This is a genomic window from Sphingobium sp. TomMM15, from assembly GCF_055397045.1.
Genome location: NZ_AP027316.1, coordinates 173015 through 230040 on the forward strand (window position 1 = coordinate 173015; position 57026 = coordinate 230040).

Sequence of the window (57026 nt, forward strand, 5' to 3'; positions counted from 1 at the left end):
CATGTTCCTGGGACAAAGCGCAGGCAATCCCGGCGAGGCGGTCTATGCGCAGAATTGTGCGTCCTGCCATGGCGAAAAGCGCGCTGGCCAACCGCCAGCCATTCCCGCGCTGACCGGCATTGCGTCGCGCCGGACGGCGGGCCAGGTGAACGAAATCGTGACGCGCGGCCGGGCGGTGATGCCCGCATTCAACCTGAAACCGCAGGAGATGAAGGAGCTGCTGCTGTTCCTGGGCTTTAGCCAGGAACAGGCGGGCAAGGTCAGCAGCCCTGCCGTTGCCGCCGGGCCGGACGGCCAGGGCGGGGAGGGAGCAGCCGCAAAGAGCGGGCCGATCAAGCTCAAGACTGGTTACAATTTCCTGTTCAGCAAGACGATGCTGCCGGCCAGCGCGACGCCATGGTCAACCATGACCGCCTATGACATGAACAGCGGCAAGAAGCTATGGCAGGTTCCCTTCGGCGAGCTTCCAGGCCTTAAGGATTCCGGCACGCTGTTCCCGCGCGGCACCATCGTCGCGACGGCGGGCGACCTGATCTTTGCCGGGACGCAGGACCGCAAGCTGCGGGCGTGGAGCATGGCCGATGGGAAACTAGTCTGGCAAGCGCCGCTGCCGTCCGTCCCCGGCGGCGTTCCAGCCGTTTACAAGTCGGGCGGCCGCCAGTTCATCGCCCTGATGGCGGGGTCCTACGATCCGGCGATCGCCAAGATGAGTTCCGTCATGTCCGAAGGCCGCAACAGCATCGTCGCCTTCGCCCTGCCCAAGAAATAACCGGAGAAAAAGAGATGAAGCCCAACACATTGTGGTTGATGCCCCTGCTTGCGGCAACGATGCTGGTTCAGCCGGGATGCGCCGTCTCTCCGCCCGGTCAGGTGAAGGCGCAGCCCGCCGCCGTGGCCGCTGTCACCTTCGAAGGGCCAATCACCGGGGGCACGCGCGGCTTTCCCTATTCCGCCTCCATCGTCGACCTGGCGCCCTACGGCTATACGGAAAGCGAATACTTCGTTTCCGGCAAGGCCCATGCCTATTATGTCGCGCCGGGTACCACGCTGGGCGCGGATGGCCGATGGCAGGTCGTAGCAGGGGAGGATGTGCCGTACAAAACCCGTATCCTCGTCCGCAAGCCGCCCGCGAACAAGTTCAACGGCACCATCGTCATCGAATATATGCAGGAATATTTCGGCACGGAGCGGGACACCAATTACCGGTGGAACGCCGAGACGCTGCTGCGCAACGGCTTCGGCTGGGTAGGGGTGTCGATGCATCATGAAGGCATTGACGATACAAAGCCCCCGCAGACGATCACCTATGCCGGAAAGCAGATCCCCATCGGCACCACGCTCGCCCGCTGGGACCCGCAGCGCTATGGCAGCCTGTCCGTGCCATCGAGCGATATGTCCTATGACATGCTGACCCAGATCGCCGCTGCCCTGAAAAGCAAGACGATGGCGGGCGGACCCGATCCTTTCGCTGGCCTGGAGCCCAAGGCCGTGATCGGCGTCGGCAACACGATCGCGGGAGAAAGGCTGGCGATCTACATCAACGCCGTACAGCCGCAGGCCAGGGTGTTCGACGGCTTTTTCCTGCAAGACCTGCATACCGGCGCGAAGCTGAAGCTGTCGGGCGCGGACACACCCTTGCCGACCGTGCGAACCGATGTCGGCGTGCCGGTGATCGTGCTCAACACCACCACCGCATCAGCCGAGCGCGGCCCGCGTGAGGAAGGCAGGATGCTGCGCTTCTGGACGCCTGCTGGCAGCTCGCACACGACCGGCCCCTATATGGTCCGCGTCGGCAAGGCGAACCAGCGCGACCTCGGCCTGGACGGCGGCAATTGCCCGGCCGATTATGCCAATACGTTCCCGGTGCAATATGTCTCCGGCGCGGCCATCGTCGCGGTCGACCAGTGGATCAAGAGCGGCAAGGCAGCACCCAGCTTCCCCCAGCTTGCCTCTTTCGAAGGGCCCGAGCAGCCGGTGCTTGAGCCTGCCAGCTATTTCGACGCGAACGGCAATGTGAAGGGCGGCCTGCGTACCCCATGGGTGGATGTTCCCGTCGCCCGCTATGACTGGCGCGGCGAATGCATTGGCGGGTCGGGGCGCACCTTTCCCTTCACAACGGAGCAGTTGAAGGCGCTTTACGGCACGCCGGACGTCTATCACAAGCGTTTTGCCGAGGCGGCCAAGGCGGCCGAGAAGCGCGGCGTGCTGTTGCCGCCGGACACGCAGGCGGCGATCGAAGCCGCGAACAAGGTGAGCTGGTGACAATGCCCGGATTTTAGGGAGGAACGAGATCGTGACCCAAGCAGAAAAAATCGCCGCCACATTGGAAATCCATGCGCTCAAGGCGCGCTATTTCCGCACCATGGACATGAAGGATTGGGCCGGATTGGAAGCGACCTTCGCGCCCGACTTGATCGCCGATTTCCGGGAATCGACTGGCGAGCCGGACGAAAGCCAGTTGACTCATGGGGCCGCTCCTTATGTGGCCAAGCTCGCGCCCATATTGGAGCATATCCAGACCGTCCATCACGGCCACATGCCGGAAATCACCATCGAAAGCCCGGATCGCGCGACCGGCATCTGGGCGATGGAGGACAAGCTGTGGGTCCAGGAAGGATCACCGCTGCCTTTCAAATGGATGCATGGTTACGGCCATTATCATGAACGCTATGTCCGCATCGGCGGCGAATGGCGCATCCAAGAAATTCGCCTGTCGCGCATCCGCGTGGACGTGGGCTGACTCAAACCGGCCTTAGCCGATTGCGGAACATGCGGAGCGCGGCCGGAAGGAACGGCCGCGCTCCGCAGCAGCAGAACAGAGAAGAGAGACAAGATGGCGGCCAGACTTTTGAAATTACTTGCTGGAACGGCCTGTTCCGCTCTCATCCTCTCGCCCGCCCTCGCGCAGGAAGCAGCGCCGCCGGTCAAGGCGCCCCAATATGTGCGGCAGGCTCCCGCTGGCGCGCCGAATATCGTGCTAGTGCTGCTGGACGATGTCGGTTTTGGCACCACCTCCACCTTTGGCGGGCCGGTCGACACGCCTGCTCTTAGCGCGCTTGCCCGGCAGGGCCTGACCTACAACCGCTTCCACACGACGGCGATGTGCTCGCCGACGCGCGCGTCGCTCCTCACCGGACGGAACGCGCATCGGACAGGGGTGGGCGCGGTGATCGCGGACAGCCGCCCCGGCTATAGCGGCTTCCATACTAAGGACAGCGCCATGATCGCCGAGGTCCTGCGGGAAAATGGATACAGCACTGCGGCCTTCGGCAAGTGGCACACCACCGCGGCGTGGGAAACGTCGCCAGCCGGACCGTTCGACCGCTGGCCCACCGGCGAGGGGTTCGAGAAATTCTACGGCTTCGAAGGGGGCGAGACCGACCAGTTCGAACCGTCGCTGTTCGACGGCACGACCCCGGTGCGGCGTCCGGCGGGCAAGGACTATCATCTGACCGATGACCTTGTGACGCAGAGCATCAACTGGTTCCGCGGCCAGCGCGCGATCAATCCGAAAAAGCCCTTCTTCCTCTACATGGCCCCCGGCGCGATCCACGCGCCCCTCCAGGTGCGGCAGCAGTGGATCGACCAATATCGTGGCAAGTTCGATCAGGGATGGGACAAGCTGCGGGAAGAAACCTTCGCCCGTCAGAAGCGGCTGGGGATCATACCGCCCAACACGCAATTGACCCCGCGCCCGGAAGGGATGCCTGCATGGGACAGCCTGTCCCCCGATGAAAAGCGGTTCGCATCACGCCTGATGGAAAGCTATGCGGGCTTCATGGCACATACCGACGCGGAAATGGGCAGGCTCGTCCAGTCGCTCAAGGATGCGGGCGAGTTCGACAATACGCTGTTCATCTATGTCGTGGGCGACAATGGCGCGAGCGCGGAAGGCGGGCTGGGCGGCAGCCTCAATTATCTCGGCGCGCTGCAAGGCATGCCTGAAACGCTGGAATCCAAGCTGGCTCATATCGACACCATCGGCGGGCCGAAAGCGAACGCGCACATTAACGCCGCCTGGGCCTGGGCGGCGGGCACGCCGTTTCAGTGGACCAAGGCGGTGGCGTCCCATCTGGGCGGCACCCGCAACGGGCTGGTGATCAGCTGGCCCAAGAAGATCAGCGAGCCGGGCGGAATGCGCAGCCAGTTTGGCCATGTGAACGATGTCGTGCCGACCATATTGGAGGCGACCGGCATCCCCGCGCCCGCGGAAGTCGATGGCGTGAAGCAGGTGCCGATGGATGGCACGAGCCTGGTCTATTCCTTCAACGACGCGATCGCGCCCGAACGCCACCGGACCCAATATTTCGAGATATTCGGCCATCGCGCCATTTATCACGACGGCTGGATGGCATCGGCCTTTCACACCCGCCTGCCATGGGGCGCGGCGCTGGGCGCTGGCGCGAAGCCGTTCGAACAGGACCGCTGGGAACTGTACGACCTCAACAGCGACTTTTCCCAAGCCCATGATCTGGCGGCCAGCCAACCGGCAAAGCTCAAGGAATTGCAGGCCCTGTTCACCCGCGAAGCCGCCGCCAACCAGGTGCTGCCGCTCAAGGGTCAGCAGTTCGGCGATGCCGGGCTGCCGAGCTTGCAGACGGGCGCGAGAAGCCGGACCTATTATGAAGGTGCGGTCGGCGTCCCGGAAGGGGCCTTGCCCCGCATCGTCGGCCGGTCATGGGGCGTGGAAGCGAAGCTTGGCGTCGGCAAACAGGCGCATGGCGTGGTTGCGACGTTGGGAAGCACGGATGCGGGCTGGGCGCTCTATCTGGACGCCGGGCGTTATCCGATCTTCACTTACCGCCTGTACAATATCGCTACCGTTACGTTGAAGGGCAGGAAGCCTCTGCCGGTCGGCCAGAATGCCGTCCGCATGAATTTCGACTATGACGGCAAGGGCATGGCGAAGGGCGCGCGACTGGGCCTGATCGTCAATGGCGCGGAAGTGGCGTCGGGCCGGGTTCCGGCGAGCCCGCCCATCTTCTATTCGATCACCGGCAGTTTTGACGTTGGCGTGGACACCGGATCGCCCGCAGGCGATTACCCGGAGAACGCTCCGCTCGGCAATCCCGCGAGCGGCATGAAGATCGATAGCGTCACCGTCGAGCAGCGATAGGCCAGACTATCTTCGTCCATCCGCTCGGGTTGTTGCGAAGTCATGTTGAGCGCCTGCCAAGCACTGGCAGGCGCTCAGAAGTCTATCATGGCTAAGCCCGATCAGGATGAACTCTTGCGTCGGAGAGCGTTGAAGGCAGTCAAAGAAAAGGGGCATGATCCAGGCCGGATCATGCCCCTTTTGCTGTGACCTCCTGCCGGGTGTAATAAACCACCCGGCCGAGCCTCTTTTCCCTTAGCCGCCGCCGAAGGAGAAGCGGGCGGTGACGCCGACTTCGCGGGGCGGGGTGAAGTTCACATTGTTGTAGCCCGAACGGTAGCCGCCAAGGACATATTCAGCATCGCGGAAGGTGACCTTCTGAACATTGAAGATGTTCTTGGCGAAGATGTTGACGTCCAGGCCCGGCACGATCTCGCGCGCGCCCAGGAACAGGTTCACGATGCCGTAGCTGCCATAATTGTTGCCGGTGGCGATATCGGTCGTCTTGCTTTGCCAGGTGAACAGGCCGCGCAGATAGGCCGTGGCCTGACCGAGAGGCGCGTTATATTCCGACAACAGGGTCGTATTCCACTTGGGCACGTCCGACAGCGCGCCGTTGGAGCGGCAGAAGGCCACCGGCGTACCGGCCGGAAAAGCGGACGGCAAGGTCGGCGTAGCGCCGCTGTCGGGAACGCCGTCGAAATTGGTGTCGCGGCAGGGGATCGACGCATTCTTGAACTTGCCGTTCGCATAGCCCACCGAACCCTGGACATAGAAGCGGTCGCTTGGCGAGAAGTACAGCTCGGCCTCCGCACCACGGACGCGCGCATCGCCGTTGAAGGTGATGTCGTTCGCCGAGACGGCCAGACCGCCTTCGTTCACGTTCGGAATGGACCGGGCGCGCGCGATATAGCCGTCGAAATTCTGCTGGAAGATGGCGGCGTTGAAACGCAGCCGCTTGTCCAGGAACTCGCCCTTGAAACCGATTTCGAAATTGTCGGATTCTTCGGCGTCGACCATGCGAACGCTGCTGGGAACCGGTGTCGCCTGGTTGGAGCCCGGACCGCGCCAGCCATGTCCATAGGAGGCATAGACCAGCAGATCTTCATTCAGATGCTGGACGATTTTCGCGTCATACACCCACGCCTTGAACTTGCGCCGCGGCTGCGGCTCGGTGATCACCGGGATGAATGGCGAATTGAAATCCAGGTTGAAGCCCTTGGTGACATCCGACCAGATGTGGCGGGCGCCCACGAATATTTCAGTGTTCGTCGGCAGGTGGAATGTGCCGCTGGCGAAAAGCGACTTGTTCACGTCCTTGATCGGCAGCGTGATGTCGCCGACGAGTACCCGCCCAGCCGCCGGAGCGCCCGGCGTAGGAACGGCGCCGCCGCCAAAGGCGCCCGGCAGATAGGTGAAGATGTTCAGCCGGGTAACGTCGGACGTGGCCTTGGAGTAGAAGCCGCCGACCGTATAATCGAGGAAACCGCTCTGCGTCTTACCGTCCAAACGCAGTTCGTGCGACCAGCTTTCGACCGGATTGTTGAAATTCTGCGGTTCCGAATAACCGGGAATGGCGTTGCCCGCATCATTGTCGCCGACGCCGGTCGGAGTGACGCTGCGGAACTTGCTGTAGCCGCCATTATAGTTAATCGAAGCGTCGCCCAGGTCATATTTTGCCGACAGCGATGCGTAGTGCGCGGTCAGGCGGCGGTAGAATAGATCCTCCTGAACCGCCACGCGCTGCTTGGGATCGCGGATGACCGGTCCATTATAGCCCAGGCCCGAACCTTCCACCGTCGGCAGCGACCTGCTGACGTTGCGGAGATATTGGTAGGTGCCCAGAATGGACAGTTCAGGAGTCGGCTCCCACAGCAGCGAGGCGCGGATGCTCTTGGTCTTCGCGCCGGATTCCACGCCGGTCGTCAGGCTGTGGACGTCGCCATTTTCATTACGGTCGTAAAGACCGGCGATGCGCAGAGCCAGCTTGTCCTGCACGATCGGGAAGTTGACGGCGAACTGGCCGTTGAGGCCAAGCTGGTCGGTAGCGATGCCCTGAACATATCCGCCCATCTCGTTAAGGTCAGGACGCTTGGTCGAAAGAGTGATCGAACCGGCAGGAGCGGGGGCGCCGCGCAATGTGCCCTGCGGGCCGCGCACGACTTCGATCTGGCCAATATCGTAGAGGCTCTGAAACGCGATGGCGTCGTTGATCGGCACTTCATTGAAGTAGATGACGACGGCCGGCGGCGCGCCGGTGGTGTTGCTGGTGCTGACGCCGCGCAGAGCCGTCACCGTGCCTGACGTGCCGCGGGGCGTGAAGGACAGGCCGGGCGACAGCGCCTGAATGTCAGTGAAGGTGGTGAAGTTCAGTTCCTTGATCTGCTCGCCGGAAACGGCGGTCACGACCACGGGAACATCCTGAAGGCTCTGGTTGCTGCGAGTCGCCGTGACGATGATGTCGCCCGACGTATCGGCTGCACCGGCGTCGTTCTGCGCCTCAACGGATTGCTGGGCGTGGGCGGCTGGCGCAAACCCCGCGAGGGCCGAACCGGCCATCAGCGCAGCGCGCGTAAATTGCCAAAATCGCATAAAATTCCTCCCCATATACATGGTCGATGCCGCTGCATCTGAAAGTGATTTGAAAATCGCGCGGACCGATATTACAGGCGGATTAAATTGACAACCCCTATTCTTTTTAAGCACTATCGCCTACAGCGCCGACGATTTCGAGGATCGCGGCGCGGTCCACATAATGCGAAGAGGATAATTCATGGATTTCGAGGACGCGCTCGACCGGCGATCGATCTTGATGGGCATGGCGGCCGGTTCCGCACTGCTTTCCAGCCCGGCCGTGGCCGCTGCGCCGGCGCGCAGGACGGCAAAGGGCAGCTTCCCCAAGGGCTTTTTGTGGGGCGCGTCGAGCGCGGGTCATCAGACCGAAGGCAATAATGTCAGTTCCGATCTGTGGGTCGTAGAAAATATGAAGCCTTCTCCCTTTAGGGAGCGGTCGGGCGATGCCTGCGACAGTTATCACCGCTGGGACGAAGACGTCGCCCTGGTGAAGGCGATGGGGCTCAACGCCTATCGTTTTTCTATCGAATGGTCTCGCGTGGAGCCGGAAGAAGGCCAGTTTTCGCTTGCCGAACTGGACCATTACCGCCGCTGCATCGCCGCTTGCCGCGAGGCGGGCATCTTCCCCAATGTGACGCTCAACCATTTCTCGTCACCGCGTTGGTTCGCTGCCCGGGGCGCGTGGAACAAGCCGGACGCGCCGGAACTGTTTGCGCGCTATGCCGAACGTGTGGCCAAGCATATGGGCGACCTCATCGGCATGGCGGTGCCCTTCAATGAGCCCAATGCGCCGCTGGTCGTCAAATGGTCGCCGGACATGCAGAGCGCGACCGGCCAGCCGATGGACATTGCATCCATGTCGGCGCCGCTGATGAAGCTGGCCGCCAAGAAGGTGGGAAGCGACGAATTCTCCTCCTTCCTGTTCAGCGATCCCAAGGTCGCGGTGCCCGCGATGATCCGCGCGCACGAACTCGCCATGGCCGCGCTGAAGGCCGGTCCGGGCAAGTTTCCGGTCGGTGCGATCGTTTCCATCGGCGATGATCAGGCGGTGGACGCCGGCGAAGCGAAGGTCGCCCAGAAGCGTCAGGAAGTCTATGCGCAGTGGCTGGAAGCTGCGGGCCGCAGCGACTTCCTGGGCGTCCAGGGCTATACCCGCTATCTGATCGGCCCCGAAGGGCCGCGCAAGGCGGGCAAGGATGCCCAGTTCACCAAGAGCAAGTGGGAATATTATCCCGCGGCCATCGGCAATATCGTGCGCTATGCCGCGTCGCAGGTGAAGGTGCCGATCTATATCACCGAAAACGGTATTTCGACCGACGATGACGCACAGCGTATCGCCTATATCGACGGCGCGCTGGCCGGTTTGAAGGCCGCCATCGATGCGGGCGCGGACGTGCGCGGCTATTTCCACTGGACGCTGCTCGACAATTGGGAGTGGAATGAAGGCTTCCACCAGCGCTTCGGCCTGGTCGATATCGATCGCACCACCTTCAAGCGCACGATCAAGCCCAGCGGCCGCTATCTCGGCGGGATCGCCAAGCGCAACGCGATATAGGCGCTAAAAGAAATAGCCCCCATCCCGAGGCGGGTTGGGGGCATCTTCTTTATGGTAACGACAGGCGAATCAACCGTTGTTATCGACCTTGATCCCCCATAGCTGCGCCGACATGGCGGAAGCGTTGGCGGTGACGGCGGGACGCGGCATTGACCGCAAGCCCTCCACCGCCGCATCGCCGACCGCATACCAGACCGGCGCACTTCCTAACGCGCCGATCGCGCCAGAGGCAAAGGTGCGGGCGTCCATCGGCACCAGTCCTTCGATTTCCACCATGCCCGATCGCTGCATGGCGGGCGTGTCGGTGAGCGAAGCGACCGCGCACAAAATATCGATGCCGTCGCGCTGCAATTCCCAATGCAGCCCTTCCGCCAGCACGATCTCGAAAGATTTGGACGCCGCATAGGTGACGACATAGCCGCTGCCGACCAGCCCTGACATGGATGACACCAGTATCAGCCCGCCACGACCCTTTTCCCGCATCTTCGCCAGCGCTGCATGCGCAAAGGCGACGGGCGACGCGCAGTTGAGCGCCACCAGGTTAAGGGCACGCTCGACCGGCTGATCCAGGAACAGATTGACCCCATGGGTCGCTCCCGCATTGTAAATGACGAGGCCATAGTCCCTTGCCGCGATGATTTCGTTCGCCTTCGACGGAATGTCCGGGGCGGTGAGGTCAAGTTCGATGATATCGACATCGACCCCGTGCGCCCGCCGGATTCTGTCTGCCGTCTCGTTCAACGCTCCGGCCGACCGCGCCACGAGTGTGAGGTCAAGGCCCGCGCCGGCGAGGAGATCGGCGAACTGCGCGCCGATCCCTTCCGAACCGCCCAAGATCAACGCGCGCGGGCCGTAGCGATCGGCGAGCGAAGCCGCGCCGCTCATCCCAGTTGTTCCTCGCCCGCAGCGAGAACAGCCGGATCGCCGCTATGCAGGAACCAGATTGCGTCCCGGCGAACGATGCGCCAGCCTTCCGCCCGCCTTTCCCAGCGATCACGATATTCGCCCGTCGAATCGAAAATCGCTCCTACCGGATCATCGCGGCGCTGGTGCCGTGCCTGCACATAGGCGCGGCTTTCGGCCCGATCGCCGTCCACATCCACCAGGATGCTGCCGATCAGATGCTGGGTGCCGCCGCACACATCCAGGAACTGGCGCATCTGCGCTTCCAGCTCTTCCATCCCTTCCTGCTCGCCGCCCGATCCATAGTTGAACGTCAGGTCATTGGCGAAGACGTCAGACAAATCCTGCCAGCGCTTCTGATCAAGAATGCGAGCGAATTGGCCGAGACCGCGGATGATTTCCCGCTCGTCCATCAAGCTTTGAAGCGTGGTCATGATCAGTTACCTGCCTTTGCGCGAAGTGCGTCGTCCAAAAATTTATTTGTGTCATGGGCGGCGGTGCGAACACCATAATCCGCATCTTCCGGCGCGCCGGAAAGCATCGCGTTGTAGATGCCCGCGGCCCAGCCGCCATCGACCGCCAGTTCGGCGCCTATGATATAGGACGCTTCATCGCTCGCCAGGAAAAGGGTGGCCGCAGCGATCTCGTCGGGCTCGCCACTGCGTTGCGCGGGCACCATGCCGAACCCCTTGTTGATATCCTCTACCGCTGCCCCGGTAGGATTGCCCATCACCGTATGCACGCCGCCGGGGTGCACGGAATTGACCCGCACGCCGCGCGGACCGAATTCCATCGCGGCAACCTTCGTCAGGCCGCGCACGGCCCATTTGCTGGAGGAATAGGCGGCATAGCCGTTGGCTCCGCGCATCCCATCCACGGACGAAATGTTGATGATGGAGCCGCGCCGCTGACGCACCATCGCGCCGCCGACGATCTTCAGCCCCAGGAACGTGCCGACCAGATTGACGTCCAGAACCTTGCGGAAGTCATCCGCCTCGCACTCCAGGATGGAACGGAAGCGCTGCATGGCGGCATTGTTGACGAGAATGTCGGGCGTGCCGAATGCCGCCTCCGTTGCGGCGAGTAGCGCTTGCCAATCAGCCTCGCTGGAAATGTCGGTATGGTGGAAAAGCACCGACGGGCCCAACTCCCGCGCCAGCTCTTCGCCTTCGGGCAGCAGGTCCGCGATCACGACCTTCGCACCCTCCCGCACGAATTGCCGCACCGTCGCGGCTCCCATGCCCCTCGAACCACCAGTAACTATTGCGATTTTACCAGACAGGCGCGCCAATATTCCTCTCCTTGCCTTGCGCATGTGCCCACAAAGTCAGGCCACAGCACATCATTATGCGTCGATAATGCGGTGCTATCTCTATTTTCCGCTTGCAGCAACCTTGTCGATGGATGGAATGGCAGTGCAAGGCTTTCTACATAATGTTAAACAGGCTCTACTTTAGGCTTGCGCGGTACACAGGATGGTATACACAGGCCCAGCCTTCTAGGCACCTCTCCTTCCTCATAAAGGCTGGTCTCCAGACCGGCCTTTTTTTTCGCCAATCTGGCTGCTTCAAAGTGATTACAGCTTGGCATTTTCTTCCTGACAAGACGCAGGCTTGCGGCTAACGAACCCTATAATATTTGCCTTGAACCATTAGGGGAACAGCATCATGACCGACAGCCGCAAAACGGTTTTCCTGACCGGCGCGACCGGCAATATGGGACGCGAGGTCGTGAAGCGTATCGCCGCCAGAAGCGACGCGCTGCGCCTGCGTGTTTTGATACGACCGGAGGAAAAGGCGCATCCGGTGGTGCGCGACATCATAGCTCGGAATGCGGCGGAGATCGTCTGGGGAGACCTGACGGACAGCGCTATTATCCGCGAAGGTGTGAAGGGCGCTGACGTCGTGCTGCATGTCGGAGCGCTAGTGTCTCCGCTGTGCGACCGGATGCCGCTCGATGTGGTGACCAACGTCAATGTCGGCGGGACGCGAAATATCGTCGATGCAATCCATGCGGTGGGAGACCCGAAGACCACCCGCCTCATCTATATTGGAACGGTCGCCCAAACGGGCAGCCGCAATGCGCCGGTGCAGTGGGGGCGTACGGGCGACCCGATCAAAATCAGCGTGTATGATCATTATGCTGTCACCAAGACACAGGCCGAAGCAATTGTCGCGCAGAGCGGGATCACCCATTGGGCCTCGGTGCGCCAGAGCGGCATGGCTCATTATGAGATGTGGAAGATCTTCGACCCCATTATGTTTCACAATCCGCTGAACGGTGTGTTTGAATGGTCTACTGCTCATGACAGCGGCCGGTTGATGACGGCGCTGTGCGGCGACCATGTTCCGACGGAATTCTGGGGTGGCTTCTATAATCTGGGCGGCGGCGCGTCGTCGCGTGTCGTGAACCATCAATTCATGGCGGCGCAGATGCCAAACTATCAAAAAGTCCTTCGTCCGCACTGGTTTGCCACGCGCAACTTCCACGGACAATGGTACTCCGACTCCGACCGGCTCGAAGCGTTGGTGCCCTTCCGCGAGCAGTCGTTATGGGATTATTTCGAGGAAGCGCCCAAGCACATGCCCTGGATTGCTCGAGCCCTTCCCAAGCTGATGCCGGGGGCGGTGTCGAAGCGGATCGAAAAGCTCGCCCAGGCGCCGGAGGGATCACTCTTTTGGTTCGCCCATAATGATGAAGCCAAGATCAAGGCGTATTTCGGATCTCGCGCAGCGTGGGAGGCAATTCCGCGTGACTGGGACAAGTTCAACTTCGCCCAGCCTCCGCGCGAGCCGATTCTGCTGAACCACGGTTATGACGAAAGCCGTGCGCCCCAAGATTGGCGGATCGACGACCTAAAGTGCGCGGCGGAATATCGCGGGGGCAAGTGTCTAGCGGGATCATTTGATGGACCGGATGTACCTGTGGAATGGCAATCGTCGGCGGGCCATCATTTCACCATGACACCACGGCTCTATTTGAAGGGGGGCCATTGGTGCCCCCAAACGATGCTGGAGACCTCCAGCTATGCCGCCGAAGCGGAACGCAATCACTTCTTTGCCCAAGTCTGGAGCGAAGCGGCGGGCTGAAACTCCGAGGAACAAGCCCGTCACGCTGAATCTGTGTCAGCGTGACGGGCTCAAATATCGATACTCTCGACAACGTCGGTTCGGCAGCCCAGGTCCGCTTTACAATGCGGATGCGAAGCTTTGACTGGCCATCGCTTTGAACATTTTTCACAGGCGTTTAGCCATCGCTCGGCGCGGCGTTTCCTCGACTGCCCGGCTGCTTGACGGGACGTCGATCGGATGTGTGCGGCGATCCGACAGTCCTCCAGCAGGCTCCCGACTCACATTCAGACACGATGGCCGCCTAGATTTGCGTACCCGCGCGCCTTTAAAAGTCGTGGGATTTGCGCAGACTCTGTTGCAGATTTCTTTTAGCACCGTTGCGGGGCTGCTGCGTCGAAACGACCCGGCAATCCTGATCTCTTTAGCAATGCCGACCATCTTACAGCCTGAAGGCGCGTGCGGGTGGACCGGTGCGTCACTAAAGTGCTGCTGAGGACCTTACTTCGATTTTTGTTCGACAATGTCGCCGAGAGGCCTATCGGGCCAAGATTAGGTGAACAATTACCTTCGTCCGTCCACATCCGCAAGGGCGAGAAGAAATTCCGCGTGCGCCTGGAGGATGGCAACTTCTTCTATCTCGCCGTCATCTGGGAACCGGCGATGGGCGATTGGCCGGTCAGCTACCGTATTATCACAGTCGACGCGAACCCGGATGTGATACCCTATCAGGAGCGGCATGGCGCGATCATCCAGCGGCGGCACGTCATGCAATGGATCGACTACAATGTGCCAGAGAGTGATTTGCTGGTTACGCCTACTGCGAACCTGTTTTCGGTCGAGGAGATCCCAAGGCTGCCGGCACAAGGAAGTTTGGCGCTTTAGTCCCAGTTGAGCGGGCCTCTTTCGTAGAAAATCCGTATCGCCGCGCTGAGCTTAGGATGGACGACAGCATGGACTGCACAGAGCGGCATGCGCAAGTGCGCATCAAATGCTCACAAAGCGCCGACGCGTTTAGATGATGGCCGATGACACTGTGAGACAATGGTCTGATAATTGCCGATCACATCGTAAGGAGAAGCGGTGAGCGAGGCTCTAGAGTCCGTCAACGCTTTAGCAGTTGGAGATACCGGCTGACCTTTAACTTGCGACGGCGATGATAGGCTCGCACAAGCGATGCCAGAGGCTTACTGTCGCTTAGGGCAAAAGCATCCTCCAGCATCGTGAGCTCATGGGGGACATCGCTGAAGATCCTGTCTTCAATCGCGCGGAGCGGGGCAAGGCGATCATTGTTTGAGCTAATGACGGCGATGAACTCCCGATTTTCCTCCTGCCCAGCTATCCGATAGAAAAGATCTGCTGTCCGCTCCGCTATATTCATCGGGTCGTTAAGACGGCTCGCTTCCTTCCTAGGTGGAAAATTCGACCGTAGCACTTGAAGAACGATATGGCCGTTCCATCCCAAGAGGTCCCGGATGGTTGCTTCATCAAGCGTCGGTACGGAGAAGCCGTCACCCGGGGAGACTTGGACAAGCCGTTCTCCGGCAAGACGGTTGAGGACGTCTCTCACAGGCGTGATGCTGGCATGTAGTTCATCGGCGATGCGTGAAGCCTCCAAGCGATATCCCATGGGATACTGCCCTTCGCGCAATTTTGCTTTCAACGCGCGATAGACTCGCTCAAGAACAGGCGCTGGGCTCATCGGGAACCGGGCTCAAGGGGTATGCAGCCATGGCCGAACCTCTCCACTGCGTTGTCTTGCGAGAATATCCTTAACCATCATCTCCTGGTCGGGCCGCAGGGCGTCAATGGCGCCAGGAAGAGGGGAGACGTCGTCGCTCAACAAGAGGGAAGGACAGCGCCCCTCATAATTCCCCAGGTTGGGTCGATGTTGAGCATAGCCCGCCAAACCCGCCAGCTCGATGCTGAAAGTCCGGGCGATTTCAGGCGGATAGGCAAGCCAGAGATTTTCATAGGGCTTGAGCCATCCGAGCGAATAACCGAATATGACTGCTCGTCGCGCAGCCGAGCTGACATTTGCGCCGGCACCGTGAAGGGTGGACCCCAGAAAACAGATTGCTGATCCGGGAAGGCATTCAGCTATGACCGGCGGGGCGGGGTGACTTTGCGTTATCCCGTGCGCGCCATGGCTGCGCGGGTAGAATTCCGTGCCGCCATTCTCCCTCGTGAAAGGCGAAAGCGGCCAGATCACATTGACCAGATATTCATGCTTCCCTTTTTCGCCTTGCCACATGTCGTGATCGCGGTGCGGAACCTGGGCCAAGGCGCCCGGATGAATTTCGATGGCTTGTGCAACGTTTATTTGTATGCGGTCGCATGCCTCGCCCAAGATGGCATTTGCCATGTTGAGAAGGACAGGGTGGGTGACGAGGTCGGCGGCATGGGGTGAGCGCCTCAGCAGCGAACCAAATCTCTTCGTCCGCTCTCCGTAGAACCCTCCTTTGCAGAAGGGCGCTGCTGAAAAGACTGGCGACAGATCCGCTTCGAGCGCTGCTATTTTATGGAGCGGCAGAAGGTCAGGGATGATGCAATAGCCCTGCTTCAGCAGTTTCTGTGTCCAAGCGCCGGCATCCACCGTCATAGAGGGTGATTGGGCCATCACGCGCGCTCCTGTGCAACAGCTGATGGTTGCTCCGGAAGGCGCGACGGTTCGTACACACCCGTACGCTTCAGTCCGGCGATGGTGTCGGCATCGATCTCGATATGGATCGCGACCAATGCCTGGCCCGCCACGGAGACCACTGGTCCCAGGGGCTTGCAGCGCCACCCGAAAGTCATGATCTGCTCGGACCAGGCTGGCGCAGCCACACCGGTAAAGCCAGTCAGGTCATGCGCGAGCCCATATTCCGCCAGTGCGGTCACGAGCTGATTGCGTGCAAGGCGCCGCGCTGCCCCTCGGTGGTGCCGGCTCAGGCAAAAGCGCGTGATCTCTCGGACCGCCGGCCCCGAGGGCGGCGGCGCCGCGCAAAGCATGGGGAAGCATGCGGAGAGAAGATGATCAGTGTCGGTTGGGAGTAGCCGCGCCGAGGCGCGGTGCGCACCGTCCCGGTCGGTGAGTATCACATATTCAGCGCCGGGCCCGTCAAACTGGTCAAGCTCATATTCCCCGGCCAGAACGGGCAGGTCCCAGCCCAGCAAATCGATGAACACTTCCTTGCGGGCCCTGAACATCGCGCGCATCGCCGCGCCTTCTGCGCCGTAACTCATGCTTTTGTTCGAAAGTTCGACCATGTCCACCTCCCATGTTGGAGAGCGAAGCGGACCAGATCAGCCGAAAGGCGGCCATACCTGGATATCGGTATAGCGCTCACTTCCAGATTCTCTGGCGCGGGTGCCTGCCGATTCGGCCTCGACCTTCAGAGGCTCGTCTGGCACCTCGGAGTTCCGCAATTTCCTGATGAAAGGGTAACAATGACCGGAACCGAATTGATCGAGGCTGTCGCGGCGGCGCAGGGCGCGACAAAGGCTGACGTCAAGAAGATCATCGAGGCCGCTTTGGCCGCCATTGCCGATGCGGCCGTCCGCGGCGATGAAGTCTCGCTGGCTGGCTTCGGCAAGTTCAAGATCAAGCAGAGTGCCGCACGCCAAGGCAAACATCCGCGTACAGGGGAAAGCATGACCATCGCAGCTTCCAAGAAGGTCAGTTTCCAGCCAGCCAAGGCCCTCAAGGACAAGGTCAACGGCTGAACGATCAATCCTCCGGGGCATCCTCCGCTTGCGGTACGATGTCCCGGGCAATTTCTTCGCTGAGACGTGAGCCCCGCTCGAGCCGACGCGTCAGCGCCTCAACAAAAGACTCCCAGCGCGCCTTGCCCATGGCGCGTGCCGACGCCGAGGCCTCGTCGTGCAGAGGAGCCGTGTGGATCAGCCAGGTCCGAATGAAGAGCGCGAGCGTCTCTGCCACGACATCGCTGCGCCAGGCCATGTCGAGGCTGAGCGCTCCGCCTTGAATCCCAGCGGGAGGAGTGAACCAGCGGGCGGGCGTCGTGGAAGCGGCCGGCAGCCTTGTTGTAGGCCCCGCGATGAAGTGGGTCGGCAGCCAGCCAGGCCTCGAATTCGCGTCTGAACCGATCGGCGTCCGGCCGCTGCATGCGCGCGACCCAGATCGCTGCCGCGTCGCGCACGACCTCATCTTCTGGCGATATAGGCTCAGCCATGTGCGTCGAAGTGCCGATTGATATGCGCAATCGCGCGCATCATGTGATATTCAACCGTCCCCATGCTGAGCCCTGTGGATGCCTGGATTTGCTTGTACGTGAGGCCATCCCGACGGCTCAACAGGAAGATCTCCCGGCTGCGCGGCGATAGCGATGACAGAGCCGCTTCGTAGAGCCCCAGCAATTGCCGGGCCTCCATTTCGGCTTCCTGCGATGGGGCGACGGCGAGGCTGCCGTTCTCGTGGAGCGGCTCGTGGCGCCAACCGCGTGATGCTTTCTCCTGATGACGATCGAGGAGGAGGTTCCGCGCCACTCGCTGGAGATAGGCTGCTGGACGACGGATCTGGGCAAGACTGGGGATGCGCGCAATGCGGGCGAAGCTTTCCTGCAGCAGGTCGGATGCAGCATCGGCATCACCGGTTGTCCGTCGAAAAAAGGAGAGCAGGCGCGGGGCTTCCTCGCGGAATAAGGCGTCCAGTTGGGACCGGACCGGCCGCTGCGGGGCAGGGGCGTTGTCGCGGCGGCTGCTCATGGCAGCCTCGAGGGATTAGCGGTGAAACAATTAGGCATGGGAGGCGTCCACGCGGCACACCGAATGCCCGGCGAAGCCGGACCCTCAGTTCAGCGATGGTCGCCGCCGTCCAGCGCGGTCTGCGCCTTATCCCGACACGGCCACCCGTCCGACCAGGACAGGTGCGAATGATGGCTGGCAGGGATGAACCCGCATTCGCTTGCCAGTAAATACGAATGCGCCGCCAAGGCTGCCAATTTGGGAGAAGGAAGGCAAGAGCAGAAATTCAGCCCGCAAGACGTACATCAGCCTCAAGCGCTTCCAAACGCTCGGCGCAGACGCTATGCACGACGCGTCCCAGCTCCTCGATCTGCGAAGCCAGCCATTCAAGCTGTTCCTCTGTGACACGATAATGCTTGGAATAGCGGGCCTTCACATAGGCTTCCTTTAGCTTCTCGAACATCGCGCGGTCACGCCGCGTGTCTGATGGCCACACATAAGCGAGGCGCCGATCGATACGCTCAGCCTGTGTGCGCAAGAAGCCAAGATTGTGCACATGTGGCGTGTAGAAAGTGCAGACTAGAAGAACGCAGTGATAAAGGCGCTCGGTAGCCTGATGAAGGTCAAAAGCAGCGTCCTTCGCATACCCTTCTCGGATATCGAACTTGGCGATATTGAACCGCTTCATCGCAGCGGGAAACCATTCGTCATAATATTCTTGCGCCATCGCTAGCGCCTGCTGCGGCGTCTTCGGCTGCGGCTTGTGGAGGTCGGTTCCGTCAGCGTCGTACAAAGCGATACCATCGCGCGCCACGTCCATGAAGAAATAGCGTCCGTGGGCGAGGCCGTCGTTCACTTCTTGGAGGGTATGAACTATGAAGTTGACGGGTGTCCTCAGCGCCTTTGTGACCATGATCTCCAGGTTGAGGCGCTGGTCGAGCTTGGACCAGAAAGTAACCCGGTCCGTGAGACGCTGATCGTTGACGATGACCAGCAGATCATAGTCGGACTGATAGCCTTTGGCGGTATGAGGTTCATCCACCCAGCCGCCGCGCGCGTAGCTCCCGTACAGTATCACCTTCAGGATGCGGCCCTTCTTCTTCCAATCATGCCGGGCGAGTGAAAGGGCATCTTCGAACTCCTCGAAGATGATTTGCCTTATCCTTTCGAGCTCCCGCTGCTTATGCGAGGGTAAATGGTCCAGATCGGTTCGCATCCAAGAATCGTAACATTGCAGGTGCTTGCTTGCACCCCAATTTTCGTGAGGGGCCCGACATCCTGAAGGTTGCTCATTTGATATGAGGGTGTTCTCGTTTCGCCTAACTGCTGGCGAAACGGCTAAAAATGGGACTTGTACGAACCCGCTGACGCGGGATGGGCACCCGGATTTGAAGTCCCGCTGATGATCTGAGAACAGCACTACAGTTGAGCACTGCTCGGGTTGGGCAGAGCATCGCGACTCCTTTCAACCAAGGAGCCGAACGATGAGCAGCTATCTTTCCCAAGTTCCCGCCAACTCGCTACGCCAGCGCATGATCGACGACATGAACATGCGTCGATATTCGCGGGAGACACAGCGCAACTATGTTCGCGATGTCGCGCGGTTCGCAACCTATCTGGGGCGGCCGCCAGACACCGCGACAGCCGAAGACCTGCGGCAGTTCCAGATCGATCAGCGGGCTTCGGGCATGGGCGTGCCGACCATGAACAGCATCGTCGCGGCGCTGCGCTTCTTTTTCACGCATACGCTCGATCGACCTGACCTTTCCCGCAAGCTCTTTACAGTCAAGCACCCACGCGCTTTGCCCGTCGTCCTCAGCCCCGATGAAGTTGCACGTCTGCTCGACGCAACCACCTGCCTCAAGCATCAGGCCGCGCTATCGGTGGCTTACGGCGCAGGCCTGCGCGTCGCCGAGGTGGCGATGCTCAAGGTTCGCGACATCGACAGCGAGCGGATGTTACTCCGGGTAGAACGCGGCAAAGGCGGGCAATATCGCAATGCGATCCTCCCGGCTGACCTGCTCATCCTGTTGCGCGAGTGGTGGAGGGTCGGACGGCAGCAGGGCGTGATGCATGCCGATGGCTGGCTGTTCCCCGGGCAGCATGAGATGAAGCCGATCAGTACGCGCCATCTCCATCGGATCGTCGCCGAAGCCGCGCGCTCGGCCGGCATCACGAAGAAGGTCGGCCCCCACACTTTGCGGCATAGCTTTGCCACGCATTTGCTGGAGGACGGTGTCAACATCCGCGTCATCCAGGCCTTGCTGGGACACGCGAAGCTGGAGACCACGGCATTTTATACCAAGGTCGCGACCCGGACTGCCCGCGCCGTCATCAGTCCGCTCGACAAGCTGGCTTTGCTCCCGGCGCCACAGCCACAGGTGTCGCCGGACGGCTGAGCCGTTGCCCGGTGACCATGAGGTCGCCGACATCTTCCGCGCTGCCGGGCCGGCCTATCGTGCCGCCCATGCCGGACATCTGAGTCTTACCCAGCTCAAGGTGATGACGGCGATCGAGAACTGCCGCACAGCTGCCCTAGGCGGTCATGTCGAAGCCTGCGAGGACTGCGGGCATTGGCGGATCGCCTATAATAGCTGTCGGAACCGGCACTGCCCCAAGTGCCAGGGTGCAGCCGCGCGTACTTGGCTGGCGGAGCGCGAGGCCGATCTGCTGCCCGTCGGCTACTTTCACGTCGTCTTCACGTTGCCAGCCGAGATCGCCGACATCGCCTTCCATAACAAGGCCCTGCTTTACGGCCTGCTGTTCCGTACGGCGTCTGAGACGATGCTGACGATCGCGGCCGATCGGAAGCATCTTGGCGCCCGCATCGGCATCACCGCCGTGCTCCACACATGGGGCTCAGCGATGACCCATCACCCGCATGTGCATATGATCGTGCCGGGTGGTGGCATCGCGCCAGACGGGACAGGGTGGATATCGTCGCGCCCCACGTTCCTGCTGCCCGTGCGAGTTCTGGGTGCGCTGTTCCGCCGGCTGTTCCTCGCTCGGCTGATCCAGTTGCACCAGGCTGGCAGGCTCGCCTTCTTCGGATCACTTGCCCCGCTCGCCGAACGGCGAGCCTTCCTGCGCCATATCGCCCCTATCCGTAAGAAGCGCTGGGTGGTCTATGCCAAGCCGCCCTTCGCCGGACCGGGGGCGGTGCTCGCCTATCTGTCGCGCTACACGCACCGGGTTGCCATATCGAACCGGCGTCTCCTGGCTTTTGACGGCAACAGCGTCACTCTGCGCTACAAGGATTATCGCAAGGATGGCGCCGATCGCCAGTGCGTCATGACGCTCCCAGCCGACGAGTTTATCCGCCGGTTCCTGCTCCACGTCCTGCCACGCGGCTTCCACCGCATTCGGCATTATGGCCTGCTCGCCAGTTCCGCCCGCAAGGCCAACCTCGCTCTCGCCCGCCAGCTGCTCGACGTCGCGGCCGTGCCCGAGGATCCCGGCACCGAAGATCCGGTCGATCCTCGTCCACCATGCCCATGCTGCGGCGGCCACATGGTCATCATCGAGACCTTCGAGCGGTGGCGACAGCCGCGCGCTCCTCCGATGGAGACTCTGCCTGCCCGGGAGCTTGTGTCATGACCCGGCATGACCCGTCCGTCATCTCTCCCGCGAGACCGCCTTCGCGGGACAGGATCGCCCCTGTGCCTATCGCCATCTCCGGCGGGCAAGGACGATTACGACCAGGCAGAAAGCGGCGTCTTGCCATCCCTGACGACCATCGGACTGACCTGACCATGGGCAGATCGCTATGCCCCGTCATCGCCTCAGAGGCATCCAGGCTGTACCGAAAACCGAAATCCCCATAACGTATCGCCTGCAGCACCGCGGGTCGTACATGTCAGGCTTTCGTACGCCTGACGGCGCCCGAAACTCTTCGACTTTCGCGACTGTCGGCTACGGAGCAGCGCTGAGTTCATTGCGGACATGGGGGGGTGAGTTTTCTCGTCCACTTGCGCCGACAGAGCTGCCGTTCCTAGCGATGCTTAGGTTTATCGGCATCTGTCGTTTGTTCACGATGCGGTAGACCGGCTTAGGAAATCGTCGCGGGCTGACAAAGCACGCGTGGCGCATGAGTGCCTGCCCTTGATGCGACCAAGTCTGCCACCAACGCCTCAATGACTGGAATATCGGCATGGTTTTGAACGAGCACGAGTTCAACGTCATCAAGTGGCAACGTGACGCGCGATCCTGTGCTCCGCGACCCTCCAAAGAAGCCTGTCGCACCAGGTAGTCGCCATTCAGCTTCTGTCAAATGCTCACGCTGCTCTATGAAGGCGCACATACCAAGCACCTCCTGAAAGACGGTGGTGTCGTGCACGAGCTGACCATCAGTGTTCTGAGTCAAGCTCGCAATGGCCAAGCGTGCGAAGAGGCGCCAAAGACGAAGGCTTACTGGGCTGTCTTCTCCTGCATACACGACACGATCGAACTTGTTTCGATGCACCCAGTCGTCTGACACTACGATGCCATACGCACCGAAGGTCACGATGTGATCTTGGATGTTTCGGCCTCGCGGTACCTCCGTTAAGCAGATCATAGGCCAGCGACCTTGCATTTGGCCGATGCCAGAAAATAGCACGGTAGTCTCGGTTTGGCTGAGGCCGGCAAGGCTTTTTCCTAAACGGGCTAAATGAAAATCAATTAATGGGTACAGGTCGCTGATGTGCGCGCGGACACTATCTTCATCCCGAAAAGGCCGGAAAATGACTGGATGATCTGTGAACATTACACCCTCCAAAAGGGTGCTCTCCAAGTACGCTTTATCTCTCATGGAATGAAGAAATTGCAATTGTACCTCCATCCGTCACGAAACCGTGTGAGCCTCTCAATCCCGGTCTCCAGCATTTGGCCCTGCAGTCCCAATTTATGGCATCTTTAGCGCTTTTGTTTTGTAAACCGTCTCAGTCATTCCGCCGACCGTGCGCTCAACCGCGACCCAAATATTCTTGCCCTCATGATTCAACTTTGCACCGTCTGAAAGCTTCTTGTAAGAGCGTGAGGACATATACACGCTCCACGGATAGTTTCGTATATCCGAAAGTTTTGCCGCAAAGGCGGGAGCTTTTCCTATCCATATGATGTCATTGTTGTTTCTGATACCTGCACGAACGGCGCGGGATATACCTACATCAATTCCCACGCAGTGCGTGATTTTGATGTCGTTATCCCTGATCGATTTGAATTTCTTGGTGGCCCTAGGCATGATGACCTCTTCGACCATATAGTCGATTTCCCGCGCGCAATTGGCTGCATTGCTGTTCGGTGTATCCCCGATGAATACGCCCATTACGCGGTCGCCATCAAAGCTCCTGATTTCACCGTTCCACGCTCTGATCAGCCGTGTCGCCACGTCGAGATAAGCGCGAATTATCTTCGCTGTAGTTTGCCACGGGCAAACGCTGGCAAGGCGGGATGATCCCGCCAGATCGGCGTAGAGGAAAACCGCGTCGAGCTTGACGGCACCGTTCCGAAGAGTGATATCGCCGGATTCTGGCACGGTTCTCCCGTCCCGCTCGTCCCAATCCACCGAGAAGATATCGTCGATGGCATCGCTCAGTGTTTCAACGTAAGTAGGCATGGGGCCTCATGTCTGCGCTATCGGGCACGGCGGTCGGTGAATACGCCCTCTTTACCGATATGCTCTTTGGCTTCGATACAGGCATTGCGAACAGTGCGCTTCATCTCGTCTTCGGTCCCGCCACGATAGCGTAGCGTCGTTAATCCTGCCGCATCACTGGGTAAGCGCACACCATCATCCGCACAAACCAGCAGCATAGACCGCCGCCTTCCGAGAACGCCCAGCGATATCCCGTATTCAAGATGGACATTGTCTCGTGCAACTTGGTGGACGTCACCTCTCATGGTGAGAACATCGTCAGCACCGACGACGGCAATCGTAAAATCAGACGCTTCGATAGCATCCATCAACGAGCTGATGGGGTAATCGGAAATACCGAATGTGCCCTTGTCCCATAACTGCACCGCGATTTCGTTAGAATCGAGATTTCTCACAATTTCATTCGCAACGGATTTTTTCTCCGAAGACGAAATGACAAAGACGACTGGAATTTCATTCGTTTGACCGATACCACGGTTTCTTTCATCAAGCCGCTCAGCCACGACATTCAGCATGCGTTTCAAGAAGGCAGGATCCTGCCCTGTAATTTCATCCAACGCGGCCCTCTTGATCCGAAGGACGAGAGCTTCCCCTTTGGCTGAGATGGTCGCCGTTCGCGCTCTCGCAGGCGATGTGCCAGTGAGTTCCCCGACGTGCGTGTTAGCTTCACGAACCGCCTGTGGCCGCCCGTTGATATTCACCTGCATCTGTCCGGCCAGGATGAGAAACAAATCATCATCCCAGTCTCCTTGCTTGATGATGACATCGCCGTCAGCCAGCTCCTGCAATTCTCCAGCGCGGATGATTTTCTCAGCCAGCGCCGGATCATTCGCCACCAAATCCTGATGCGAGACCGCTTCGAGCAACCTCCCTTTATTTTCATCACCGCTAAATCGATCAAGCAAAGCGCCCATTGAAGCCTCCCTAGTTTCACCGTAATCCGCATGTTTTCATCTTGCCACAGCAGGTCTCTCCGTTGCCGAGAGCTTGCCGCCAGTATTTTTCAAGGTCGATCCTACGTTTTTGCTCGCAAGAAATGAGCTCCAAGATCAAAGCCCTATTCTTACAGTCCTTGCGGACCACTGACCATTTGCGCCGGCTCGTATGTCTGCACCCCCTCGGGCATGGCGCTCGGCCATTGATCGGATTGCCCTTCCTATCGAAAAAACGGAGGTTAGGATCGGTAATCCACGATGGCTCATCCAGATAGGATGCCGCATATTCTTCCTCGATGCCGAGTTCGCGGGAGACGATGAGCGCCCTTTCATGCCACAGCCCCGCATCACCATGATCGAGCGCATGGGAAGGTGGCCAAACTCCTGTTTGATCGGCAACCGATTGGCACCGCAGATATTGTCGGAGCTGCTCCCACCACTGTGCGGCCGTCTCATTCGACGTGACCTCGAGGTTGTGCAAACCAAGGCAAAAAGTCTGATCGCGCTGAATGTGGCGCTCGGGGCAGCGCGCCGGAAAAACAGTTCCTGGCGTGGTTTCGCGGACCCTAAGCGTGGAAAATCCCTCTATGCAAAGCTCGACACCTGAAGCTTCCCACAGCGTTCCAGCCACGCGCGCCGTACCCGTCAAGATCAGGGCGGATGATGCCTCAATCGAAAACCAGGTCGGACAATTTTCTTCCAGATAACGCGATGCCATACCTGCTCACAGCTTTGAATGCGCCCTCATCGGCTCCGGCGCATGTGCCCGCATGGGTTCCGCCGCTAATGTGGCAACATACGGTGAGACCATCGTACCGAGCAGCATTTCCGACGCGTTATAATCCATGTTGGAGATGACGCGCTCAGTTCCGAAGATTTGCCGCACGGCAGCCGGAGCAGCGGCATATGCCTTTTCACCCAATGCGGTCTCAGCACCGTCGCAACGACGCTGTTCGTTTTCGGAGACGCAAGTCGCGCGGCTTGAGGCGCTTCTGACGCTGGCCGCGCCGCGCAGACCGATGCGGCAGATGGGCGTGGGACCAAAATCGATTCCGATAGCAAGGCCCAATTCGGCAATCCCGGGCAACGCCGCCTTACAAAGATCGAATGAGGAACGAATGCCGCCCGCCGCCTTTACAGACGCGCATATTGTGTCGGATGCATTTGTCTCTCGGGCATTCCCTTCAGCCAACAGGCCATGGACACAATCGCCAATGAAGCGCACTTTGCGACCGCCGAAATCCTCTCTCAGCACCGCCGCCATTTCCGCGCGAAGCACGTGCAGGTTTGCCACTGCTTGTGCGACATCGCCCGAGAGGATCGCATTATCCACATAGGCCGTGAAACCATCGATATCCGCGAAAATAGAAGCCAAGGGCATCCGAATGGCGTTGCTTGGAGGATGCTCGGCAAACACGATATCCTTGAGTGGCGGCTGCTTGTAATGGAAGTGAAAGGCCGCATCCGAAGCAAACGCTGTGCTCCCGCGCTGGCTCATCGCCGTTTGAAAGTCGCGATAGGCCTTAGCCAAGCGGGTATCGGCATCTAGAGTTTTTCCGCGCACATCGACCTGCTCATGCAAGAAGCGCGCTTCGACTGACTTCGCCAAGGCTGAGAACGTCAATGGTGCGCTTTGGTCGCGTACTCCCTGAACCCGAGGGCTAATGAAAATTCCTTCATCTTCTCCATCAGCGAGCTTGGCCGCATGATTGGCGGGACTGCCGATAAAGAGAGGATCAGGCTCATCGCGTTTTCCGCTGTCGATCGCCACCGCAGGCCCGCTGTCAATTCCGATGCGTACTCGCGCTTCAAACTCGGGGAAGTCGACGCCAAGGCGCGTAACCATTTCGCGGAATGCAGCTGCAAAGGATATGGCTTTGCGCACTCGCTCGGGCTCGTTGTGCTGGCCTTCGGGCGTGAGCACTACCGCATGAAGGCGCGAACCGTGAAAATCGACCCTTTGAATTTCGAATTCATCAATGAGGGCATCGCAGGCGCTGTAATGGGCATGCAGGAATTCCAACGCGCGCGCATGGCTGGCTTCGGTCTCACGGCCTGCATCTTCTAGAACGCTGTTGAAATCGATAAGGTTACCGTAGATGTGCGCGCCGTGCGTGGTGATGGCACGATTTCTCGGCACCCGCAGGATTGCCATCTTCTCGTCGGTGACAATACCGCTCGCTTTCATCACTCGCCGCTCATTTAGGTAACGAGAAAAGTCTTCGACGACGATATTCCCTTGGGGAACGCTTTCTTTGAACTTCTGAATGCGCGCTAGCGCTCGATCACGATCCCATGCCATTTTTGCCTCACGATCTATAGACTATGACCCGCTTTTTGCCGGTTGTTACTCACTCAGCCTTTCGGCGGGTTAGGATTGTTGCCGTGGCTATCGCTGCTAGCGATGCGACCATTACGGTTGTGGATGCGCAGCTCGGTACCTTGGTTACGGCTGATCTCGCGCGCCCGATCGACCGCCTGCACCTTAGTATCGAAGTGACCGCTCGAGCGCTCGCCTCCACCGCGTTTCACATCCCAGCCGCCAGCCGGGTTCGGCACCACATGGTGTGACTTCGGTCCCTCGGCCATTATGGCTCCTTCACAATGTCGATACGAAATGTATCGCTACTCCGAACAAGCTGAATGTTTGCCGTTCGCTTGTCAAGGTGCTAAGGTACGCCTAGTCCGAACTTTGCCCGAACCGGAGAAGAATGACATCTGCGAACCCTCTCGGCGACCGCATCCGCAATCTGCGTAAGGAAAAGGGTCTAACGCTCGACCAGCTTGCTGAGCAAAGCGGGTCAAGCAAGAGCTACATTTGGGAACTGGAGAACAAGAATCCCCCGCGGCCTTCCGCCGAAAAGCTGGCGAAGATTGCTGATAAACTCGGGACCACCATAGAATTCCTGCTTCAGGGAGAAGCCTCGCAGGAACAGGCCGCCGACGCCCACTTCTATCGCAATTATCAAAAGATGGATGAGCCGACCAAAGCCAAGATCCGGCGGATGGTCGAGTTGTGGGGCGATGACGAGTGAGTGCTACGCCGTCTGCTAATCGTTGGGCAGCGGACCTTACGCGGATGCTGGATCACGTTTATGCGGATGGTGTGGGACGGTTCCCGGTCGATGTGGCAGTAATCGCGCGCGACTTCAGTGCACAGCGGTTTGTCGGTGATGCGATTACCTTGGTAAAAGGCGCGAACCTTGGAAAATTTGACGGCGCTCTCTACCGGGCCCCTACCGGAAAATCAGGCTGGGGAATCATCTACAACGACGCGATCGCTTCCAAAGGCCGGATCAATTTCACGCTCGCCCACGAGTTCGGTCACTATCTGTTGCACCGGCTCGCACACCCTGAAGGCGTAGAGTGCGGCCAGCAGGATATGGTACGTTGGGATTCCGCGTATCGCGAGATCGAACAGCAGGCGAATTGCTTCGCAGCGGGGCTGCTGATGCCGCTGAATGACTTCCGAACTCAGGTTCCGGCCAAAGCGCGGCCGACACTCGACGATCTTTCTGCCTGTGGCGAGCGTTACGGGGTGTCGTTGATCGCGGCAGCATTGCGATGGATCGAATATGCTGAACGCCGGTCGGTGCTCGTCGTTTCGCGTGACGGGTTCATTCTCTGGGCACGCTCCAGCAAAAGCGCGCTCAAGACGGGAGCCTATTATCGAACGGCTAACCGTGCGCCGATCGAGGTTCCGACCGCCTCGCTCGCTGCAACTGCGGGCTTTCACGGAGGAAGGCTTGTCGCCGAACACGACGACACTTGGTTCGGCGAGCCTTCAACTGAGGTAGCGCTTTTTTCCGATCACTATGATTTCACTATCTCGCTCATCCATCTCGGCGACGCCGCCTGGCGTGCATGGGACGATGCAGAGGAGGAGCCCGATACATTGGATTTCATGCGCCGCGGCTAAGCGGCGGCAAATGGGTCGGTGGTAATGAGAGCCCAGTGGCTGGCTGAAAAAATGACCGACCGGGGGAAAGGCCCCAAGCGTCCTTGTCCGTCCATCCCGAGCCGGATCTGCTCATCGAAACCTTCGGGAAAGGTTGAAGAACGATGCGGCGCGATTTAGCGCCGATGACCATCGCCGGGTACTAATCGCCTGCGCGAATCAAACTTTTACAGGAACTGTGCCTTGAACTCGGAATGGACATCGGCTTTCTTTGCCTGCAGCAAGGTCCTCATGCGCTACGGCTGGTTCGTTGCTCCGTATATCACGGGCGGTGAATTCGAACGCTTGAAGGCGACGTGCGATCGGCTCGAGCGAATTGAACCCTCGGACGCCGCTGCGCTCGCGGATGCCGAACTGGCGATCTTTCGCGTATTATCAGACGCCGCCTACCATCCGAACAACCGCGCGAAATATGTACGCCACGCGCTACGGCTGGCTCATGTTCGGGAATATTCGCATCTCTATGAAGGGGCGATATTCGCGTACTACAAGCGAGACTACGCCGGATCGGTCCTGCTGCTTCTTGTGGCGCTGGAGGGCATTCTGCTGGCACTTTCCGGCTGGCAGCTGGGAGAGCCCAATCGACCGGGACACAACCGCCTTATCGCGATGGTGCGTGGACCGGTGGGCGATCCAGCCGTGCTGACTACAATGGGGCAGGCTCGCGCTATGTACGCCAATGTGTTCGCCGACTTCCTGGAGAAATGGCTGTACACCCATACAAATGACGCGGATTTCGGAATGTCGGTACTGAACCGGCACTATGTCATGCACGGGTTCGAACCCGGAAATTTTTACCGCCCGCAAGACGTGCATCGCATGATCCTAGCATTCGACGTGCTGATCGACTGGCAATCGCACGTCCAAGATAATCACGGAAGCATCTTCGTGGAAGATGACGATCCGATGGTTTCCAACCGGATGGACTACTACTATGCCCTTTCGCAGGGCGATCAGACATTGAAGCAGATGTGGCGGACAGAGCGGTCCTTTCTCCGGGATCACGTGCGCTATGTCGCGCCGATCGAGGAACACGATTACGAGAAATCGTTGATCCAGACCCTTCTTGAGAGCATCGCGCTGGCCCAACGGCTCGAGAAGCTGCGCACGCCACTCGGCTAGGCGCGGGCTGCGGATTCGGTGGTAGCCGATGAATTTATGGCCGCTTTCGACGGCGCCGACCAAGGGCTTCTATGGCCGCACTGTCGGCGACAGCCGTTGAAATAGCGGACCGGCTGTACCTGGGAATTCCAAATTGGCGGTTGAGCATCCATAAAGGGTCGAGAGGGTGGCAAAAAGCGCAGCATTTCGACGTGGATATTCCACTGGCCGGTAGGAGGGGCAATAGAGGCGATTTTCGCAACGATGTCATCGCTTGTCGTTTGTGTCGTCTGCCCTGCGAGACGGATCGCTCATGAGTTGGCCGATCGCAGCCGTGAGCGTCTCCAGCTTATAGGGCTTGCGAAGAATAGGGAACTCTCGCTCGTCGTGAGGGATGAACTGCTTACTGCTGTAGCCACTCGCGAGAAGTACCGGAATGTCCCGGTATGTCTCGCGGATCGTCTTTGCCAGATCCAGCCCGCTGATCCCGGGCATGACAATGTCGGAGAAGATCAAACCGACATCATGTTCCTTTAGCTGTTCTAGCGCTTCGTGCCCGTTCGACGCCTCGATGACATCACAGCCAAGATCGTCGAGCAGTTGCCGGGCAAAATAGCGGACGTGCTCGCTATCCTCGACGACAAGCACCTTCAATCCCGGGAAGCGCCTAGTCTGATCGGGCGCTGCCATGTCCAGTTGCCGCTTCTTCTGGGTGCGGGGAAGCCAAAGCTCAACGCGGGTACCTTTGCCGACCTCAGAGTGTATCCGGGCCGTACCGCCGGATTGAACCGCATAGCCATGGATCTGGGAGAGGCCGAGACCCGTGCCCTTGCCCGTCGGCTTGGTTGTGAAGAAGGGCTCAAAGACGCGCCTGAGCGTCTCCGGCGGGATTCCTTCTCCTGTGTCGCTGATCGCCAATATGACGCCGTCGCCTTCGTGCGTCGGGGCATTTGCCGTTGAGATGGTGATACGCCCGCCATCCGGCATCGCGTCGCGCGCATTTAGAACCGCATTGAGCAGGGCAGCTTCCAGGCCAGTCGGGTCTATCTCGACGCGCCACAGCGCCGGAGCAAGGTCGAGTTCCACCTCATAGAGGCTTCCAAGCGTGCGCTGCAGCATCTCCCCCATGGCGTCCAGACGGACACTAAGATCCATGACTTCCGGCTCCAGCGGCTGGCGGCGGGCGAAGGCCAATAATTGTGAGGTCAGGCTGGTTGCGCGCTCTGCGGTCTCCACCATGACGGACAAATATCGGCTACGTTTATCGAGCGGCATGTCGGGCAGCCTCAACATCAGGTCCGCCGCACCACGCATGACCGTCATCAGATTGTTGAAATCATGTGCAATGCCGCCGGCAAGCTCGCCCAAAGCCTGCAACTTCTGTGACTGGAGCAGCGCTTCTTGCGTTTGCCGCAGTTCAAGTTCTGCCTGCTTTTTCTCCGTTATGTCGCGGGTGATCTTCGCGAAGCCGACATGTTCGCCAGCTTCATTGTAGATCGGATCGATCAGGACGTGCGCCCAAAATAGCGACCCGTCCTTGCGAACCCGCTGCGCCTCGGCCTCGAACTTGCCGTCCCGCAGGGAAGCCGCCAATGCAATCTCGGGGGTCCCCCGGCCGCGGTCTTCCTCGGTGTAGAACAGCGAGAAGTGCTGACCGAGGACCTCCTGCTCCTCATAACCCTTGATGGCCGCCGCGCCGGAGTTCCAGCTTGTGATCCTGCCCTGCGGGTCGAGCATATAAATCGCATAATCGCGCACGCCTTGCACAAGCATCCGCAGCTGCAAGGCGCTTTCGTACGTCGCCTGTTCCAGCTGCCGCTTCTCGGTAATGTCGCGGGTAATCTTGGCAAAGCCGACGAGCGCTCCGTCTTCGTCCCGGATGGCATCCAGTATCGCGTGCGCCCAATAGCGCGTGCCATCCTTTCTGATCCGCCAACCCTCTGCTTCGAAGCGGCCTTCGCTGGCCGCCGTTTCCAAAGCGCGCTGGGGAAGGCGCAGATCGCGATCTTCCGGCGAGAAAAAGCGGGAGAAATGCTCCCCGATAATTTCTTCGGCGCTATAGCCCTTGAATCGCTCCGCTCCGCTGTTCCAGGTTACCACCCGCCCTTCAGGATCGAGCATATAGATGGCGTAATCAGTGACAGCATCGACGAGCTGTTGGAATATCTCTGCGGGGGGCTGTTTCTTGGCTTCGAATGGACGCAAAACCTTGATCCTATGCTAGCCCCCCGGCCTGATTTTATGGACTAAAGTCCATACTCGCCCAGGCGCTGGGCGCAACCGGAAATCGCTTTCTGCAGATCAGCAACGGTTTGCGCTTAGAAGCCGGCTTCAATGGCAAGCCGCATGGCCTCGCCTGCCGTAGCGACGCCGAGCCGTTTCATGAGGGCTCCGCGATGCATCTTGATCGTCTTCTCGGTAAGGCCTAGCTCCTCGCCGATCTGCCGATTACGCAGCCCCCGTGCCATCAGTTGCAGCACAACCTTCTGTTGCCGGGTGAGGGTACCGATCCGCTCCGCCGCCCAGGCCTGGGCTAACCCGGCATGCTGCCTCTCAACCTCCATCTGGCTCCCGACGAAGTAGGCGATTTCTCCTTCGTCATCGAATAGCGGCGCGATCATCACGGCGTTGGTGAACGTGCTACCATCCTTGCGATAGTTGACCAATTCCACCACTGCTGGTGTGCCCACGGCGATCGCCCGGCTCAGCGCCGCCGAGGCCAAGCGATCCGTCTCTGGCCCGGCTAGAATGCGACAGTTGCGGCCGAGGAGTTCCTCTTCGGCATATCCGGTCAGCTGCTCGAAACGCGCATTGGCAGCGATGATGGGGTTATCAACGCCCTTGGCATCGGTGATGATCGACGCGATGGGGGATAGCCGAATGGAGTGAATGAGCGCTGTTCTTTCGTTCAGGAGCCTTGTCAAACTCGTTCTCTTCGGTCGTGCGCGGGACTATCCCATATCAAGAAGAGCGTGAGACGTTCAATACCCCGAAACGGCCGGCTTCTTGAGCCGAAGTTGATTGCATCGTCATGATGTCGGCTGCCCGTTTCGCAGCCGACGTTCCGAATTGTGCTGCATATTGGAAGGGTTGATGAAAACAGGTGCCGTTGTTGCTCAGATCTCGCTGCGGCCGTCCAAAGCGATCGCCACGATTGAGATCGCATCAGCGAATTTCGTCACGCCGCATTTTCTCATGATGCGCAAGCGGTATGTCTCGATCGTTCTGACACTTAGGCGCAGTTCATTGGCTGCAGCTTCATTGCTCTTGTTGGATTGGATTAACCTTAATACATCTAGCTCTCGTCTCGTAAGTTTTTTCAGCAAGGAGTCCGCACGATCTCTCTGCCTCTGGAGATCTTCTCTCGACGCTAGAAGATCGGACGCTTGATCGATTACCTCCAGCAGCATTTTCTTTGAAAAAGGCTGCTCGAGAAAATCGTCAGCGCCTACCTTTATGACCTGAACTACTGTCTGGATATTGGCATTCTCCGCCGTAATCACCACCGGAATATCCTTCCGAGTCCATAGCAATTGCGTCAGCACATCCACCCAATTGTCCGGGAGATACAAATCCAAGATTGCTACACCTGAGGGAAGGTGATTGAGAGCTTCTAGAAAGTCGCTACCGGATGCAAAGGGCATCGGATGATATTGCTCTGCGCGAAGCGTCTCCACCAGATGTCGGCGGATGCGAGCGTCTTTGAGGACAATATACACAGGACATTTTGCGCCCATCGCGACCGACTTATGCTCCTCCCCTCGCGCGCGTAACGCGTCATTGTAGAAATGGTTGCCCCACCTAGGCTTTTTTAGATTCCACTCTCGAAAAATACACCCACCATCCCGCCGCTCGACCATTGCACGCGGCCCATTCGCACGCCTCGACCACGGCTTTTCACCAGGAGCCGGGTGCCTTCTCTCAGACCCGCGGTCTCGATCATCATGCCCTCGACGGACAGGTTGCGGATCGTGCCCACCATGACGGGCGCTGAAGTAACAATGGTAGCGGGCATGTCTACTGAAATGCGGGTTTCCCTGGGTTGCTCATCAGGAGCCAGTTGGTTCATGAAGGTCTCTTGCCCACCAAGCCAAAGCAGCGGCTCTTCCATCAGCAAGCCGCACTGGCTGCCGTTGGTCCAGCGGACTTCCGCGGTGAGAAAATCCGTCGCATTGAAGCTGATATGCACTTCATCGCGCAAGCCCAGTGACAGCGCGCTCCGGCCGCTGAGGCCTTGGCTGGAGACATTCGTGATCGACAAGCTCGCTTCTTTGATGACGGGGTAGAGCAACGCCGATTTGAACACCGTCCGCCGAGGGTGACGGCGCAGGTCTGCGCCACCCTCAGTTGTGCTGAAAGCCTCGATTTTCTGTTCGAACATTGCGGACCTCCGAATTTCGGGAGGGGCGCTAGCGCTGCGAGCCTAAGGAAGGGGAACATACCGTTGTCGTATTTTTACGACAGTCGTGCTGGGCGCCTGTTAACCAAGAATCCGTAACAGGGAGTTCTTCGATCGGTCATGTCCTCCCCCGAGGAATGGCCACCGGTAAAGACGAGGCGCACAGAACGGTCCCCACCGTGCGCCTCGTCTTTACTCCTTTTGTACGAATGTTCTATAGCGTTCGCATGTTTGAGCGATGGTTTTATATCAGCACGAGCCGCTTGGGGGGCGTGCAGGTTGATGAACAAGTACGAGATATCATCGACGTCTCAAGACCGCGCAACCGGTTGCTAGGGGTAACGGGCGCGCTTCTGTTCACTGGACGCCGCTTCGCGCAATATCTTGAAGGCTCGCCCACCGCCATAGCCGAGCTCAAGCAAAGCATTATTCGAGATCCTCGACATGAAGATGTTCGAACGATTGCATCGGGACCTTACGACGTCCGGCGATTTCTAACCTGGTCTCTCGCTTATGCGGGTCCTTCCCGTTTCATTGCTAAAAAGGTGGAAGATGCGCTGAACGATACACTTCAGGGTAATATCGACAGCGTTGAACCTTTGGCTGAACTGCTTGCTGGCTTCGCGGTCGAAGGACATGGCTGAACCAGCAATCTAATGGCGGACCAGACTAGGAAGCCCGACCTTACCAGGGGAGGGCGCTCGATCCCCGCATCCCAGGCTCTGGCTGTCAGTCTTAAACCCTCGCGTCGATTAACAGCTGACGGTCAGCAGTTGAATACGTGATTCTGGCTCTTGAGCGGCAAAGAAGGGTCGGCTTCGCAAGAACAGAGGTTGCAGATCCCCCACTGCTTCTAACAAACCAGAACCCATACCGCTTCACAGCGAAGCCTCCGTCAACCTGAGCACACGACAGATCCCGCCCCTTCACAGAGCAACTGGCGACGGCGCGGCCATAATGGTCGGTATCGACCTGCCGGCATTCCGCGATCGCGCGCCCCGGAAAAGCGACGTCAGAAGGCCATGTCCTCAAGGATCATACAAATTTGGGCCGCTCGTTAGGCGCCTGAAAGCGATCACCTCTTCATATAAAGTGAGCGTCGATCGGACCAGCCATCGCGCTCGACCCATGCCGTCCGATCGATTTGCGCAGGCGCCAGGACGCACCATTTATTTGATTGCGGGGCCTGTTCCGGCCCCCTGGCGCAAGGGCCAGACCGTCTACGCCGCTGCGCGGCTTCGCTTGGTGGTCGCGGCGGTCTCCCCATCCTTCCTGCGCTACCGCGCCGTGCAGGACGGGTGATCCCCCTCCGCCTCGACCAGCCCTCAAATGCGCCATTCCCCGACCCGCTTCGCCAGCAGGCAGAAGCCGATGGCGCGCCATCGCCTTCGGCTCCATTTTCAGAAAGGGAACAGACGATATGACCAACGAACGCACGAACCCGGCGGACAAGACATCGATCATCGCCGCGCTCAATGACGCTGTTCGCCACAACATTCATAAGGCGCAGGGCTACAACCAGATCGTCATCACTGCCGGGATTAGCGCCATGATTGGCGATGCCACCCAATGGACCGCCTATCGCCGCCAGCGCGCGCTGCTCCGTCTGGTCATGGAATATGATGATTTCTCGGAAGGCAACGATCCGCACGGCGAACGCGATTTCGGTTCCTTCGAATGGGAAGGAACCCGCTGCTATTGGAAAATTGATTATTACGATCCCAAGCTTGAATGGGGGTCCAACGATCCCGCCGATCCTGCGCAGACGGCCCGCGTCCTCACCATCCTGCGCGCCGACGAATATTGATACGACCGGGCAGCGAGGCGGCTCCGCCCGTCTCGCTGCACAGAAGCAGGGCAGGGGCGCTATGTCGCGCAAAATGGCGGCGCGCCCGCCGCAAGCGACGGGCGCGCCGGTGCCTTTGTCGAGTTCTCAGGAAGGGGAGGGGCCTGCGCCGACCAGTCCGAGCGAGACGGCGTTGGCCGCAGGTGCAGCGGAGGTCAGTGTGTCCCGGAGATCGTCGCGCGACAACATGGTCAGCCACTGGCGGCCATAGCTTCGCGCGACCGTGAAGAAGACCTGCCCATGGCATCCGACCATAGTGCAGCGATCGAGCTGGTCGACAGGGGAGGCGCTCGGACCGAACCTGAAGGCCTGGATCGAGGGATCGACCCGCAATTGGATGCCGCAGCTTGGGCATCGCGAGCGGACGAGCGCGTTTGACCGGGCTAGATTGTTCCAGGTGGCGGCCCAATGCGGGAAGATGAGGTCGATGCTGCTCGTCATGGCGCGATGATAAGGGCCTGATCGCGCATCCACAAGCGGAGGCGGCTGCGCCGCCGTGCACCTGTCCCTTGTTGGGGCCTGTTCCGGCCCCCTGGCGCAAGGGCCTGGCCGTCGGCGCCGCTATGCAGCGCCGCTTGGTGGTCGCGGCGGTTTCCCCGTCCTTCCTGCGCTTCGCTCCGTGCAGGCCGGGCGATCCCCCTCCGCCGCGACCAGCCCTCAAATGCGCCATTCCCCGACCCGCTTCGCCAGCAGGCAGAAGCCGATGGCGCGCCATCGCCTTCGGCTCCATTTTTGAAAAAGGGACAAGACGACATGACCCGCAAGACCGCCGCTCCCCGCTCCACCGCTGCGCGGATCGATATTTACGAGGAAGTCACCAACCAGATCATCGCGCTGTTGGAGGCTGGCACCCGGCCATGGTCCCCCTCTTGGGTATCGGGCGCGGCCTCGCTGCCCTTGCGCCACGAAGGAACGGCCTATCGTGGGATCAATGTGCTTCTGCTTTGGTCGGCTGCGATGACGTGCGGCTATTCCAATCCCTATTGGATGACCTATCGGCAGTGCCACGAACTGGGCGGGCAGGTCCGAAAGGGCGAAAGGGGCAATCTGGTCGTCCATGCCGGAACCTTCACCCCCAAGGATGGCGACACCGAGGCACCGGGTGACGATGGCGCCGAGGATCGGAACCGCCACTATCTGAAAAAATATCATGTCTTCAATGTCGAGCAGATCGACGGCCTCGACATGACCAAATATCCCGCCCCGATTCTCGCGGTGAAGAACCGGGACCAACGGGACGCCGATCTTGATGCCGCCTTTGCCCGCTATCCCGTTCCCTATGAGGAAGGCGGGCATCACGGCTATTACAATCCATCGAGTGACCGCATTCAAATGCCGAGCTTCAACGACTTTCTCAGCGGTAATGCATTTTATGCGACCCTTGCGCATGAGGCCATTCATAGCAGTGGTCATCAATCACGGCTCAATCGTGAGACACTCCGTGATTACGGAAAGTCGACGGCGATTAGGGCAGCAGAAGAGTTGATCGCGGAGCTGGGTGCCGCAATGCTTTGCGCTCAGCTTGGTATGGAACCGAGCGAACGCGAGGACCACGCCGCTTACCTCGCATCGTGGTTGACTTCACTTCGCGATGACAAACGCGCCATTTTCCGCGCCGCGACCGCTGCGCAGGCCGCCAGCGAATATATCCTTTCCCACATGGCCGCGCCCGCACTCGCCTGCGCAGCCTGACCTGACCGGGCGGCGCTACGCGCCGCCCGCCTCATCGATATTGAAGGATCAACCGATGGCCAGAAAATCCCCAGAAATCGAACTGCGCTGGCGCGATGAAAATTACGGCTCCGTCTGTGCGGTTGCGGCTTTCCGCAACTATGCCGGAACCGTGGATTGGAGCGAGCGGACTCACCAGCGCTTTCGTGGTTGCCTCAAACGCGCCGGCTTTGCATTTCATCAGCGGCGGTGCGCCTATATTGCCAGCACCGGCAATGGAGCAGAGCGTAAACGCGCCCTTTGCGACGAGCTGGGGCGCGCTGGCTTCGCCATTATCCATGGTGATGTGCGGTCCCGAGGAAGGCATGGCTCGCGGCACGCATTGCCGCTGCGAAACATGGTCAGAAATCAGTCCCGCTACGCCCCGAAAGTTTGCCATTGTGAAATAAAAACAGACACTTAACTATTTGAATCTGGCTGTATTTGGTGCAGTATCTTTCTTTCACACCTTCCCCCCCATACGGATTTCCCATGTTTCTTGCCTTCACTCTTCTCGGGGCCGCATCGGCTGGTATTTGTACCGTGACCGATGGCGATACGATGCGTTGCGGGCCCGAGCGCATCAGGCTGCTGGGCATCGACGCTCCTGACGATCCGGGCAACAGCCGCTGCCGTCCCTATCCGAAGCCTGGCGCGGTTTGCGATGCGCGCCGTGCGGCAGCCAGCAAGGCCGCATCGCGCAGGTCCATGGTGGGGCCGTTGACGATCGCACGGGTGAGCAGGGACGCTTATGGCCGCACGCTCGCCATGGTCTATGTTCAGGGGCGCAGCCTGTCCTGTCTCCAGATCGAGGCGGGGAGGGCGCTTTACAAGCCCCGATGGGATAAGGGCAGGCGCGTTGCGCGCGAATGTCCCCGTGCCCTGTTCCGCTGAATTGCCCCGCACGGCCCAGGCGAACCAAGAGAGACGATCATGAATGCATTGCGATCCCCCAGCGCGACGCTCGATGTGCAGCGCGCAAAGACCCGATTTGCGATCAGCGATATTATCGTGCGCTATGTGAAGCTCCGTAGAGCCGGTCGTGAGTTTGTCGGCCTATGCCCCTTCCATACCGAGAATACGCCCAGCTTCCGCGTGAACGACGCGAAAGGCGTCTTCCATTGCTTCGGCTGTGGGGCGGCGGGTGACGCCATCGATTTCATCATGCACATGGACGGCCGGGGTTTTGTCGACGCGGTGAAAATCCTCCTTAATGAGGACGGCTTACCCGAAGCCTCTCCACAGGATCGAGCGGCGGCGGCGCGCCAGGAGAAGGCGGACAGGGCCGCCTCCATATTGGCTGCCCAGGCCGAATGGCATGAGGCGCGCAGCATCAAGGGGACGCCCGCCGAACTCTACCTTGCTTCGCGGGGGATTTTCGGCGCAATGCCGCAAACCGTCAGGTTCGGTCGGGTCCCGCTTTGGCGGAACAAGAAGACCGGCGCCAGTGGGCGCCCGGCGCCCGCTCTTATGCTTGGAGCGCAGGACCGCTCGGGAAAGATCGTCGGGGTCCAGCATGTTTTTCTGACCGAAAACGGTAAGAAAGCCGATATGGCCAATCCGAAGCTTAGCCTGGGACAGGTGCGCGGCTGTGCCGTACGTCTCGCACCGCCTGCGCGCCGCATCATCCTGATCGAAGGCCCGGAGGATGGCCTGACCATGCGGATGCGCTTCCCGGAGATCCCAGTCTGGATCACCCTGGGCACCGGCTCGATGCCCCATGTCGGCCTGCCCGACGCGGTTGAACATGTGACGCTGGCGGGCGACAATAATGCAGCCGGCCGCGCGGCTGTCGAAAAATCGACGGTGGAATATATGGCTCAAGGCCGAACGGTCGATGCGATTTTCCCGGGCGAACAATTTGAAGACTGGAATGACGAGCATAGGGGGATCAGGATCAGCGCATGAACCTGAAGCGAACTGTGAGGATGGCGAGGGCGACGATGAGGGCGAAAATTCCGACGAGGAATTGGAGTTCCACGACGTTGCCATGAACGACAATCACGAGACTGCCGTCGCGGCCGGATGATGCAGCGAGGGAGCCGCTCCAACCGGGCGGCTCCTTGTTATACCGATAGGATCACCGCCCTGTGCAGGAATGGGAAACAGAGCGCAGCGCATCGCGATAATTGAGCCTTTATGAATACTGAGGGAGCGCGAACGCGAACCTGATCGGCTCGCTCGCGGCCCACGCGGACCTAAGCGGTCCGCTCGCCGCTACGCCTTTGCCGCTGGTCTACCGAGGAGAGGGGGTAATCTCACTGACTTCCCATGCTGTCATGCGGCCCATGGCTGCCTCAAGGATGAGCGGCCCCTCCAATTTTGCCGCCGCTTCCACAGCGCTGCGCTCCGCTGCCGCCGCGACAAAATCGGCACCTCCGCTCCCCGCTGCGCGGCGGCTTCGCTGTCCCTGACCCAGCCCTGGCCCGCACGACGCCCGCCTCCTGTCTTTCAAGAAACAGGAGGCCCTCATGCACATCGTCCAGAACAACACTTTCGCCGCGCAGCCGACCTTCATCGCCGTCTTCGCCAATGCGCAACTGCGCGCCCAGCGCAGCTACTTCCCGCAGCACATCATCAGGGGTGAGTAGCAGGGGTTTTTCGCCATCGACGAGGGGGACTATCCGGTGCTTTCGCCCGCTATGCTGAGCCGGATCGTACACTCCATTGCCGGGCAGCTTGACGACAGCTTCTGACAGCAAAAAAGGGGGAGGGCCGGTCAGGCTCTCCCCATTCAAATCTTTGTTTGTCATTGGCCATGCCGGGCATCGAGCCCAGCATGGCCATGATCGATCGGCTGTGAAGTTCCAGCTACGCTGCCAGGCGCCGCTGCACCTCCTCGATTCCGAGCTTGTGGATGCGCGAAAGAAGGGTCTCCAGATCGTCCGGCGAGAGCCTCATCAGCCCTGCCTTCTCGATCGCCTTGATCGACGCCTCACGTTCCTTGTCGGCAAGCTGTTTCTTGCGTTCCGCAAGCTTCGCTTCCTCAGCCGCAATGGCTGCGCGTTCTTTGTCCAAGCCTTTGACCATGGTGCATCTTTCATAGCTCGGATTGGATTGTGGACGGGGTTGTTATAGCTCTTCACCACGCCATCTCAATGCCTTTGATATCGCATCGGGAATTCACCTCTCTCGACCCTGTACGGGCATTGATTGACTGGAACGCAACGACGATCGCGGCGGGGTCAATCTGGCCCCCTCAGCGTCATCTTCGCGGCGCCGTTTCGCCGCGGCGTAGAGGGGGTGAACCCCTCATGCCACGGCGAGTATGGCGAGGCCATATCATTCCGCCCACAGGGCGGAGCCAATCCCTGCCGGATCGGCGAACCGGCCCCTTCGGGCCGGGGAAAGCGGAGCCGGTTCCGGGTAACCGGCGCGCCACTGTCTTAGTGCCTTCCCAAGTGGTCAGGCAGCACACCGTATGCACCTGCGGTTCAACCAAAATCAGTGGAACCGCGCGCAATCCTCGTTTCGGAAGGTCAGACATTGTATGACGTTAACTTCGACCTGTGCGCAGAGTACTTAAACCGGCCATTAGCCGCGCCTGCACTGTCTGACAACTTGCAATGGGCAGGAGCATGAGCTATCGATATTCTACTTTCGTAATCCCCACCAGCCTCTCTGCTAGGAGGTAGGGTGGATGACAATCAAGCAACGGCGTTACACGGTCCGTCTCGAACAGGATCAGTGGGAGCGCCTTGAGCAGCAATCCCGTAGCCGGGGGGTGCCTACCGCCGATCTCATTCGGACGGCGGTGGACCTACTTTTGTCCGGCGATTCCCTGAAGGACATGAGCCGCCTGCGCCTCGCGCGCATAGGCGAGTTTCAGCACCTCGCCCTCGATGTTCTGATCCGTGAACAATTTCCCCAATATCGCGACCGCATCGTCGCTGAAACCGACAAGCGCGTGGAGCTTTATCATGGCGCGTAAGGACATCCGCGACAACGGCCAGAACATACCGCTCAGTCACCATTCGGCGCGCGGGAACGTCCAGCGCAACTCGGGCAATTTCACCCGTGGAAGCCAGCTCCTGAGTCACGAAATGTTGATGTGGCTGTCAGGCGCGAAATTGCCCGTCATCTTCTGGTTCTTCGTGTTTCTTGGCTGCTGGTTCGGCATCATGTCAGTGAAGCTCGATGAGCATGGTTTTCAGCTCATCTGCATGAAGGTCTATTCCGCGCTTTGGAACTGGGTCGACCTCGATCCGATGAAGCGTGTCAACGTTACTCTGCCGAGCGGCGATATCATTCGCACCATCATGTCCGCCGTGCCCTATATTCCCGACGTGATCCGCGCCTGGGACGTCGCGATGCGAGGGCTGATCGGATCGTTCCTGCTGTCGATCTTCATCACCGTTCCTGCCGCCATCTGGTTCGTCGACATATCCAAGCGCAGGGGCAAGTCGATCCTTCAGGAGCGGCATGAGCGCGGGGCGATGCTGGTGGACGTCGAATTGCTGCGGTCCGAGATCATCGAGCATAACCGCATCAAGTTTGAGGAGGATGTCGCCCATCTATGTCCCGGCATGAAGCCAAGCGAGGTTTTGCGGCTCCCATTTGCCGAGCGGAAGGGGAGGGGCATCCACCATCCCTATAGCCTGGGCGGCATCCCTTTTCCGCATCGGCTCGAGCAATCCCACGCCATGCTGATCGGCACCACCGGCTCGGGGAAAACGACGGAGCTCCGAAGCCTCGTCGCGCAGATGCGCGAGCGTCAGGATAGCGCGGTCATCTTCGACCTGACCGGCGCCTATGTCGAGTCCTTCTACGCTCCTGCGCGCGACACGATCCTCAATCCCATGGACGAGCGTTGCCCAGCCTGGTCGATCTTCAATGATTGCTCCTCCCATAGCGAATTTACCTCAGCGGCAGCCGCCCTCATCCCGTCCGATGGCGGATCGTCCGAACCCTTCTGGGCGCTTGCGGCGCGCACCTTGTTCATCGAGATGTGCATGCGCCTCATCGAGCGCGGACAGGCCACCAATTTGGCCCTCTCTGAAAATCTGATGACGGCCGATCTCGCGCGTGTTCACCGCTATCTCTCCAACACCATTGCCGACCCGCTGACCGCGCCAGAAGCGGCGCGCATGGCGGAATCCATTCGCGCCGTTTTCAATACTAATGCGCAGGTGCTGCGCTTCCTTCCCGAAGAGGGCGAACACTTCTCGATCAGGCGCTGGATCACGGGGGAGAAAAAGCCCGGCGCGATCCTGTTCATCACCTCCCATTATCTCGACCTCCCGATGAACAAGGCGCTCCTGACCCTGTGGATGGATCTGGCCATCAACAATCTCATGTCGATGCCCCGAACGCGGTCGCTGCGGACCTGGTTCATGTTCGACGAGCTCGGCGCGCTTCACCGCATCCCGGCGATTGAAAATGGTCTTCAGACCGCCCGTGCCTTCGGCGGCGCCATGATCCTGGGGCTGCACAGTTTTGAGAAACTGGTGGAGGTTTATGGCGAGCATGGCGCGAAAAATCTCGCCTCGCTTGCACGATCGAAGCTGATCCTCGCTACCTCCGATCTCGACACCGCCGAACAGTGCGCGCGCTATATCGGTAATAGAGAGGTCCGCCAGATGGATGAGGCCTATAGTTATGGCTACAACAACACCCGCGATGCATCGACCCTGACGCCGCGCAAGCAGACCGAACCGCTCGTGATCGCCGACGACATCACGAACCTTCCCTCGCTCCATGGCTTCGTCAAATTTCCCGATGGATTTCCCGCTGCCCGCCTCGTTCTTCACTACAAAGATTACCCATCGGTCGCGCAGGGTTTTGTGCGCCGGAAGAACATCCAGCCGCTGCGGTCGAAACGAGGGGAGGGTGCCTTTCAGGAGGAGCCGCAGAGCGGAGAGGCGGGAGGCCGGGATGGAGCCGCGCAGGTTATCGAGAATGTGAGCGATCCGACCGTCGCGAGTGGCGCGATCGATCAGGATAGGCTGTCACCCGCTAACGACGATCCGCAGGCGCAGGACGGCAGCAGGACGGATCGCACCGGCGATCCCCTTGCCGGCAAGGCGGCGCCCTCGCGCAGCACCGATAGCGCCGGCACCGCATCGGAGAATGAGCAGCGCCAAGCGCCGCTGGAGCGGGGCCGGTCAGAGCGCGGCGATCATGAGACCGTGTCCAACCCCCCGATCGTTGAGGATCAGACCCTCATTGAACTGCGTCACGATCTCTCTGCCGGCCTAGACACCAACGGTTTCGGGATCTGATCCATGCTTTCCGTTGCACCCGTTCGCTCCGCCTCGGGCGCCGCCAACTATTTTGCGAAGGACAATTATTACACGGTTGAAGGGTCGTCGGAAGTGAGCATCTGGGCAGGGGAGGGGGCACAGGAGCTGGACCTTACCGGCCAGGTCACGAAAGCTGCGTTCGAACGCATCCTCAATGGCATTCTCCCTGACGGCACCGGTGTTGCCCAGGTGGAGAACCGGCAGTCGGGTACTGACCTCACCTTCTCCATGCCCAAATCGGCCTCGATCATGGCCTATGTAGCCGGAGACCGCCGTATCCTCGCTGCCAATATGAGCGCGGTGCAATCCACCATGAAATGGGTGGAACAGAACCTTGCCGAGGGGCGGCGGGACATTGACGGAAGGAAGGCCCCCATCAGGACCGGCAACCTCGTCTACGCCCTGTTCGAGCATGACACGAGCCGCGCCCTCGACCCCCAGGGGCATGTCCATGCGGTTATCGCCAATCTGACGCGGATGCCCGATGGGAAATGGCAGGCCCTCCACAATGGCGCGATCTGGAAGGCCAACAGCGTCATCGGCACGATCTACCATGCCGCCCTGCGCAATGAGCTGGAGAAGCTGGGCTATGTGATGGACATGAAGGGCAAGCATGGCACCTTTGAAATTGCCGGTGTTCCCAGGGACGTGATCGACGCTTTCAGTCAGCGTCGGCAGGACATTCTTGCCAAGGCTGCTGAGCTCGGCGTCACGTCACGCGAGGCACTATATTCGATCACCAAGCGGACCCGCGATCCCAAGCTCAATGTCCACGATCGTGATGCGCTGGGGAAGGCGTGGAAGGAAAATGCCGCCGAGCTCGGTTTTACCGGCAAGGACCTCCTCTCGATGTCCGAGGCGCGCAGCACGCAGGAACGGGCTCAGGGCACGCTGCATCGGGGCTATCATGCCATGAAGGAGGTCATTGCGACGGCCTTCGACAAGCTGTCCGGCATCCTCGCGCGGGACGACCCTTTGGTCGATCGTGGACTGGCCCGCATGATGGTAACTGCATCAGCCGCTCGCGCGCAGCTTGCCGTCGCATCGGCGGTAAGGATTCAGGCCGAGCGCGAGGCCGCCTTCAAGATCACGGACCTTGCCAAAACCGCGCTGGACCTGGGGTTGAAGGGAGTTACGATCGAACATGTCGATCAGCGCATAGCCACGCTGACCAAGCGGGGTACGCTTATACCCGGCGTCGGCCGCGATAGCGACGGGGCCATATCGATGGTGACGACCAGGCAAGCCCTCGCCACCGAAGAAAAGATCCTTGGGCTTGTCGAATCTGGCAAAGGGTCGGCCGCACCAATCGTCACGGACGCGGACGCTCCCGCTCGCCTTCAGGCCGTCAGCGTCCATGAGCTAAACGCTGGGCAACTAGGCGCCGCGAGCCTGATTGTGTCCTCGGCGGATCGAACCGTGACCATCCAGGGGATTGCGGGGGCCGGCAAATCCACCATGCTGTCTGCGGTGGCGCGCGTGGCCGAGGGGGAAGGCCGTCAGGTTCTGGGTCTCGCTTTCCAGAACAAGATGGTGGCCGATATGGCGGAAGGGGCCGGGATCAAGAGCCAGACCATTGCATCCTTTGTCCTTGCCCATCAGCGGTTCATCACCGAGCAGAGCGGCCTGCGCTATGAGGAGGTCCGCGCAGGCCTCGCAAACACGATGATCGTCGTCGACGAAACCTCCATGGTGTCGTCGCAGGATATGCTGAGGCTCCACCAGATCGCGGACGCGCTCAGGATCGACAAGCTGGTCCTGGTCGGTGACCGTCAACAGCTTTCCTCGATCGATGCCGGCAAAGCCTTTGCCATGATCCAGGCCGGCGGCGGAACGATGGCCCGGATCGACCAGAATATCCGTCAGCGCAACACGCTGCTCCGAACGGTCGCGTCATTGGCAAATGCGGGGAAGGCAGGCGTCGCCATGCGTATCCTGCGGGACAACGTCATTGAATCGAACAGGCCGGCCGAAGATGCAGCCGATCGTTGGCTCGGCCTCTCGGTCGAAGAACGGGAGCGCACGGCGGTCTTTGCATCGGGCCGCGAAGCGCGGGCGGCAATTAATGAGCGCATACAGGAAGGCCTGGCCGCTGAAGGCACACTGCGGGGCGAGCCGATCAACCTCACTGTCTACGAGCGCGTCAACCTCACCCGCGAGGAATTGCGCTACGCGAAGAACTACCAGGCGGGCCAGACCTTGGAGGTCGGGCGCGGCGGTGCGCAGGATGTCGGTCCGAAGCGCGGACGCTATGACGTGGTCAAGGTCCACGCCAACGGCAAAGTCGCCCTTAGTAATGGCCGCGAGCGCCTCCTCTTCGACCCCCAGAAGCTCTCCACGCAGGAAACCCGTGACCGGCTTCAGCTGTCGGAAATGAAGACCATCCAGGTCCGGGCGGGCGACCGCATCCGTTGGACCGCCAACGATAAACCGCGCGACCTGCACAATGCGGCCATTGCCAAGATCGTTGCAATCGATGGGAGCGGCGTCACGGTCGAGACGGCAGCACAGCAGCGGCTAACGCTGGGCCTGTCCGATCCGATGCTATCGCGGCTGGACCTGGCCTATAGCCTCAACATGCACATGGCGCAGGGTATTACGACCGACAAGGCCATCACGGTCATGGCCAGCTATGAAAAGCATCTCTCCAATCAGCGCTTGTTCAACGTCGGCGTCACCCGTGTTCGTGATCAGCTGACCATGATCGTCGACGACAAGGCTAAGCTCGAACGCCAGCTTGCCAGCAATCCCGGCAACAAGACATCGGCGCTGGAGACAATTGGGCGGCTCACTATCGATGGAATAGCGGGTAGCGCTCCGGTGCGGCCGTCGTCGGGTCAGGATCTTGGCCTTCCCGATGGGCCGAAGCCGCGTGATCCCGGAGATCGCCAAGATTTTGGCGCTGGCGGCGGCAACAACCCGGAACGCACCAAAGAGCCGGGCCGCACCCAAGGTGATCGCGCGGAGAACCTGCCGTCGCTCCCCGAGCGTAGCCTGGGGCTCGATCTTTAAAAGAGGGATCAGCCGTCGGTCTGAACACGAACCCTCAAGCCAGACGATGCTTTGCGTGGGTGGGTTGCCCGTCAGATGCTGCGCCTTTATAGCAGAAATATATAGTTCTAGTGAAATCGGTTAGAACCTATTAAAGAACGTAGAATGGATCCCCGTCGCAACCCCTTCGCCCCCGGCGCGGGCAGCCGCCCGCCCGAGCTGGCCGGTCGGGAAGATGTGCTCGAGACCGTGGCTATCGCGCTCGACCGCATCCGCAATGGACGGCACGCGCAAAGCATGATTCTGCTGGGTCTGCGCGGGGTGGGCAAGACGGTGCTCCTCAACGTGATGCGCCGGGCGGCCGAAGGGGAGGGCATCTTGAGCGTGCCGATCGAGGCGCCCGAGGGGCAGTCGCTGCCCGCCATGCTGGTTCCGGCACTGCGGACAGCCATGCTGAAACTCGATCGCGGGCAGGCCGCGATGACATTGGCGAAACGCGGGTTGGGCGCATTGGCCCGGTTTGTAAAGGCGTTCAAGCTCAGTTATGGCGAGCTCGAGGCCTCGCTGGACCTCGGGGAAATCGGGGTTGCCGATAACGGCGATCTCGACGCCGATCTCATCGATTTGATCGACCTGGCCGGTGCCGCAGCCGCTGAGCGAGGGACAGCGCTCGTGCTGTTCATCGACGAATTGCAATATGTACCGGAGCGCGAGTTGGCGGCGCTGATCACCGCGCTTCATCGCGCTCGCCAGAATGACCGACCGATAACGCTGGTGGCCGCAGGCTTACCGCAGCTGGCCGGACAAATGGGCAAAGCCAAATCCTATGCCGAACGGTTGTTCCTTTTCACCAGCATTGGTCCGCTTGGGACCGAAGCGGCCACCGCCGCCATCGTCCACCCGATCGAGGCCGAGGAATGCACCATCGAGCCCGAGGCGGTCGCACAGATCATCGCCGTGACCCAAGGCTATCCTTACTTCCTGCAGGAATGGGGCAAGCAATGCTGGGATGCGGCCGCCGCTTGCCCGATCACCGCTGCCGATGTCGATCTCGCCCACCCCACCGCGATTGCCGCGCTCGATGACAGCTTCTTTCGCGTTCGCTTTGACCGGCTAACCCCCTCGGAAAAGCGTTATCTGCGCGCTATGGCGGATCTGGGGGAGGGGCCGTTCGTCTCGACCGCCATCGCCGATCATATTGGGCGTAAGTCTTCCAGCTTCGGGCCAGTCCGCGCATCGTTGATCGCAAAGGGCATGATCTACACACCAGGCTATGGTGAAACGGCCTTTACCGTGCCGATGTTTGGCGCGTTCATGCGCCGAGCGATGCCGGTCAGCGAGGCCGTAACCGAGCAGGGAGAATGACGCGGCCAGTCGAAATCAGCGCATTGCTGTGTCACCTGTGGTTGCGGGTTCCTGACCGGCACACGAGCGTCAATTTCCCTCGTGCCAGTGCAACTTCTCCGCGTTTTAGCGCGGCAACGCTGGTAGCCGTGCCATTTATATCTGACCGGCCCTGGGACATTCGCGACTGTCGGGTCCGGAGCGCCACAGCGTCGAATCCGGCCGTAGGGCTGGTGCGGGCCGACGTCCGTTCACGCCAACATAGCTGTCGTTCAAGCCCAGAGATCGCTTCGCGAAAGCAGTCATTTACGTCAACCTACGCTTCGCTCAGCGTTAGGCGCCAACCATGACATTCAGTGCCGCTCTGATTTCATGCGCTGGTCCAGCGCTTTGCGCGAGCGTTCGGCATAAGCGCGGCAGGCTCCCGGGTGGTCGTTGTACCGGCCTTCGCCGGCATTGTCCGGGTGGCCCGAGATCAGGATATCGCACGGGGTCTTGTTCATCGCTTCATAGCTTTTGCTGAAACCGGTGGTGATCGGGCGCGCGGTCGGCGCTGTGTAACGGTAATCGTCGGTCGATACCGGGTTCAGGCTCGCGGCAAATATGATAGTCCGGCATATCCGCTGTTCGCACGACTTCCAGCGCCAGCTCATGCTGCCCATCGTATGACCCGGCGTTGCCAGCGCGGTGACCGTAATATTGCCCAGCCGCAGGGTTTGGTTGTCGCGGATGGTTTGCACCTTGGCCACCGCCGGCCAGGAGCCGCCATAACCATGCTGCGGATCGTCGGCGGCAAGGCGACCGGCCAGCAGCCCTTCCGCACCCCGTGGACTGGCGACGACGGTAGCGCCCGTGTCACGCGCCAGCGCCGCGATGCCCCCGGCATGGTCGAAATGGGGTTCGGTGCTGAGAATATATTTGATGTCGCGCGGATGAAAGCCCAGCCGCCTGACATTGTCGAGGATGGCGGGTGCAGCTTGCGGTAAGGCGCCATCAATCAGAATCAGCCCCGCACCAGTATCGATCAAGGCGACACTCAGACCGCCGAAGCCGACAAGATAGCTATTGCCGAAGATTTTCTGTGGCGGCAGGGGAGAAAGCCATTCTGCGGTGCGGGAGCCGATAATGGGCTTGATCAGGGCATCCTCCTGGGTTTGCGCCAATAGATTAATCGAGCTCGTCAGCGCTGCCAACGCGCCTGCCGTTAGAAGTCGCAATGTCGACATTCACAAATCTCCTTCGCGGCCGGGATTGCGGCATGGATGACGCAGAAACAAAGCATCATTTCTCGACAGAGCCATGAGTCGAATTCATAACTAGGCGATGGATCGAGCCCAGCTCCCTCTCAATGCCCTACGGGCTTTCGAGGCGGCCGCGCGCCATCTCAACTTCACGCGTGCCGCGATCGAACTGTGCGTCAGCCAAGGGGCCGTGAGCCATCAGGTTGCGCAGCTCGAACGGCGGCTCGGTACCCGCCTGTTCCATCGGCTCCCGCGGGGCTTGGCACTAACCGACGATGGGCAGGCTCTGGTGCCAGTGCTGGCCGACATGTTCGATCGGGTAGGCGCTTTGCTCGACCAATATATGGACGGTCGATTTCGCGAAGTGTTGCACATCGGCGTCGTCGGTACGTTCGCAACCGGCTGGCTGCTTCATCGGCTTGGCGGGTTCGAGCGCGCCTGTCCTCACATCGACCTGCGCGTTTCAACCAACAACAATCGCGTCGACATCGCGGGTGAAGCGCTCGACTTCGCGATCCGCTTCGGGGACGGCGCGTGGCATGGCACCATTGCAGAGCCGCTGCTTGAGGCTCGGTTGACCCCGCTCTGCACGCCGTCAATCGCCCACCGGCTGAGCAGCCCCCGCGACCTGACCCAGGAATTATTATTGCGTTCCTATCGGCCCGACGAATGGCGCCGCTGGTTTGAAGCGGCAGGTGCCTCCCAACCCGTGCTGCGCGGCCCGGTATTCGACAGCTCCGCACTGATGGTCGCGGCGGCTGCAAATGGCCTGGGAGTAGCGCTGGCACCCGCGGCGATGTTCACGCACGAACTGATCGCCGAGCGCCTAGTCCAGCCATTCGACATTTCGGTCGATGCTGGGCGCTACTGGCTGACCAGGCTTATATCGCGAAAGAACAGCGATGCTATGCGCTCGTTTCGGCACTGGCTGATGAATGAGGTTGTAGCGGAGGCGCGATCGTAACCCCAAAGGTTTGCCTACCATGGTGTTACCGCCAATACGCGGATCGATTATTATTCGCTTAGCTCGCCGAAAGGTCGGGGCGGTCAGGCAACAAACGCCAACTTAGCAGACATTCGACGGCTCGTTATCGTTCGCTAAAACCTGCCCTTCGTTTATCTATTTTGCGGCGGTATCCTGCCCATTTGAAGCAGGCGCATTGTACGGTGTGACCTTGCCATCTCGCATAGCTTCGACTTGGCTTAAAGGGTTCTGCCATGGAGATTATCACGTATTCGGAAGACTGAGCCTTTGAGCTGCGCTGACCAGGCCTCCGGAAAATCAGGCAATGCGTAGGACTTCGCTGTAACCATTCGAGGGGGGCAATATGCGACTGCCCCCCATGCTGGTCAGATCGTTGAACGAACCGGACGAACGATCAGCGTGTTCACGTCCACATCGGCCGGCTGCTCCACTGCATAAGCGATGGCCCGCGCGATCGCATCCGGAGTGAGCGCGATGGCCCGGAAATCGACCATCGCCTGCGCCGCAACCGGATCGGTGATAGTGTGGGCAAGTTCCGATTCCACCACGCCCGGAGCGATGATGGTGACGCGGATGTCGTCATGTTCCATACGCAGCGCCTCGGAGATCGCGCGCACCGCATATTTGGTCGCACTGTAGACGCCGCAGGTCGGCCAAACGGCATAGCCGCCGATCGAGGAAATGTTGACGAACTGGCCGCTGCCCTGGCTTTTGAAGCGAGGGAGCGCCGCGGCGATGCCGTGGAGAACGCCGCGGATGTTGACGTCGATCATCCGATCCCACTCGTCGACTTTGAGGCTATCGAAGCGCGACAGCGGCATCAGGCCCGCATTGTTGACCAGCACGTCGACCCGGCCATAGTCAGCTTCCGTTGCGGCGATGAACGCCTCGAAGTCGGCGCGGTCGGTGACGTCGAGCGACCGGAAGGCGACCGTGCCTCCCGCCGCGTTCAGTTCCTCGGCCAGCGCGGCGAGCCGGTCGGTGCGGCGTGCGCCCAGCATCAACTTCGCGCCGCGCGCCGCCAGCAGCCGCGCTGTTCCTTCGCCGATGCCGCTGCTGGCGCCAGTGATCGCGATGACCTTGTCCTCGATAGCCATGATAGTCACTCCTATTCACGCGGACCGACCGTCGATCCGATGCGATCTGAATGGCGCTGCTGCACCCCAGAGCGGTAGAATGGTCGTGCGGAATGATTGCACGATATTCCAGATTTGGAACGGGAGGGTGGAAGACAGCTCGTTAGCAAGCTACTAGCTAATCGCAGCAGAAATGAAGGGGACACGCCGGTGAGGCATGAAGGCCTGGCCCAGCAAATTGCCCGATATGCCGATCGGGACGGCATCATCGACACACCCATCGAGCGCCTCGCGCTGGTTCGTTCGGGCCAAACCGGCGAGCCGGTGCATATGGTGCAGCGCCCGGCGCTGTGCATCATCGCGCAGGGGGGCAAGCGTGTGCTGCTGGGCGAAGCGGTGATCGACTATGGCCCGGCCAGCTATCTGGTCGCCTCGCTCGACCTGCCGATTACCGGCGCCGTCACACAGGCGAGCGTAGACGCGCCCTATCTCTGCTTTTGCCTCTATCTCGATCCGACACTGTTATCGGAGATCGCGCTAACCCTGCCGCCCCAATCGCCGGGCGCGGAGGATGGCGGAGGCATGACGCTGCACCCGATGACGCCCGAACTGATCGACGCGGCGACGCGGCTGACGGCGCTGCTCGGCGATCCGGAGAGTGCGCCGCTGCTCGCGCCGCTGATTGAGCGGGAGCTGCTGGTACGGCTGATGACCGGGCCTGGCGGAGGCGTGCTGCGCGCTATCGCCAGCGGCGAAAGCCGCACTGGCCAGATCGCCCGCGCGATCGCTTGGCTGAAAGCCCATTTCCGCGAACCGTTCAGCGGGCCGCAGCTTGCCGCCCTTGCCGGCATGAGCCTGTCGAGCTTCCATGACCATTTCCGCCGCGTCACCGCCATGACCCCGCTGCAATACCAAAAGCAGCTGCGGCTGCAGGAAGCGCGGGCGCTGATGCTGGCCGATCGGCTCGATGCGGCAGAGGCGGGCTTCCGCGTCGGTTATGACAGCCCCTCCCAGTTCAGCCGCGAATATCGTCGTCTCTTCGGCGCCCCGCCCATCCGAGACATGGGACGGTTAAGGACAATACCGCATATGACGATGGCGATTTGAAGGGGGTAAGAGGCCTTCCAGAACGCCGTAGGTCCTAAAACGCCGACATAGGCGACGTTCACGGGTTCCAACCCGGCCGCCGAAACCGGACGTTGGTTCACACGGCGGATTATGACGCGTCCTGGCCGCATCCAGAATGACGGGTATTGGACACCAGACTTGGGAAAGCTGCCCTTCCGCGGACTCATTCGAACTGTATAGTTTGACCCGCTAATTTCTGATTATCTTCCTTTTTCCAGTTCTCAGGTGTAGGCTGGCACCTTCTTTGGGCGCTTCAGAAAGTACCTTGCTGCGATCAATCGGGTCCAGCTGTACGGTGGCGGTGGGGAAGAACGCGTGACCTACTCAATCCATCGCTTCGGCCTGGCGCTGTCGATACGTTCTCGGCCGCTCGCCACACTGTCGCAGAAAGGCATCGGAAAAGTTCGCCGGACTGGCAAAACCCATCCGGTACGAGATCTCCTTGATAGAAAGGCGCCGGTCAGAGAGCAGCTTACGTGCATGCTGCAATCGTACTTGCTCAACGAACCTGCTGACACTTTGGCCCGTCGTGGCGCGAAAGCGGCGAGCGAAATGTCGGGCGCTCAGATTGAAATGACCAGCGATGCTGCTGACGCTGATCCGCCTTTCGAGGTTCGCCTCGACAAAATCGGCAACTGATCGAATCTGCGCGACGGTGAAGCTGCTTCCCGCGGTATGGCCAAGGGTAGCGTAGGACACCTGCGCCGATTCATCCTCCATATAGCGCAGGAGATCGACCACAACTGTCGTGCCAAGGCCCTCCAGCAGCAGATCGGACGAAAGCCCCGGATTGATGACTTCGCTGGCCAGCCGACGCATAGCAGTTCGGATTGTCTCAGTTGGAATGTCGGTGCACCGCATCAGCTGATCGGCGATCCGCTCGCCGGACAAGCGCTCGAGCGCGGCAAACCGCCCCGGTAGGACCTCCAGTCGTGCCACGCGGGTGCGGAACGGCATGCCAATAGTGTGGATCGGAACATGCGCCGGAGTCATCAAGAGAGAGCCAAGCCGACGGAATTGAGAATACCTCTTGCCCAGGTCGTGGCGCACCAAGGCGTCGCAATCACCGGTGAGCATCAGGCTGACGACATGGGCGTCGTTCGTCGCCAACCTGTCCTCACCTTCGTCGCAGCTATAGTCCCAAAGGGTAAAACGTAAGCCAGGTGCAACCAGAGCCTCTCCGATCGGGTGCGCATGTTCGATGCTCCAGCTCATGTCCGCATCCTAGTAAAACTGGCCGGTCTGCGGAAGTCATTTCCATTGCTTTGTCTGCTTCTGCCGCGTGTTATGCCCCAGTCGTGCGAAAAGCTGCACCTCGAAATATGGGGGCACCGCGCTGAGAGAGGGGATTGCTATGAACGCACGTTTGAAATGGCTTGCAACGACATCGGTGGCTTGGGTCTCCTTTGGATCTTCTGCTCTTGCTCAGACGCGCTCTGATGCAGCTGTGGCAGCAGAGCCCGAGGCAGCGTTTGGCGACATTGTGGTGACCGCTCGCCGCCGCGAGGAAACTGCACAAAGCGTGCCCATCGCGTTGACAGCGATCGGCGGCGCACAGCTGGAAGCGCGTAACAGCTTTGGTTTACAGCAGATCCAGCAGCAGCTGCCGAGCGTGCTCATCTCCGTGGTGAATCCCAACAACACAAACGTCAACATCCGCGGCCTCGGCGCGAACGCGCTGTTCAGCAACGTCGGGCTAGAGAATGGCGTCGGTGTCCACGTCGATGGCGTGTACCTCGCTCGACCAGGGCAATCGACGTTCGAGCTGGTCGATGTCGACCGGATTGAGGTGCTGCGCGGCCCGCAGGGAACTCTGTTTGGTAAGAACACCACCGCTGGCGCGATCAATATCATCACGCGCGCTCCGAGCTTCGAGCCCGAGGCTATGGCGGAAGGGACGATCGGCAGCCGCGCCACCTATCGAGGCCGGATGAGCGCATCCGTGCCGCTCACCGATACTCTCGCGGCGCGGTTCACGCTATCACATGGCGAGCACGGCGCATTTATCCGCAACACCGTCAGCGGACGCGGAGTGAACGAGAGCGCAAATGATGCCGCGCGTGCGCAGCTGTTGTTTCGTCCAAGCGACCGGTTCAAGGTTCGGCTGATCGCCGACTATTCCAGGTTGGAAGACAGTTGCTGTTATGCGGTGGTCGCCGACCTTATAGACAAGCGAGTGGACGGGACTCCGTTGCCCCGCCCATTCCTGACACGAGCCGCGCAGCTTGGATACGCCCCCTTGGCCGTTGATCCATTTGCTCGGTTGAACGACGCCAACCGCATGCAACGCATCCACATGAAGCAATATGGCTTCACGGGTGAGGCAGTTTTCGATCTGGATGGCGCGTCGATCACCTCGCTCACCTCATGGCGGCGCTGGCAGTTCGATCCGCGCGTCGATGCTGACAATATTGCCCTAGATATCTTCTCCGGCGCTCAGCAGCTGATCGATGATCATCAAATCTCGCAGGAGTTGCGCATTGCTTCGACCGGTGAACGGATGATCGACTATGTCGCCGGGCTCTACTTCTATGATCATGACGTCGATGTCGACCAGCTGACCCGTTACGGGCCAGATGCACCCGCCTTCGCACTGGGAGCGTCGAACGCTGTGACAAACGCGGCCCTGAACGGCTTCACCGTACGCAGCATCTCCACTCTTCGCGGTCGCAGCTACGCCGCCTTCGGGCAGCTGACGTGGCACGTGACCTCGGCGTTCGCGATCACAGCCGGCCTGCGATACAACGACGAGAAGAAACGCGGCGTCTTCGACCAGAGCACTGGGCTGAGCCCAGATATCTCCGGGCTGTCCGACGCAATCCGTGTTCCGGCACAGGCAATCCGCGATAGCTTCGGTGCGCCAACAACTTACACGGCGCGGACGCATGAGAGAAACGTAACAGGCCAGATCAACTTGGCGTATAATTTCACGCCCGACATCTTGGCTTATGCTACCTATGCGCGCGGCAGCAAATCGGGCGGTATCAACCTGACGAACGTGCCTGCCGGCATCTCGCCCACCGTTGGACCCGAAACGGTGGATCATTTCGAAATCGGCCTGAAATCCAGCCTGATCAACAGGCGGCTGATCCTGAATGCTGCGGCCTTCCACACGACCATCAGGGACTATCAAACAACGATCCTCGAACCATCGAGATCAATCAGCTATCTCACCAATGGCGGCAAGGTTCGCTCGCGCGGCGCCGAATTGGAGCTCCGCTACACGCCTAGCCGCGCCTTCAGTCTCTACGCGGCAGGCACATATGTCGATGCCAAGTTCCTGTCTTTTCGGAACGCCCCATGCCCGCCGGAATATTTCGGCTTGCAGACGGTCTGCGATCTCAGCGGGCGGCAAATTCCGGGGGCACCCCGCTGGTCGTTTTCGGCGGGCGGTGATTTGACCGTGCCGTTCAGTGATGCCGTGGATGGCTATATCGGGGCAGATTACAGCTACAAATCCAGCTTCAACAGCAGCTCGAACTTGTCATCCTATACGGTGGTCGATGGCTATTCACTCGTAAACGCACGTGCGGGAATGCGCTTTCTGGACGGCAGGATCGACTTGTCGGTTTGGGGCCGCAACCTCTTCAACAAGAATTATTTTACCAGCCTGACGGTGGCGGGATTCAACGCTGGGCAGGTGAATGGTTTCCTTGGCGAACCGCGGATTATCGGCGTAACATTACGGGCGCGATACTAATCAATGGGCGAGGATACTGCGCAAAGCGCGCTACGCAGGGTGGAGGGTTGGCGAGCATGGCTGATGATCGCGGTCATGCTTTCCGGCCCGCCGCTGATGGCGCTCACCTTTAGCACCATTGCACCCGTGCTGCCCATGATCGCCGAGCATTTCAGCGGCAGGGCCGGTGGGACGATGCTGGCGCAATGGATCATGACCACGCCAGCAATCGGACTGATGCTGGGCGCACCCATCGGGGGCTGGCTGATCGACCGGGTAGGCCCGCGTGCCATGACGATCACCGCCTTCGCCGGCTTTGGGTTGGGCGGATCGGCGGGACTGTGGGTGGATGATCAGCTTGTGCTGCTCGCCTCCCGGTTTGTGATGGGCTTCTCAGGCGCGAGCATTGCTACGGCTGCAACATGGTTGATCGGGGCGCGGTTTGACGGCAGCGGGCGCCGTCGCCTGATCGCGGCGCAAGATGCTCTGGCTGGCATCGCGGCAATGAGCGCAGTGCTGATTTCGGGGCTGATCGCGCAAACGGGGGGATGGCGTGCCCCCTTCGCCATCTACCTTATCGCGGTGCCGCTCTTTGCGGCAGCCTTGCTTGCCGTCCCGCACATCCGGTCACCGGGACCCAGCAGTCCGGGTGAGACCGCACCGCCACTTTCCGCGCTTGCTTCGCTATGGCCCATCTATCTGACGATCGTAGCAATGGCCGGGCTGATGATGATGCCGGCAACCCAGGTTCCATTCCTGCTTCAAGCTGACGGGGTGACCGATCCGGTAATCCGGTCGCGTGTCATCGCATGCAGCGCGCTCGCCTCAATCCTGAGCGCCGCATCCTTTCCGCTGGTCCACCGCCGCCTCGG

Annotated in this window: 53 protein-coding genes and 1 pseudogene (2 of these 54 running past the window's edge); 28 read left to right on the forward strand and 26 right to left on the reverse strand. The window is 60.2% G+C overall.

Annotated elements, in window-relative coordinates; genetic code table 11:
• From ACZ51H_RS17760 to ACZ51H_RS17775, 4 genes are all read left to right on the forward strand, one after another.
• Positions 1-769: the end of an outer membrane protein assembly factor BamB family protein gene (locus tag ACZ51H_RS17760; protein ID WP_464803510.1), read on the forward strand. Its footprint begins 1406 nt before the window's first position; only the last 769 of its 2175 coding nucleotides appear in the window; the start codon falls outside the window, past its left edge; its stop codon occupies positions 767-769.
• Positions 770-783: 14 nt separating this feature from the next.
• The gene (locus tag ACZ51H_RS17765; protein ID WP_464803511.1) at positions 784-2262 is read left to right on the forward strand and encodes an alpha/beta hydrolase domain-containing protein; all 1479 of its coding nucleotides are present in this window, start codon (positions 784-786) and stop codon (positions 2260-2262) included.
• A gap of 31 nt (positions 2263-2293) precedes the next feature.
• A complete protein-coding gene (locus ACZ51H_RS17770; RefSeq protein ID WP_464803512.1) occupies positions 2294-2740 on the forward strand; it encodes a nuclear transport factor 2 family protein in 447 nt (148 codons plus the stop codon).
• A gap of 93 nt (positions 2741-2833) precedes the next feature.
• Positions 2834-5116, forward strand: coding sequence for an arylsulfatase (locus ACZ51H_RS17775; RefSeq protein ID WP_464803513.1), 2283 nt, complete (start codon positions 2834-2836; stop codon positions 5114-5116).
• 234 nt (positions 5117-5350) lie between these two features.
• On the opposite strand, the gene ACZ51H_RS17780 is transcribed toward ACZ51H_RS17775, so the two are convergent.
• Entirely contained in the window at positions 5351-7687 is a 2337-nt protein-coding gene (locus ACZ51H_RS17780) for a TonB-dependent receptor (RefSeq protein WP_464803514.1), read from the reverse strand.
• 181 nt (positions 7688-7868) lie between these two features.
• Here ACZ51H_RS17780 and ACZ51H_RS17785 point away from each other — a divergent pair, with 181 nt between their 5' ends.
• Positions 7869-9224, forward strand: a complete 1356-nt coding sequence (locus ACZ51H_RS17785; RefSeq protein WP_464803515.1) for a glycoside hydrolase family 1 protein — start codon at positions 7869-7871, stop codon at positions 9222-9224.
• A 69-nt stretch (positions 9225-9293) separates the two neighbouring features.
• On the opposite strand, the gene ACZ51H_RS17790 is transcribed toward ACZ51H_RS17785, so the two are convergent.
• Genes ACZ51H_RS17790 through ACZ51H_RS17800 form a run of 3 tightly spaced genes read right to left on the reverse strand, consistent with a single transcriptional unit; the run spans position 9294 to position 11418 of the window.
• Positions 9294-10109 (reverse strand): SDR family NAD(P)-dependent oxidoreductase, encoded by an 816-nt coding sequence (locus tag ACZ51H_RS17790; RefSeq protein ID WP_464803516.1) that lies wholly within the window; start codon positions 10107-10109, stop codon positions 9294-9296.
• Positions 10106-10561 (reverse strand): nuclear transport factor 2 family protein, encoded by a 456-nt coding sequence (locus ACZ51H_RS17795; protein ID WP_464803517.1) that lies wholly within the window; start codon positions 10559-10561, stop codon positions 10106-10108. Before ACZ51H_RS17795 ends, ACZ51H_RS17790 begins: the two co-directional genes overlap by 4 nt.
• Before the next feature lie 2 nt (positions 10562-10563).
• Positions 10564-11418, reverse strand: coding sequence for an SDR family NAD(P)-dependent oxidoreductase (locus ACZ51H_RS17800; protein ID WP_464803518.1), 855 nt, complete (start codon positions 11416-11418; stop codon positions 10564-10566).
• Positions 11419-11794: 376 nt separating this feature from the next.
• Here ACZ51H_RS17800 and ACZ51H_RS17805 point away from each other — a divergent pair, with 376 nt between their 5' ends.
• The gene (locus ACZ51H_RS17805) at positions 11795-13216 is read left to right on the forward strand and encodes an NAD-dependent epimerase/dehydratase family protein (RefSeq protein WP_464803519.1); all 1422 of its coding nucleotides are present in this window, start codon (positions 11795-11797) and stop codon (positions 13214-13216) included.
• Between the two features lie 492 nt (positions 13217-13708).
• Positions 13709-14080, forward strand: a complete 372-nt coding sequence (locus ACZ51H_RS17810) for an SOS response-associated peptidase family protein (RefSeq protein ID WP_464803520.1) — start codon at positions 13709-13711, stop codon at positions 14078-14080.
• A 220-nt stretch (positions 14081-14300) separates the two neighbouring features.
• On the opposite strand, the gene ACZ51H_RS17815 is transcribed toward ACZ51H_RS17810, so the two are convergent.
• Genes ACZ51H_RS17815 through ACZ51H_RS17825 form a run of 3 tightly spaced genes read right to left on the reverse strand, consistent with a single transcriptional unit; the run spans position 14301 to position 16447 of the window.
• Positions 14301-14897: a GntR family transcriptional regulator gene (locus ACZ51H_RS17815; protein WP_464803521.1), complete on the reverse strand. Its 597-nt coding sequence runs from the start codon at positions 14895-14897 to the stop codon at positions 14301-14303.
• 12 nt (positions 14898-14909) lie between these two features.
• On the reverse strand, positions 14910-15815 hold the full coding sequence (locus tag ACZ51H_RS17820; protein ID WP_464803522.1) for a phytanoyl-CoA dioxygenase family protein: 906 nt from the start codon (positions 15813-15815) through the stop codon (positions 14910-14912).
• Positions 15815-16447, reverse strand: coding sequence for an acyl-homoserine-lactone synthase (locus ACZ51H_RS17825; protein WP_464803523.1), 633 nt, complete (start codon positions 16445-16447; stop codon positions 15815-15817). The genes ACZ51H_RS17820 and ACZ51H_RS17825 overlap by 1 nt, the downstream gene beginning before the upstream one ends.
• 180 nt (positions 16448-16627) lie before the next feature.
• Between ACZ51H_RS17825 and ACZ51H_RS17830 the strand changes: the two genes are divergently transcribed.
• Positions 16628-16903 (forward strand): HU family DNA-binding protein, encoded by a 276-nt coding sequence (locus tag ACZ51H_RS17830; RefSeq protein WP_464803524.1) that lies wholly within the window; start codon positions 16628-16630, stop codon positions 16901-16903.
• A 4-nt stretch (positions 16904-16907) separates the two neighbouring features.
• Here ACZ51H_RS17830 and ACZ51H_RS17835 read toward each other — a convergent pair whose 3' ends face one another.
• The 4 genes and pseudogenes from ACZ51H_RS17835 to ACZ51H_RS17850 all read right to left on the reverse strand — a co-directional run bounded on the left by ACZ51H_RS17835 (position 16908) and on the right by ACZ51H_RS17850 (position 19100).
• Positions 16908-17141 (reverse strand): hypothetical protein, encoded by a 234-nt coding sequence (locus tag ACZ51H_RS17835; RefSeq protein WP_464803715.1) that lies wholly within the window; start codon positions 17139-17141, stop codon positions 16908-16910.
• Between the two features lie 88 nt (positions 17142-17229).
• Positions 17230-17373 (reverse strand): annotated as a pseudogene (locus tag ACZ51H_RS17840) (FecR/PupR family sigma factor regulator); the annotation flags it as partial.
• Positions 17366-17905, reverse strand: a complete 540-nt coding sequence (locus tag ACZ51H_RS17845; protein ID WP_464803525.1) for an RNA polymerase sigma factor — start codon at positions 17903-17905, stop codon at positions 17366-17368. The gene ACZ51H_RS17845 and the pseudogene ACZ51H_RS17840, both read right to left, overlap by 8 nt.
• A 265-nt stretch (positions 17906-18170) precedes the next feature.
• Entirely contained in the window at positions 18171-19100 is a 930-nt protein-coding gene (locus ACZ51H_RS17850) for a HEPN domain-containing protein (RefSeq protein ID WP_196225541.1), read from the reverse strand.
• Positions 19101-19368: 268 nt separating this feature from the next.
• On the opposite strand from ACZ51H_RS17850, the gene ACZ51H_RS17855 reads away from it, so the two are divergent.
• Both ACZ51H_RS17855 and ACZ51H_RS17860 read left to right on the forward strand, forming a co-directional pair.
• A complete protein-coding gene (locus tag ACZ51H_RS17855; RefSeq protein WP_464803526.1) occupies positions 19369-20283 on the forward strand; it encodes a tyrosine-type recombinase/integrase in 915 nt (304 codons plus the stop codon).
• 4 nt (positions 20284-20287) lie between these two features.
• Positions 20288-21481 carry an IS91 family transposase gene (locus tag ACZ51H_RS17860; RefSeq protein WP_464803527.1) on the forward strand — a complete coding sequence of 398 codons (1194 nt, stop codon included), beginning with the start codon at positions 20288-20290 and terminating at the stop codon, positions 21479-21481.
• A 451-nt stretch (positions 21482-21932) separates the two neighbouring features.
• Here ACZ51H_RS17860 and ACZ51H_RS17865 read toward each other — a convergent pair whose 3' ends face one another.
• From ACZ51H_RS17865 to ACZ51H_RS17890, 6 genes are all read right to left on the reverse strand, one after another.
• Entirely contained in the window at positions 21933-22628 is a 696-nt protein-coding gene (locus tag ACZ51H_RS17865) for an abortive infection system antitoxin AbiGi family protein (protein WP_464803528.1), read from the reverse strand.
• Positions 22629-22766: 138 nt separating this feature from the next.
• Positions 22767-23480, reverse strand: a complete 714-nt coding sequence (locus tag ACZ51H_RS17870; protein ID WP_464803529.1) for an adenylate/guanylate cyclase domain-containing protein — start codon at positions 23478-23480, stop codon at positions 22767-22769.
• A 17-nt stretch (positions 23481-23497) separates the two neighbouring features.
• Positions 23498-24433 carry a TIR domain-containing protein gene (locus ACZ51H_RS17875; RefSeq protein WP_464803530.1) on the reverse strand — a complete coding sequence of 312 codons (936 nt, stop codon included), beginning with the start codon at positions 24431-24433 and terminating at the stop codon, positions 23498-23500.
• A gap of 16 nt (positions 24434-24449) precedes the next feature.
• Positions 24450-25172, reverse strand: coding sequence for an E2 domain-containing protein (locus tag ACZ51H_RS17880; protein WP_464803531.1), 723 nt, complete (start codon positions 25170-25172; stop codon positions 24450-24452).
• A 6-nt stretch (positions 25173-25178) separates the two neighbouring features.
• Positions 25179-26756 (reverse strand): adenylate/guanylate cyclase domain-containing protein, encoded by a 1578-nt coding sequence (locus ACZ51H_RS17885; protein ID WP_464803532.1) that lies wholly within the window; start codon positions 26754-26756, stop codon positions 25179-25181.
• 53 nt (positions 26757-26809) lie between these two features.
• Positions 26810-27043 (reverse strand): DUF2188 domain-containing protein, encoded by a 234-nt coding sequence (locus ACZ51H_RS17890; RefSeq protein WP_464803533.1) that lies wholly within the window; start codon positions 27041-27043, stop codon positions 26810-26812.
• A gap of 122 nt (positions 27044-27165) precedes the next feature.
• On the opposite strand from ACZ51H_RS17890, the gene ACZ51H_RS17895 reads away from it, so the two are divergent.
• The 3 genes from ACZ51H_RS17895 to ACZ51H_RS17905 all read left to right on the forward strand — a co-directional run bounded on the left by ACZ51H_RS17895 (position 27166) and on the right by ACZ51H_RS17905 (position 29534).
• Entirely contained in the window at positions 27166-27489 is a 324-nt protein-coding gene (locus ACZ51H_RS17895; RefSeq protein WP_464803534.1) for a helix-turn-helix domain-containing protein, read from the forward strand.
• Between the two features lie 44 nt (positions 27490-27533).
• The gene (locus tag ACZ51H_RS17900; protein WP_464803535.1) at positions 27534-28373 is read left to right on the forward strand and encodes an ImmA/IrrE family metallo-endopeptidase; all 840 of its coding nucleotides are present in this window, start codon (positions 27534-27536) and stop codon (positions 28371-28373) included.
• Positions 28374-28595: 222 nt separating this feature from the next.
• Positions 28596-29534 carry a hypothetical protein gene (locus tag ACZ51H_RS17905; RefSeq protein WP_464803536.1) on the forward strand — a complete coding sequence of 313 codons (939 nt, stop codon included), beginning with the start codon at positions 28596-28598 and terminating at the stop codon, positions 29532-29534.
• A gap of 246 nt (positions 29535-29780) precedes the next feature.
• Here the strand turns inward: ACZ51H_RS17905 and ACZ51H_RS17910 are convergent, their stop codons facing one another.
• The 4 genes from ACZ51H_RS17910 to ACZ51H_RS17925 all read right to left on the reverse strand — a co-directional run bounded on the left by ACZ51H_RS17910 (position 29781) and on the right by ACZ51H_RS17925 (position 33894).
• Positions 29781-31718 carry a hybrid sensor histidine kinase/response regulator gene (locus ACZ51H_RS17910; RefSeq protein WP_464803537.1) on the reverse strand — a complete coding sequence of 646 codons (1938 nt, stop codon included), beginning with the start codon at positions 31716-31718 and terminating at the stop codon, positions 29781-29783.
• A 113-nt stretch (positions 31719-31831) separates the two neighbouring features.
• A complete protein-coding gene (locus ACZ51H_RS17915) occupies positions 31832-32437 on the reverse strand; it encodes a PAS domain-containing protein (protein ID WP_464803538.1) in 606 nt (201 codons plus the stop codon).
• 192 nt (positions 32438-32629) lie between these two features.
• On the reverse strand, positions 32630-33373 hold the full coding sequence (locus ACZ51H_RS17920; RefSeq protein WP_464803539.1) for a response regulator transcription factor: 744 nt from the start codon (positions 33371-33373) through the stop codon (positions 32630-32632).
• Complete coding sequence (locus tag ACZ51H_RS17925) at positions 33325-33894, reverse strand: PilZ domain-containing protein (RefSeq protein ID WP_464803540.1); 570 nt, start codon at positions 33892-33894, stop codon at positions 33325-33327. Before ACZ51H_RS17925 ends, ACZ51H_RS17920 begins: the two co-directional genes overlap by 49 nt.
• A gap of 245 nt (positions 33895-34139) precedes the next feature.
• On the opposite strand from ACZ51H_RS17925, the gene ACZ51H_RS17930 reads away from it, so the two are divergent.
• The 3 genes from ACZ51H_RS17930 (at position 34140) to ACZ51H_RS17940 (ending at position 35719) form a co-directional block, all read left to right on the forward strand.
• Positions 34140-34556: a BLUF domain-containing protein gene (locus ACZ51H_RS17930; protein WP_464803541.1), complete on the forward strand. Its 417-nt coding sequence runs from the start codon at positions 34140-34142 to the stop codon at positions 34554-34556.
• Positions 34557-35040: 484 nt separating this feature from the next.
• Positions 35041-35214 carry a hypothetical protein gene (locus ACZ51H_RS17935; protein WP_454888429.1) on the forward strand — a complete coding sequence of 58 codons (174 nt, stop codon included), beginning with the start codon at positions 35041-35043 and terminating at the stop codon, positions 35212-35214.
• Between the two features lie 118 nt (positions 35215-35332).
• On the forward strand, positions 35333-35719 hold the full coding sequence (locus ACZ51H_RS17940; RefSeq protein ID WP_464803542.1) for a DUF3768 domain-containing protein: 387 nt from the start codon (positions 35333-35335) through the stop codon (positions 35717-35719).
• 126 nt (positions 35720-35845) lie between these two features.
• Here the strand turns inward: ACZ51H_RS17940 and ACZ51H_RS17945 are convergent, their stop codons facing one another.
• Entirely contained in the window at positions 35846-36199 is a 354-nt protein-coding gene (locus ACZ51H_RS17945; RefSeq protein WP_062121796.1) for a hypothetical protein, read from the reverse strand.
• A 312-nt stretch (positions 36200-36511) separates the two neighbouring features.
• On the opposite strand from ACZ51H_RS17945, the gene ACZ51H_RS17950 reads away from it, so the two are divergent.
• From ACZ51H_RS17950 to ACZ51H_RS17965, 4 genes are all read left to right on the forward strand, one after another.
• Positions 36512-37450, forward strand: a complete 939-nt coding sequence (locus ACZ51H_RS17950) for an ArdC family protein (RefSeq protein ID WP_464803543.1) — start codon at positions 36512-36514, stop codon at positions 37448-37450.
• Between the two features lie 55 nt (positions 37451-37505).
• Positions 37506-37892 (forward strand): hypothetical protein, encoded by a 387-nt coding sequence (locus ACZ51H_RS17955; protein ID WP_464803544.1) that lies wholly within the window; start codon positions 37506-37508, stop codon positions 37890-37892.
• Positions 37893-38029: 137 nt separating this feature from the next.
• On the forward strand, positions 38030-38362 hold the full coding sequence (locus tag ACZ51H_RS17960; RefSeq protein ID WP_464803545.1) for a thermonuclease family protein: 333 nt from the start codon (positions 38030-38032) through the stop codon (positions 38360-38362).
• A 39-nt stretch (positions 38363-38401) separates the two neighbouring features.
• Complete coding sequence (locus ACZ51H_RS17965; protein WP_464803546.1) at positions 38402-39376, forward strand: CHC2 zinc finger domain-containing protein; 975 nt, start codon at positions 38402-38404, stop codon at positions 39374-39376.
• Positions 39377-40279: 903 nt separating this feature from the next.
• Here ACZ51H_RS17965 and ACZ51H_RS17970 read toward each other — a convergent pair.
• Positions 40280-40498: a hypothetical protein gene (locus ACZ51H_RS17970; protein WP_464803547.1), complete on the reverse strand. Its 219-nt coding sequence runs from the start codon at positions 40496-40498 to the stop codon at positions 40280-40282.
• Between the two features lie 610 nt (positions 40499-41108).
• Here ACZ51H_RS17970 and ACZ51H_RS17975 point away from each other — a divergent pair.
• The 4 genes from ACZ51H_RS17975 (at position 41109) to ACZ51H_RS17990 (ending at position 48066) form a co-directional block, all read left to right on the forward strand.
• Positions 41109-41399, forward strand: a complete 291-nt coding sequence (locus ACZ51H_RS17975; RefSeq protein WP_083536056.1) for a ribbon-helix-helix domain-containing protein — start codon at positions 41109-41111, stop codon at positions 41397-41399.
• Entirely contained in the window at positions 41389-43689 is a 2301-nt protein-coding gene (locus ACZ51H_RS17980) for a type IV secretion system DNA-binding domain-containing protein (protein ID WP_464803548.1), read from the forward strand. Before ACZ51H_RS17975 ends, ACZ51H_RS17980 begins: the two co-directional genes overlap by 11 nt.
• A gap of 3 nt (positions 43690-43692) precedes the next feature.
• Positions 43693-46722 (forward strand): MobF family relaxase, encoded by a 3030-nt coding sequence (gene mobF / locus ACZ51H_RS17985; RefSeq protein ID WP_464803549.1) that lies wholly within the window; start codon positions 43693-43695, stop codon positions 46720-46722.
• A 144-nt stretch (positions 46723-46866) separates the two neighbouring features.
• Positions 46867-48066, forward strand: coding sequence for an ATP-binding protein (locus tag ACZ51H_RS17990; RefSeq protein ID WP_464803550.1), 1200 nt, complete (start codon positions 46867-46869; stop codon positions 48064-48066).
• Between the two features lie 332 nt (positions 48067-48398).
• Here the strand turns inward: ACZ51H_RS17990 and bla are convergent, their stop codons facing one another.
• The gene (gene bla, locus ACZ51H_RS17995) at positions 48399-49238 is read right to left on the reverse strand and encodes a subclass B3 metallo-beta-lactamase (RefSeq protein WP_464803551.1); all 840 of its coding nucleotides are present in this window, start codon (positions 49236-49238) and stop codon (positions 48399-48401) included.
• 130 nt (positions 49239-49368) lie between these two features.
• On the opposite strand from bla, the gene ACZ51H_RS18000 reads away from it, so the two are divergent.
• Positions 49369-50250, forward strand: coding sequence for a LysR family transcriptional regulator (locus ACZ51H_RS18000; protein ID WP_464803552.1), 882 nt, complete (start codon positions 49369-49371; stop codon positions 50248-50250).
• A gap of 386 nt (positions 50251-50636) precedes the next feature.
• Here the strand turns inward: ACZ51H_RS18000 and ACZ51H_RS18005 are convergent, their stop codons facing one another.
• A complete protein-coding gene (locus ACZ51H_RS18005) occupies positions 50637-51368 on the reverse strand; it encodes an SDR family oxidoreductase (protein ID WP_097093706.1) in 732 nt (243 codons plus the stop codon).
• Between the two features lie 189 nt (positions 51369-51557).
• Between ACZ51H_RS18005 and ACZ51H_RS18010 the strand changes: the two genes are divergently transcribed.
• Positions 51558-52454, forward strand: a complete 897-nt coding sequence (locus ACZ51H_RS18010) for an AraC family transcriptional regulator (RefSeq protein WP_097093705.1) — start codon at positions 51558-51560, stop codon at positions 52452-52454.
• Between the two features lie 345 nt (positions 52455-52799).
• Here the strand turns inward: ACZ51H_RS18010 and ACZ51H_RS18015 are convergent, their stop codons facing one another.
• Positions 52800-53690: a helix-turn-helix domain-containing protein gene (locus tag ACZ51H_RS18015; protein ID WP_464803553.1), complete on the reverse strand. Its 891-nt coding sequence runs from the start codon at positions 53688-53690 to the stop codon at positions 52800-52802.
• 139 nt (positions 53691-53829) lie between these two features.
• On the opposite strand from ACZ51H_RS18015, the gene ACZ51H_RS18020 reads away from it, so the two are divergent.
• Both ACZ51H_RS18020 and ACZ51H_RS18025 read left to right on the forward strand, forming a co-directional pair.
• Entirely contained in the window at positions 53830-56175 is a 2346-nt protein-coding gene (locus tag ACZ51H_RS18020) for a TonB-dependent receptor (RefSeq protein ID WP_097093760.1), read from the forward strand.
• Between the two features lie 3 nt (positions 56176-56178).
• Positions 56179-57026, forward strand: partial view of an MFS transporter gene (locus ACZ51H_RS18025; protein ID WP_097093759.1) — the 5' portion only. It continues 373 nt past the right edge of the window; the window shows 848 of its 1221 coding nt (coding positions 1-848); it begins with the start codon at positions 56179-56181; the stop codon falls past the right edge of the window.

Excerpts from the sequence above, each read along its gene's own strand:
- ACZ51H_RS17765 (WP_464803511.1), top strand. The coding sequence starts at position 784 with ATGAAGCCCAACACATTGTGGTTGATGCCCCTGCTTGCGGCAACGATG.
- ACZ51H_RS17775 (WP_464803513.1), top strand. The coding sequence starts at position 2,834 with ATGGCGGCCAGACTTTTGAAATTACTTGCTGGAACGGCCTGTTCCGCT.
- ACZ51H_RS17780 (WP_464803514.1), bottom strand. The coding sequence starts at position 7,687 with ATGCGATTTTGGCAATTTACGCGCGCTGCGCTGATGGCCGGTTCGGCC.
- ACZ51H_RS17785 (WP_464803515.1), top strand. The coding sequence starts at position 7,869 with ATGGATTTCGAGGACGCGCTCGACCGGCGATCGATCTTGATGGGCATG.
- ACZ51H_RS17790 (WP_464803516.1), bottom strand. The coding sequence starts at position 10,109 with ATGAGCGGCGCGGCTTCGCTCGCCGATCGCTACGGCCCGCGCGCGTTG.
- ACZ51H_RS17795 (WP_464803517.1), bottom strand. The coding sequence starts at position 10,561 with ATGACCACGCTTCAAAGCTTGATGGACGAGCGGGAAATCATCCGCGGT.
- ACZ51H_RS17805 (WP_464803519.1), top strand. The coding sequence starts at position 11,795 with ATGACCGACAGCCGCAAAACGGTTTTCCTGACCGGCGCGACCGGCAAT.
- ACZ51H_RS17815 (WP_464803521.1), bottom strand. The coding sequence starts at position 14,897 with ATGAGCCCAGCGCCTGTTCTTGAGCGAGTCTATCGCGCGTTGAAAGCA.
- ACZ51H_RS17820 (WP_464803522.1), bottom strand. The coding sequence starts at position 15,815 with ATGGCCCAATCACCCTCTATGACGGTGGATGCCGGCGCTTGGACACAG.
- ACZ51H_RS17825 (WP_464803523.1), bottom strand. The coding sequence starts at position 16,447 with ATGGTCGAACTTTCGAACAAAAGCATGAGTTACGGCGCAGAAGGCGCG.
- ACZ51H_RS17830 (WP_464803524.1), top strand. The coding sequence starts at position 16,628 with ATGACCGGAACCGAATTGATCGAGGCTGTCGCGGCGGCGCAGGGCGCG.
- ACZ51H_RS17835 (WP_464803715.1), bottom strand. The coding sequence starts at position 17,141 with ATGGCCTGGCGCAGCGATGTCGTGGCAGAGACGCTCGCGCTCTTCATT.
- ACZ51H_RS17845 (WP_464803525.1), bottom strand. The coding sequence starts at position 17,905 with ATGAGCAGCCGCCGCGACAACGCCCCTGCCCCGCAGCGGCCGGTCCGG.
- ACZ51H_RS17850 (WP_196225541.1), bottom strand. The coding sequence starts at position 19,100 with ATGCGAACCGATCTGGACCATTTACCCTCGCATAAGCAGCGGGAGCTC.
- ACZ51H_RS17855 (WP_464803526.1), top strand. The coding sequence starts at position 19,369 with ATGAGCAGCTATCTTTCCCAAGTTCCCGCCAACTCGCTACGCCAGCGC.
- ACZ51H_RS17865 (WP_464803528.1), bottom strand. The coding sequence starts at position 22,628 with ATGTTCACAGATCATCCAGTCATTTTCCGGCCTTTTCGGGATGAAGAT.
- ACZ51H_RS17870 (WP_464803529.1), bottom strand. The coding sequence starts at position 23,480 with ATGCCTACTTACGTTGAAACACTGAGCGATGCCATCGACGATATCTTC.
- ACZ51H_RS17875 (WP_464803530.1), bottom strand. The coding sequence starts at position 24,433 with ATGGGCGCTTTGCTTGATCGATTTAGCGGTGATGAAAATAAAGGGAGG.
- ACZ51H_RS17880 (WP_464803531.1), bottom strand. The coding sequence starts at position 25,172 with ATGGCATCGCGTTATCTGGAAGAAAATTGTCCGACCTGGTTTTCGATT.
- ACZ51H_RS17885 (WP_464803532.1), bottom strand. The coding sequence starts at position 26,756 with ATGGCATGGGATCGTGATCGAGCGCTAGCGCGCATTCAGAAGTTCAAA.
- ACZ51H_RS17890 (WP_464803533.1), bottom strand. The coding sequence starts at position 27,043 with ATGGCCGAGGGACCGAAGTCACACCATGTGGTGCCGAACCCGGCTGGC.
- ACZ51H_RS17895 (WP_464803534.1), top strand. The coding sequence starts at position 27,166 with ATGACATCTGCGAACCCTCTCGGCGACCGCATCCGCAATCTGCGTAAG.
- ACZ51H_RS17900 (WP_464803535.1), top strand. The coding sequence starts at position 27,534 with ATGCTGGATCACGTTTATGCGGATGGTGTGGGACGGTTCCCGGTCGAT.
- ACZ51H_RS17920 (WP_464803539.1), bottom strand. The coding sequence starts at position 33,373 with ATGGTCGAGCGGCGGGATGGTGGGTGTATTTTTCGAGAGTGGAATCTA.
- ACZ51H_RS17925 (WP_464803540.1), bottom strand. The coding sequence starts at position 33,894 with ATGTTCGAACAGAAAATCGAGGCTTTCAGCACAACTGAGGGTGGCGCA.
- ACZ51H_RS17930 (WP_464803541.1), top strand. The coding sequence starts at position 34,140 with ATGTTTGAGCGATGGTTTTATATCAGCACGAGCCGCTTGGGGGGCGTG.
- ACZ51H_RS17935 (WP_454888429.1), top strand. The coding sequence starts at position 35,041 with ATGCCGTCCGATCGATTTGCGCAGGCGCCAGGACGCACCATTTATTTG.
- ACZ51H_RS17940 (WP_464803542.1), top strand. The coding sequence starts at position 35,333 with ATGACCAACGAACGCACGAACCCGGCGGACAAGACATCGATCATCGCC.
- ACZ51H_RS17945 (WP_062121796.1), bottom strand. The coding sequence starts at position 36,199 with ATGACGAGCAGCATCGACCTCATCTTCCCGCATTGGGCCGCCACCTGG.
- ACZ51H_RS17950 (WP_464803543.1), top strand. The coding sequence starts at position 36,512 with ATGACCCGCAAGACCGCCGCTCCCCGCTCCACCGCTGCGCGGATCGAT.
- ACZ51H_RS17955 (WP_464803544.1), top strand. The coding sequence starts at position 37,506 with ATGGCCAGAAAATCCCCAGAAATCGAACTGCGCTGGCGCGATGAAAAT.
- ACZ51H_RS17960 (WP_464803545.1), top strand. The coding sequence starts at position 38,030 with ATGCGTTGCGGGCCCGAGCGCATCAGGCTGCTGGGCATCGACGCTCCT.
- ACZ51H_RS17965 (WP_464803546.1), top strand. The coding sequence starts at position 38,402 with ATGAATGCATTGCGATCCCCCAGCGCGACGCTCGATGTGCAGCGCGCA.
- ACZ51H_RS17970 (WP_464803547.1), bottom strand. The coding sequence starts at position 40,498 with ATGGTCAAAGGCTTGGACAAAGAACGCGCAGCCATTGCGGCTGAGGAA.
- ACZ51H_RS17975 (WP_083536056.1), top strand. The coding sequence starts at position 41,109 with ATGACAATCAAGCAACGGCGTTACACGGTCCGTCTCGAACAGGATCAG.
- ACZ51H_RS17980 (WP_464803548.1), top strand. The coding sequence starts at position 41,389 with ATGGCGCGTAAGGACATCCGCGACAACGGCCAGAACATACCGCTCAGT.
- mobF (WP_464803549.1), top strand. The coding sequence starts at position 43,693 with ATGCTTTCCGTTGCACCCGTTCGCTCCGCCTCGGGCGCCGCCAACTAT.
- ACZ51H_RS17990 (WP_464803550.1), top strand. The coding sequence starts at position 46,867 with ATGGATCCCCGTCGCAACCCCTTCGCCCCCGGCGCGGGCAGCCGCCCG.
- ACZ51H_RS18000 (WP_464803552.1), top strand. The coding sequence starts at position 49,369 with ATGGATCGAGCCCAGCTCCCTCTCAATGCCCTACGGGCTTTCGAGGCG.
- ACZ51H_RS18005 (WP_097093706.1), bottom strand. The coding sequence starts at position 51,368 with ATGGCTATCGAGGACAAGGTCATCGCGATCACTGGCGCCAGCAGCGGC.
- ACZ51H_RS18015 (WP_464803553.1), bottom strand. The coding sequence starts at position 53,690 with ATGAGCTGGAGCATCGAACATGCGCACCCGATCGGAGAGGCTCTGGTT.
- ACZ51H_RS18020 (WP_097093760.1), top strand. The coding sequence starts at position 53,830 with ATGAACGCACGTTTGAAATGGCTTGCAACGACATCGGTGGCTTGGGTC.